General features: G+C 72.3%; 36 protein-coding genes and 1 tRNA gene. 18 read left to right on the top strand and 19 right to left on the bottom strand.

The window, feature by feature from the left end; genetic code table 11:
• Positions 1–1,080, top strand: a 1,080-nt coding sequence (locus PV410_RS41915) for an ATP-dependent helicase C-terminal domain-containing protein (RefSeq protein ID WP_500331955.1), incomplete at its 5' end; no start/stop codon positions are given.
• Here PV410_RS41915 and PV410_RS41910 read toward each other — a convergent pair.
• Positions 1,049–1,786, bottom strand: coding sequence for a hypothetical protein (locus PV410_RS41910; protein WP_500331954.1), 738 nt, complete (start codon positions 1,784–1,786; stop codon positions 1,049–1,051). The two genes, PV410_RS41915 and PV410_RS41910, sit on opposite strands and share 32 nt — an antisense overlap.
• A 111-nt stretch (positions 1,787–1,897) precedes the next feature.
• Positions 1,898–1,970 (bottom strand) — tRNA-Leu (locus PV410_RS41905).
• Positions 1,971–2,069: 99 nt separating this feature from the next.
• Here PV410_RS41905 and PV410_RS41900 point away from each other — a divergent pair.
• The gene (locus PV410_RS41900) at positions 2,070–2,696 is read left to right on the top strand and encodes an ANTAR domain-containing response regulator (RefSeq protein ID WP_499511266.1); all 627 of its coding nucleotides are present in this window, start codon (positions 2,070–2,072) and stop codon (positions 2,694–2,696) included.
• Positions 2,697–2,714: 18 nt separating this feature from the next.
• Here PV410_RS41900 and PV410_RS41895 read toward each other — a convergent pair whose 3' ends face one another.
• Positions 2,715–3,272: a hypothetical protein gene (locus PV410_RS41895; RefSeq protein ID WP_500331953.1), complete on the bottom strand. Its 558-nt coding sequence runs from the start codon at positions 3,270–3,272 to the stop codon at positions 2,715–2,717.
• 247 nt (positions 3,273–3,519) lie between these two features.
• On the opposite strand from PV410_RS41895, the gene PV410_RS41890 reads away from it, so the two are divergent.
• The 5 genes from PV410_RS41890 (at position 3,520) to PV410_RS41870 (ending at position 8,812) form a co-directional block, all read left to right on the top strand.
• A complete protein-coding gene (locus tag PV410_RS41890; RefSeq protein WP_500331952.1) occupies positions 3,520–4,692 on the top strand; it encodes a branched-chain amino acid ABC transporter substrate-binding protein in 1,173 nt (390 codons plus the stop codon).
• Between the two features lie 133 nt (positions 4,693–4,825).
• On the top strand, positions 4,826–5,755 hold the full coding sequence (locus PV410_RS41885; RefSeq protein WP_499511269.1) for a branched-chain amino acid ABC transporter permease: 930 nt from the start codon (positions 4,826–4,828) through the stop codon (positions 5,753–5,755).
• The gene (locus PV410_RS41880; protein ID WP_500331951.1) at positions 5,752–7,119 is read left to right on the top strand and encodes a branched-chain amino acid ABC transporter permease; all 1,368 of its coding nucleotides are present in this window, start codon (positions 5,752–5,754) and stop codon (positions 7,117–7,119) included. Before PV410_RS41885 ends, PV410_RS41880 begins: the two co-directional genes overlap by 4 nt.
• Complete coding sequence (locus PV410_RS41875) at positions 7,116–8,048, top strand: ABC transporter ATP-binding protein (protein ID WP_500331950.1); 933 nt, start codon at positions 7,116–7,118, stop codon at positions 8,046–8,048. Before PV410_RS41880 ends, PV410_RS41875 begins: the two co-directional genes overlap by 4 nt.
• Positions 8,045–8,812, top strand: a complete 768-nt coding sequence (locus tag PV410_RS41870) for an ABC transporter ATP-binding protein (protein ID WP_499511272.1) — start codon at positions 8,045–8,047, stop codon at positions 8,810–8,812. The genes PV410_RS41875 and PV410_RS41870 overlap by 4 nt, the downstream gene beginning before the upstream one ends.
• A 94-nt stretch (positions 8,813–8,906) precedes the next feature.
• Here PV410_RS41870 and PV410_RS41865 read toward each other — a convergent pair whose 3' ends face one another.
• Both PV410_RS41865 and PV410_RS41860 read right to left on the bottom strand, forming a co-directional pair.
• Positions 8,907–9,392: a PaaI family thioesterase gene (locus PV410_RS41865; RefSeq protein ID WP_499511273.1), complete on the bottom strand. Its 486-nt coding sequence runs from the start codon at positions 9,390–9,392 to the stop codon at positions 8,907–8,909.
• Between the two features lie 56 nt (positions 9,393–9,448).
• Positions 9,449–11,758, bottom strand: a complete 2,310-nt coding sequence (locus PV410_RS41860) for an FdhF/YdeP family oxidoreductase (RefSeq protein WP_500331949.1) — start codon at positions 11,756–11,758, stop codon at positions 9,449–9,451.
• Positions 11,759–11,824: 66 nt separating this feature from the next.
• Here PV410_RS41860 and polA point away from each other — a divergent pair, with 66 nt between their 5' ends.
• Entirely contained in the window at positions 11,825–14,560 is a 2,736-nt protein-coding gene (polA, locus tag PV410_RS41855) for a DNA polymerase I (protein ID WP_500331948.1), read from the top strand.
• On the opposite strand, the gene PV410_RS41850 is transcribed toward polA, so the two are convergent.
• Positions 14,491–15,351, bottom strand: a complete 861-nt coding sequence (locus PV410_RS41850; protein ID WP_500331957.1) for a DUF4184 family protein — start codon at positions 15,349–15,351, stop codon at positions 14,491–14,493. The two genes, polA and PV410_RS41850, sit on opposite strands and share 70 nt — an antisense overlap.
• A gap of 170 nt (positions 15,352–15,521) precedes the next feature.
• Between PV410_RS41850 and PV410_RS41845 the strand changes: the two genes are divergently transcribed.
• The 3 genes from PV410_RS41845 (at position 15,522) to pgfA (ending at position 18,015) form a co-directional block, all read left to right on the top strand.
• Entirely contained in the window at positions 15,522–16,730 is a 1,209-nt protein-coding gene (locus tag PV410_RS41845) for a lytic transglycosylase domain-containing protein (RefSeq protein ID WP_500331947.1), read from the top strand.
• A gap of 79 nt (positions 16,731–16,809) precedes the next feature.
• The gene (locus PV410_RS41840) at positions 16,810–16,944 is read left to right on the top strand and encodes an SPW_0924 family protein (protein WP_500331946.1); all 135 of its coding nucleotides are present in this window, start codon (positions 16,810–16,812) and stop codon (positions 16,942–16,944) included.
• Positions 16,945–16,956: 12 nt separating this feature from the next.
• Positions 16,957–18,015, top strand: a complete 1,059-nt coding sequence (gene pgfA / locus PV410_RS41835; protein ID WP_500331945.1) for a cell envelope lipid trafficking protein PgfA — start codon at positions 16,957–16,959, stop codon at positions 18,013–18,015.
• On the opposite strand, the gene pyk is transcribed toward pgfA, so the two are convergent.
• Entirely contained in the window at positions 17,924–19,363 is a 1,440-nt protein-coding gene (pyk, locus tag PV410_RS41830) for a pyruvate kinase (RefSeq protein ID WP_500331944.1), read from the bottom strand. The genes pgfA and pyk overlap by 92 nt on opposite strands.
• Before the next feature lie 139 nt (positions 19,364–19,502).
• On the bottom strand, positions 19,503–20,207 hold the full coding sequence (locus tag PV410_RS41825) for an SIMPL domain-containing protein (protein WP_500331943.1): 705 nt from the start codon (positions 20,205–20,207) through the stop codon (positions 19,503–19,505).
• A 173-nt stretch (positions 20,208–20,380) separates the two neighbouring features.
• On the opposite strand from PV410_RS41825, the gene PV410_RS41820 reads away from it, so the two are divergent.
• Complete coding sequence (locus PV410_RS41820; RefSeq protein ID WP_500331942.1) at positions 20,381–22,204, top strand: bifunctional metallophosphatase/5'-nucleotidase; 1,824 nt, start codon at positions 20,381–20,383, stop codon at positions 22,202–22,204.
• 105 nt (positions 22,205–22,309) lie between these two features.
• On the opposite strand, the gene PV410_RS41815 is transcribed toward PV410_RS41820, so the two are convergent.
• Positions 22,310–23,197 carry a LysR family transcriptional regulator gene (locus PV410_RS41815; protein WP_499511283.1) on the bottom strand — a complete coding sequence of 296 codons (888 nt, stop codon included), beginning with the start codon at positions 23,195–23,197 and terminating at the stop codon, positions 22,310–22,312.
• 91 nt (positions 23,198–23,288) lie between these two features.
• On the opposite strand from PV410_RS41815, the gene PV410_RS41810 reads away from it, so the two are divergent.
• From PV410_RS41810 to PV410_RS41800, 3 genes are read left to right on the top strand one after another with little or no spacing between them, the layout of a single operon-like run.
• Positions 23,289–24,011, top strand: a complete 723-nt coding sequence (locus PV410_RS41810; RefSeq protein ID WP_499511284.1) for a succinate dehydrogenase cytochrome b subunit — start codon at positions 23,289–23,291, stop codon at positions 24,009–24,011.
• Positions 24,012–24,013: 2 nt separating this feature from the next.
• A complete protein-coding gene (locus PV410_RS41805) occupies positions 24,014–25,948 on the top strand; it encodes a fumarate reductase/succinate dehydrogenase flavoprotein subunit (RefSeq protein ID WP_499511285.1) in 1,935 nt (644 codons plus the stop codon).
• Positions 25,945–26,703, top strand: coding sequence for a succinate dehydrogenase/fumarate reductase iron-sulfur subunit (locus PV410_RS41800; protein WP_500331941.1), 759 nt, complete (start codon positions 25,945–25,947; stop codon positions 26,701–26,703). The genes PV410_RS41805 and PV410_RS41800 overlap by 4 nt, the downstream gene beginning before the upstream one ends.
• Here the strand turns inward: PV410_RS41800 and PV410_RS41795 are convergent.
• From PV410_RS41795 to PV410_RS41770, 6 genes are all read right to left on the bottom strand, one after another.
• A complete protein-coding gene (locus PV410_RS41795; RefSeq protein ID WP_500331940.1) occupies positions 26,645–28,078 on the bottom strand; it encodes a lysine N(6)-hydroxylase/L-ornithine N(5)-oxygenase family protein in 1,434 nt (477 codons plus the stop codon). The genes PV410_RS41800 and PV410_RS41795 overlap by 59 nt on opposite strands.
• Positions 28,075–29,478: a pyridoxal phosphate-dependent decarboxylase family protein gene (locus PV410_RS41790; RefSeq protein WP_500331939.1), complete on the bottom strand. Its 1,404-nt coding sequence runs from the start codon at positions 29,476–29,478 to the stop codon at positions 28,075–28,077. Before PV410_RS41790 ends, PV410_RS41795 begins: the two co-directional genes overlap by 4 nt.
• A gap of 798 nt (positions 29,479–30,276) precedes the next feature.
• Positions 30,277–32,778 carry an aminopeptidase N gene (gene pepN, locus PV410_RS41785; RefSeq protein ID WP_500331938.1) on the bottom strand — a complete coding sequence of 834 codons (2,502 nt, stop codon included), beginning with the start codon at positions 32,776–32,778 and terminating at the stop codon, positions 30,277–30,279.
• A gap of 99 nt (positions 32,779–32,877) precedes the next feature.
• Positions 32,878–34,278, bottom strand: a complete 1,401-nt coding sequence (locus tag PV410_RS41780) for an acetamidase/formamidase family protein (RefSeq protein ID WP_500331937.1) — start codon at positions 34,276–34,278, stop codon at positions 32,878–32,880.
• A 94-nt stretch (positions 34,279–34,372) separates the two neighbouring features.
• A complete protein-coding gene (locus tag PV410_RS41775) occupies positions 34,373–34,975 on the bottom strand; it encodes a sortase domain-containing protein (protein WP_500331936.1) in 603 nt (200 codons plus the stop codon).
• A gap of 7 nt (positions 34,976–34,982) precedes the next feature.
• On the bottom strand, positions 34,983–35,240 hold the full coding sequence (locus PV410_RS41770) for a hypothetical protein (protein WP_500331935.1): 258 nt from the start codon (positions 35,238–35,240) through the stop codon (positions 34,983–34,985).
• A gap of 200 nt (positions 35,241–35,440) precedes the next feature.
• On the opposite strand from PV410_RS41770, the gene PV410_RS41765 reads away from it, so the two are divergent.
• The 3 genes from PV410_RS41765 (at position 35,441) to PV410_RS41755 (ending at position 37,916) form a co-directional block, all read left to right on the top strand.
• Positions 35,441–35,839, top strand: a complete 399-nt coding sequence (locus PV410_RS41765; protein ID WP_500331934.1) for a VOC family protein — start codon at positions 35,441–35,443, stop codon at positions 35,837–35,839.
• A 118-nt stretch (positions 35,840–35,957) separates the two neighbouring features.
• The gene (locus tag PV410_RS41760; protein ID WP_500331933.1) at positions 35,958–36,980 is read left to right on the top strand and encodes a class I SAM-dependent methyltransferase; all 1,023 of its coding nucleotides are present in this window, start codon (positions 35,958–35,960) and stop codon (positions 36,978–36,980) included.
• A 33-nt stretch (positions 36,981–37,013) separates the two neighbouring features.
• Entirely contained in the window at positions 37,014–37,916 is a 903-nt protein-coding gene (locus PV410_RS41755; RefSeq protein ID WP_500331932.1) for a hypothetical protein, read from the top strand.
• Here the strand turns inward: PV410_RS41755 and PV410_RS41750 are convergent, their stop codons facing one another.
• From PV410_RS41750 to PV410_RS41735, 4 genes are all read right to left on the bottom strand, one after another.
• Positions 37,917–38,897, bottom strand: coding sequence for an alpha/beta fold hydrolase (locus PV410_RS41750; protein ID WP_500331956.1), 981 nt, complete (start codon positions 38,895–38,897; stop codon positions 37,917–37,919).
• A gap of 26 nt (positions 38,898–38,923) precedes the next feature.
• On the bottom strand, positions 38,924–40,753 hold the full coding sequence (locus tag PV410_RS41745; RefSeq protein WP_500331931.1) for an alkyl/aryl-sulfatase: 1,830 nt from the start codon (positions 40,751–40,753) through the stop codon (positions 38,924–38,926).
• A gap of 38 nt (positions 40,754–40,791) precedes the next feature.
• A complete protein-coding gene (locus PV410_RS41740; RefSeq protein ID WP_500331930.1) occupies positions 40,792–41,856 on the bottom strand; it encodes a glycoside hydrolase family 113 in 1,065 nt (354 codons plus the stop codon).
• The coding region (locus tag PV410_RS41735) for a DUF2334 domain-containing protein (protein WP_500331929.1) at positions 41,853–43,452 on the bottom strand (1,600 nt) is incomplete at its 5' end. The genes PV410_RS41735 and PV410_RS41740, both read right to left, overlap by 4 nt.

The raw sequence follows: 43,452 nt of genomic DNA, 5'->3' as shown, positions 1-43,452 counted from the left end.
CACGCCGACCGCTGGCGCCGCGAGGCCCGCCGCCTCGCCGCCGCGGCCCCCGACCACCCCGCCACCGCGCTCACCGACGACACCGCCGCCGGCCTCCTCACCGCACTCGCCTTCCCCGAGCGCGTCGCCCGCCGCCGCGAGGGCAACGGTTCCGGCTACCTCATGGCCTCCGGCACCGCCGCCGGCCTCGCCGACGGCACCCGCCTCGGCACCCCCCGGTGGCTCGCCGTCGCCGTCGCCGACCGCCCCGCCGGCTCCCCCGCCGCCCGCGTACGCCTCGCCGCCGTCATCGACGAGGACACCGCCCGCACCGCCGCCGCGCCCCTGCTCACCGAGACCGACGAGGTCACCTGGGCCGACGGCGACGTCACCGCCCACCACGCCGCCCGCCTCGGCGCGATCACCCTCACCACCCGGCCCCTGACCGACCCCGACCCCGCACAGCTGCACACCGCGCTCCTCGACGGCCTCCGCCGCGAAGGACCCCGCCTGCTGAGGTGGACCCGCGACGCCGACACCCTGCGCCGGCGCCTCGCCTTCCTCCACCGCGAGATCGGCGCCCCCTGGCCCGACGTCTCCGACGAGGCCCTGCTCTCCCGCGCGGACGACTGGCTCGCCGCCGAACTCGCCACCGCCCGCCGCCGCGCCGACCTCGCCCGCATCGACGCCGCCACCGCCCTGGGCCGCCTCCTGCCCTGGGCCACCGGCGACGCCGCCCGCCTCGACGAACTCGCCCCGGAACGCCTGGAGATCCCCTCCGGCTCCAAGGTCCGCGTCTCCTACGACGACGACCGCCCCGTCCTCGCCGCCAAGCTCCAGGAGCTCTTCGGCTGGACCGACACCCCCCGCATCGCCGGCGGCCGCGTCCCCCTCCTGGTCCACCTGCTCTCCCCCGCGGGACGCCCCGCCGCCGTCACCGGCGACCTGGCCTCCTTCTGGCGCGACGGCTACCGCGCGGTGCGCGCGGAACTCCGCGGCCGCTACCCCAAGCACCCCTGGCCCGAGGACCCCACCACGGCGGTCGCCACCCGGCACACCAACGCCCGCCTCAATGCTTCGGGCCGACGAACCGGTCCATGAGCGCGACGGCCTCCCGGCGGGCGACGGAGATGTTGCAGGCGTTGGCCTGCCTCCAGGCGACGCCGAGGGCGTCGAGCGTGTCGGTGCACAGGCGCCGGATGTCGTCGGACCTCTTGGTGAAGAAGTAGCGCGGGTACTCGTAGCTCCTAGTCCCGCCGGCCACGGTCCGTGTGGTCCGGTTGACGACCCGGCTCCCGTCGGAATGGATGAGCCCACGCAGGAAGTCACAGGGCCGTTCGTCGACGACGGCCTGTTGCCAGGGCTCCAGCGCGATGCGGCGCTCGTGCTTCCTGCCGGGTCCGTGCTGGGGGAAGAGGCAGGGCCAGTGATCGCTGTAGGACGTGACCATGGTGCAGCCCTGGGTGTGGACGCGGCACACGGAGTTCCCGGGCCGGACGGCCCTCATGGCCTGCTCGCACGCGTCGATCAGTCCGGGCCAGGCGTCGCCGCAGGCGATGCGCAGGGCGTGGCCGCCGCGCGGCTGGGCGCTGATGCAGCCCTCGCCGAGGTAGAGGCCGAGCAGGTAGGCGTAGGCGGGGCCGGATGCGCGGCCGGTGCAGTCGGTGCCGTTTCGCCTGGGTTCGATGCGGGTGCGCCAGTCACGGATGGCGGAACGGGACACACCGGTCATCCGGCTCACGGAGTTCAGGCTCCGGCCTTCGACGAGGAGCGCGAGGGCCCGGCGGCGGGTTTCCAGGTCGTACATGTGAACGACTTTGGCGTGATTCCCGCCACGCGTGACCGGAAATCCAGTGCCGCTCACTCGACTCAGTGAAGATCACCCTGAGTGATAAACGCCTTGAATTTGAAGGTGGAGTACCCCGGGTGGGATTCGAACCCACGCTATATGGTGTTTGAGACCATTGCCTCTACCGCTGGGCTACCGGGGCTTCCTTTGAAGCGAAGGCTAGCGTATACCCTCCGTGTCCTAAACATACCGGAGATAGGTAGGCTCTTGGGGCAGCACCTGCCCTGGAACGAGGAGTCCCGTGAGCGCCGCCGAGCCCGTTGACGAGCAGTCGCACGTACCGCCGCTGACCACCCGTGTGGTGATCGCCGAGGACGAGGCTCTTATCAGGCTCGACCTGAAAGAGATGCTCGAGGAGGAGGGCTACTCCGTCGTCGGTGAGGCGGGTGACGGCGAGACGGCCGTGAAGCTCGCCGAGGAGCTGCGGCCGGACCTGGTGATCCTGGACGTGAAGATGCCCGTGCTGGACGGGATCTCGGCCGCGGAGCGGATCGCCAAGGAGAAGATCGCGCCGGTGCTGATGCTGACCGCGTTCTCGCAGCGCGAGCTGGTGGAGCGGGCCCGGGACGCCGGCGCCATGGCGTACCTGGTCAAGCCGTTCAGCAAGAGCGACGTCGTCCCGGCGATCGAGATGGCCGTGTCGCGGTTCACGGAGCTGCGGGCGCTGGAGGCGGAGGTCGCGGACCTGAGCCTGCGGCTGGAGACACGGAAGCTGGTGGACCGGGCGAAGAGCGTCCTGCAGACGAAGTACGGGCTGACGGAGCCGGCCGCGTTCCGGTGGATCCAGAAGACGTCGATGGACCGTCGCATGACGATGCAGGCGGTGGCGCAGGCCGTGCTGGACGAGGTGGACGGCGCCGCCAAGTAGCGTCGGCCGCGGACCGGGTCAGGCCGCGTGGTCGGGCCAGTCGCGCTGTGGCAGGGGGATGTCCGCCGTGGGCATCCCTTTGTCGTTGGTGACGGCGAGGTGGTCGACGGCGGCGTCGCGGGGGATGTCGAACCACAGGTCGTAGGTGGCGCTGTCGTGGGCGCCGATGTCGATCGTGAGGGGCTGGCGCTTGATCTGCATGGCCTCCCAGTCCATGGTGCGCCGGCTGCCGTCGGTGAGGACGAGCCGGTGGAGGTCGTTGTCGAGGCGCGCGCTGACGGCGTCGTCGACCGTGACGGTGACGCGGATGCGGCAGAGGCGGCCTTCGGCGGAGTGTTCGGCGTGGGTGCCGACGATGACGGCGATGCCGCACCGCAGGGCGAGGGCGCGGAATTCGAGGTTCCCCGCGTGGACGGCCGGTGCGTCGAGGGGGATTTCGAGCTGACGGAGGGGTTGGCCGGTCCGGGGTGGGGAAGGGGTGGGCCATGTCGCGGCGGCGGCGAGGGCCGCTACCGTGGCTCCGGCGAGCGCTCCGGCCAGGGCCGTCAGGGCGGGCCGGCGGGCCAACCGCCGCACAAGGCCACCAAATCGGACCTTTGACTCCATCTCTCCCCCAGGGGTCGTCCGGTTACCGGTAAGGACCGTTCTGTTTCCGGCACATGACCGAGGTCACCGTCCGATCACATATCTTCCGACGGCCTATCTGAGTGCCTGATCAGCGGATTACATTCCCGCCAACCCGCGTGGAGTTCACGCGGTCGCAATCCGGAGGGCCTACGGCCCGCCGACTCGTAATCTCATTGAGCGGCTCCAGGGGGTCGTAGTGCTCAACAAGAAGCTCGTCAAGCTTGCCATCCCGGTGGCAGTTGGCGCTCTCGCGCTCACCGCGTGCGGTGGCGACAAGGACGACAGCAGCAGTGGCGGCGGCAAGCCGACGTTCTCCATCGGCTTCCAGGGTCCGCTGTCGGGTGACAACAGCGCGCTGGGCATCAACGAGGACAACGGTCTGAAGCTGGCCGTGGAAGAGGCCAACAAGAAGGGCGACCTGCCCTTCACGCTGAAGGTCGTGGACGGCGACGACCAGGGCCTGCCGGACCAGTCGCCCGCTGCGGCCCAGAAGCTGATCGGTGACACCAGCGTCGTCGCCGTGGTCGGCCCCGCGTTCTCCGGCCCGACGAAGGCCGCGGGCGGTCTGTACGCCCAGGCGCAGCTCGCCGCGGTGACGCCGTCGGCGACCAACCCGGACCTGACGAACCAGGGCTTCACCTCGTTCCTGCGCGGTGCGCCGAACGACAACGAGCAGGGTGCCGGCATGGCCGAGTACCTCTCGAAGCACGAGAAGGCCAAGAAGGTCTTCGTCATCGACGACAAGAGCGAGTACGGCGTCGGTCTGGCGAAGGTCGCGATCGACAGCCTGAAGGCCGCGGGCGTCACGGTGGAGACGGACTCCGTCCCGGCGAAGACCCCGGACTACACCGCTGCCGCGACGAAGGTCGTCAACTCCAAGGCCGACGCGCTCATCTACGCGGGTTACTACGCGGACCTGGCTCCGTTCGCCAAGAAGCTGGCCGACGGCGGCTTCAAGGGCATCGGCGTCTCGGGTGACGGCTCCAACGACGCGAAGTTCGTCGAGCTGGCCGGCGCCGCGTCCGAGAAGTGGTTCCTGACCTGCCCGTGCACGGACGCCACGAAGAACGAGAGCACCAAGGCGTTCACCGAGGCGTACACCGCGAAGTTCAACACGCCTCCGGGCACCTACTCGGCCGAGTCGTACGACATCGCGAACCTGATCATCTCCGAGATGAAGAAGCTCGGTAAGGACGTCACGCGCGACAAGCTGCTGGCGGCCCTCAAGGGTGTCAACTACAAGGGCCTGACCAAGGAGTTCGCCTTCGACGACAAGGGTGAGCTGAAGACCAAGAACGTGTACCTGTACCAGGTCGCCGACGGCAAGATCGGCTACCTGGGTGACGTGGCCACCCTCAGCGCCAGCTGACCCGGCAACTGACACCTGAGGTGGGGGGCGTGGGGCGCGGCACGGATTCCGGCCGCCGCCCCGCGCTCCCCATCGCTGTGTCGGACGCGTTTTCGCCGCCCTTCACCGGCTTCAGCAAGGATTCCCACGCACGATGAATCTCTTCCACAACTTCTGGGACTACTTCATCCCAGGCTTGACGACGGGTTCCATGTACGCCGTCATAGCGATCGGGTACACCCTGGTCTACGGCGTGCTCCAGCTCATCAACTTCGCGCACAGCGAGGTCTTCATGATGGGCGGCTTCGGTTCGCTCGTCGTGCTCTCCGAGCTCGCCCCGCAGTCCCCGCACGGATTCAACTCCGTCGTGTGGGTGATCGTCGGCATGATCGCCGGCGCCCTGGTCGGAGCGCTGACCGCGTTCGGGCTGGAGAAGGCGGCGTACAAGCCGCTGCGCAAGCGCAACGCCCCCAAGCTGGTCTTCCTGATCAGCGCCATCGGTGCGTCGTTCTTCCTGTACAACCTGGCGGGCAAGCTGTGGGGCCGCAACCCCGTGCCCATGCCGGAGCTGTACACCAACGGTGAGGTCTTCAGCGTCTTCGGCACCCCGGTGAAGATCACGCAGCTGATCATCATCGGTTCCGCGGTCGCGATGATGATCGGTCTGGACCTGGTGGTCAACCGCACGAAGATGGGTGCGGGCATCCGGGCCGTGGCGCAGGACGCCGAGACGGCGGGTCTGATGGGTGTCGACATCGACAAGATCATCTCCCGTACGTTCATCATCGGCGGTCTGCTGGGTGGCGCCGCCGGCTTCCTGTACGGCTTCGGCATCTCCGGCCAGGTCTGGTTCACGGTGGGCTTCCTGCCGGGCATCAAGGCCTTCGCGGCGGCGGTGCTGGGCGGTATCGGCAACATCCGTGGTGCGATGCTGGGCGGTCTGCTGCTGGGCATCGTCGAGAACCTGAGCTCCCCGCTCTTCGGCACCCAGTGGATCGACGTGACCGCGTTCGTGATCCTGATCCTGGTGCTGATGTTCCGTCCGACGGGCATCATGGGCGAGCGTCTGGGGAGGTCGGCATGAGCAACGCGACCGCTGCCAAGTCCTTCTCGGTGGACGTGGCGAAACTGCGCCGCAAGGCCTGGTACCAGCAGCCCCGCTGGACACGGCTGCTCGGCATGCTGGTGCTGGGCTTCATCCTGGCGCTGATGACGGGCGAGGACGGCAACCCGGCGGAGAGGCTGTCGGCGTTCACCGGCGCCTTCCAGTCGGTGCGGCTGTGGATCTGCCTGGCCATCATGGTGGGCGTGTGGGCGCTGGTGGAGTTCGGCGCCCCGGTGCGCGACGCGGCCCGGCAGGGTGCGCAGGGTGTCGGCAAGTCGCTGGAGCCGACGCGGGCGATGTTCCGGTCCAACGGCTGGCTGCGGCTGGGCGGACTGGTGGTCGTCCTGGTGCTGGCGATCGTCATCCCGGCCAACACCAGCCTGTTCTGGCAGGAGGTCCTCGTCACGCAGATGGGGATCTTCATGATCATCGCGGTCGGTCTGAACGTGGTGGTCGGCTGGGCCGGTCTGCTGGACCTGGGCTTCATCGCCTTCTACGCGATCGGCGCGTACTCCTGCGCCTTCTGGACCGGCCACATGCCGGTGAAGCCGCCGTTCACGGTGGGCGCGCTGGAGTCGATCCCGTTCGCCATCGTCACCTGCCTGATCGCCGGTGTGCTGCTGGGCGCCCCGACGCTGCGGCTGCGCGGTGACTACCTCGCGATCGTGACGCTGGGCTTCCACGAGATCGTGTACCTGGTCGCGAAGAACTCGGACGGCTTCACGAACGGTTCGCGCGGTGTCATCGGCATCCCGCACCCCTCGATCCACATCGGTCCGATCAACTACGACTGGACGCTGGACCCGCTGCCGTACTGGTACCTCCTGCTGTTCTTCCTGGTGGTGCTGATCTTCCTGTACAACCGCCTGGAGCACTCGCGGATCGGCCGGACCTGGACGGCGATCCGGGAGGACGAGGTGGCCGCCTCCGCGACGGGCATCAACACCGTCCGCTACAAGCTGCTGGCCTTCGCGATCGGCGCGTCGACCTCGGGTCTGGCGGGCGTCGTCTACTCCAGCAAGGTCGGCTTCATCAACCCGGAGAACTTCACCATCGTGCTGTCGGTGCTCGCGCTGGCGTACGTGGTGTTCGGCGGCATGGGGTCCATCGCGGGCGTGCTGTTCGGTGCCGCGCTGCTGGTGTGGCTGCCGAACGCGCTGCGTGACCTGGTGCCGGAGCAGGACCGCTTCATCTACCTGGGTGCGCTGCTCGTCATCATGATGATCTTCCGTCCGCAGGGTGTGATCCCCTCCCGCCGCAGGCAGCGTGAGTTGCACATGGCGGAGGCGGGCATCGGCGACGCCGATGCGATGACCGAGCCGACGGGAGGCGTGAAGTCGTGAACGCGGTGGAGGAAGCGGGCGTGCAGCCCGCGCAGACCGGCGGTGCGGTGCTGCAGGCCCGTGGCGTGACGCTGCGGTTCGGCGGTCTCACCAGCCTGTCGGACGTCAACCTGACGATGCGGCGGGGCGAGATCCTCGCGGTGATCGGTCCGAACGGCGCGGGCAAGACCTCGCTGTTCAACTCCCTGACGGGCGTGTACGTCCCGCAGGAGGGCACGATCACCTTCCACGCGGAGGGCGGTTCCGAGCACAAGCTGCTCGGCGCCAAGCCGTACCTGGTGAACCGTTACGGTGTCGCCCGGACCTACCAGAACATCCGGCTCTTCAGTGCCCTGACGGCGCTGGAGAACGTCAAGATCGCGGCGGAGTCGCGGCAGAAGTCGGGAGCGATCTCGATCATGCTGGGCCTGCCGTGGGCGCGCCGGGACGAGAAGGCCAGCGACGAGCGGGCGCAGGAGCTGCTGTCGTACGTGGGCCTGTCGGGCAAGCACAACGAGCTGGCCGCCAGCCTCTCCTACGGTGACCAGCGGCGTCTGGAGATCGCGCGGGCGCTGGCGACCGACCCGAAGGTGCTGCTGCTGGACGAGCCGGCGGCCGGTACGAACCCGACGGAGAAGCTGGAGCTGGAGCAGCTGATCCGCCGGATCAACCAGGACCTGGGCGTCAGCGTGCTGCTGATCGAGCACGACATGAAGCTCGTGATGTCGGTCGCGGACCGCGTCATGGTGCTGAACTTCGGCAAGGTGATCGCCGAGGGTCTGCCCGAGGAGGTGCAGCGCGATCCCGCGGTGATCGAGGCGTACCTGGGTTCTGCCGACGAGGAGGCCGTGGAGGCCGTCGCGGAGATGGTGGAGATCGTCGAGTCGCACCACACGGCCGACGCTCCGGAAGTCCCCGCACCGCGTGAGTCCGAGGAGGAGGGCCGATGACCGAGGCCGCCAACTTCGAGAAGGCGACGGACGGTTCCGTCGCCCAGGCCCCGGCGATGCTGGAGCTGGTCGACCTGCAGGTGTTCTACGGCGCGATCCAGGCGCTCAAGGGCATCAACGTGACGGTCCGGCAGGGTGAGGTCGTGGCGCTGCTCGGCGCGAACGGCGCCGGCAAGACCACCACCCTGCGCACGATCTCCGGTCTGCTGCAGCCCCGCCACGGCGAGGTGCGGCTGGGCGGTGAGCGGATCGACGGCGTTCCCGCGCACAAGGTCGTGGAGCTCGGCATCGGCCAGTCGCCGGAGGGCCGCCGCGTCTTCCCGGTGATGACGGTGCTGGAGAACCTGGAGATGGGCGCCTACCGGTTCAAGGGCGTCTCCAAGGACGACCTGGACCGTGTGCTGACGCTCTTCCCGCGCCTGGCGGAGCGGCGTACGCAGCTGGCGGGCACCCTGTCCGGCGGTGAGCAGCAGATGCTGGCCATCGGCCGGGCCCTGATGGGCCGCCCGAACCTGCTGCTGCTCGACGAGCCGTCGATGGGGCTGGCGCCGCTGATCGTCCAGCAGATCTTCGAGATCATCAAGGAGATCAACGACCAGGGCACCACGGTGCTGCTGGTGGAGCAGAACGCCTCGCAGGCGCTGCAGCTGGCCGACCGCGGCTACGTGCTGGAGACGGGCGCGATCGTCATGGAGGACGACGCCTCGGCCCTGCTGTCCGACCCGCGCGTGCGTGCCGCGTACCTCGGTGAGGGCGCGGCGTAGCGTCCGGCGTCGCACGGCGTGCCATACGGCGAGGAGGGCGGCCCCCGGAGGATTCCGGGGGCCGCCCTCCTCGTGCGTCCCGTGCGGGCGGGCGTCAGGCGGTGACGGTGCCCGGGGTGGCCGGGGTGGCCGGGCGCAGCGCGCAGGTCAGGCGGGCGGAGCAGACCCGGCGGTCCTGCTCGTCGCTGATGACGACCTCGTAGGTCGCGGAGGAGCGGCCGCGGTGGACGGGCGTGGCGACCCCGGTCACCCGGCCGGAGCGCAGGCCGCGGTGGTGGGTGCAGTTGAGGTCGACGCCGACGGCCAGCTTGCCGGGGCCGCCGTGCAGCATGGCGCCGATGGAGCCGATGGTCTCCGCCAGGACCGCGGAGGCGCCGCCGTGGAGGAGCCCGTAGGGCTGGGTGTTCCCCTCGACGGGCATGGTGCCCACGACGCGCTCCGCGGAGGCCTCGACGATCTCGATGCCCATGCGGGAGCCGAGGTCGCCGGCGGAGAACAGCGCCACCAGGTCGACGCCGAGTCCGGCGTACTGCTCGATGACCTCCGGGGAGAAAAGGCTGGTCGTGGTCTGCTCGCCCATGGACGGTGGCTCCGATCGTCGTCGTTCGGTGTACTGGCCCGTTTTCTACCGGACGGTCAGTGGGGACCGCCGGGCGGGGTGGTCTGTTCCAGCCGGACGACGACGGACTTGGACGCCGGGGTGTTGCTGGTGTCGGCGGTGTGGTCGAGCGGGACCAGCACGTTGGTCTCCGGGTAGTAGGCGGCGGCGCAGCCGCGGGCCGTCGGGTAGTGGACCACCCGGAAGCCCTCGGCGCGGCGTTCCGTGCCGTCCGTCCACTCGCTGACGAGGTCGGTGTAGGCGCCGTCGGCGAAGCCGAGGGCGGCGGCGTCGTCGGGGTGGACCAGGACGACGCGGCGGCCGCCCTTGATGCCGCGGTAGCGGTCGTCGAGGCCGTAGATGGTGGTGTTGTACTGGTCGTGCGAGCGCAGCGTCTGCAGCAGCAGCCGGCCCTCGGGGACCCGGGGGTACTCCAGAGGGACGGCGGTGAAGTTGGCCAGCCCGGTGGCGGTGGGGAAGCTGCGGGAGTCGCGCGGGGCGTGCGGGAGGGTGAAGCCGCCGGGGCGGCGCACCTTGACGTTGAAGTCGTCGAAGCCGGGGATCACGCGGGATATCCGGTCGCGGATCCGGTCGTAGTCGCCCTCGAGCTCCTGCCAGGGCACGCGGCTGTCCGGGCCGAGGACGGCGGCGGCGAGGCGGCAGACGATGGCCGGCTCGGACAGCAGCAGGGGGCTCGCGGGTTCCAGGCCGCCGCGGGAGGCGTGCACCATGCCCATGGAGTCCTCGACGGTGACGAACTGCTCGCCGGCGGCCTGGACGTCGCGCTCGGTGCGGCCCAGGGTGGGCAGGATCAGGGCGCGGGCGCCGGTGACCACGTGGGAGCGGTTGAGCTTGGTGGACACGTGCACGGTGAGGCGGGCGCGGCGCACGGCGGCCTCGGTGACGTCCGTGTCGGGTGAGGCGGCGACGAAGTTGCCGCCCATGGCGAAGAAGACCTTGGCGTCGCCGTCGCGCAGGGCGCGGATGGCGGCGACGGTGTCCAGGCCGTGCTCGCGGGGCGGGGCGAAGCCGAACTCCTTCTCCAGAGCGTCGAGGAAGGCGGGGGCGGGCTTCTCGTAGATGCCCATGGTGCGGTCGCCCTGGACGTTGCTGTGGCCGCGGACGGGGCACACGCCGGCGCCGGGGCGGCCGATGTTGCCGCGCAGGAGGAGGAAGTTGACGACCTCCTTGATGGTGGGCACGGAGTGCTTGTGCTGGGTGAGGCCCATGGCCCAGCAGACGATGACGCTCTTGGCGCCGAGCACCATGGCGAGGAGTTCGTCGATCTCGGACTGGGGCAGGCCGGTGGCGCGCAGCACCTCGTCGGGGTCGGTGGCGCGGGCGGCGGCCGCGCACTCCTCGAAGCCGTGGGTGTGCCCGTCGATGAAGGCCTGGTCGAGGACGGTGCCGGGCGCCTGGTCCTCGGCCTCCAGGAGCGCCTTGTTGAGGGCGCGGAAGAGGGCCTGGTCGCCGCCGAGCCGGATCTGCAGGAAGAGGTCGGCGAGCGCGGTGCCACCGCCGGCCAGGCCCTTGGGGGTCTGCGGGTTCTTGAAGCGCTGCAGGCCGGCCTCGGGCAGCGGGTTGACCGTGACGATCCTCGCGCCGCTCGCCTTCGCCTTCTCCAGGGCGGAGAGCATGCGGGGGTGGTTGGTGCCGGGGTTCTGCCCGGCGACGATGATCAGGTCGGCGCGGTGGAGGTCCTCGAGCAGGACGCTGCCCTTGCCGATGCCTATGGTCTGCGCGAGCGCGGAGCCCGACGACTCGTGGCACATGTTGGAGCAGTCGGGCAGGTTGTTGGTGCCGAACTCGCGGGCGAAGAGCTGGTAGAGGAAGGCGGCCTCGTTGCTGGTGCGGCCCGAGGTGTAGAACACGGCCTCGTCGGGGCCCGTCAGGCCGTTCAGCTCGTCGGCGACGATCTCGAAGGCGCGTTCCCAGGGGACGGGCTCGTAGTGGTCGGCGCCGTCCGGCAGGTACATGGGCTGGGTGAGGCGGCCCTGCTGGCCAAGCCAGTAGCCGCTGCGCCGGGCGAGGTCGGCGACGGGGTGCGCGGCGAAGAAGTCCGGTGTGACCCGGCGCAGGGTGGCCTCCTCGGCGACGGCCTTGGCGCCGTTCTCGCAGAACTCGGCGGTGTGCCGGTGCTCGGGCTCGGGCCAGGCGCAGCCGGGGCAGTCGAAGCCGTCCTTCTGGTTGACCTTGAGGAGGGTGAGCGCGGTGCGTCGCACCCCCATCTGCTGCTGCGCGATGCGCAGGGTGTGCCCGATGGCCGTGAGCCCGGCAGCGGCGTGCTGCGGGGCGCTGACCTCGGGTGCGTCCTGGACGGGGTCGCCTGCGGGTGCTTTGCCTGCCATGGCTTCGATCCTGCCACGACCAGGCGGCGGACCGGCAGTGTCAGTCGGGCGTGGGAGGATCGGGACGTGGCAGTCAAGGCAGAGAAGACGAACGCAGCGACCGGCACCGCACCCCAGGGGGGTGAGCGGCCCCGGTTGCTCCTGCTGGACGGGCATTCGCTGGCGTACCGGGCCTTCTACGCGCTGCCGGTGGAGAACTTCAACACCACCACCGGGCAGCCGACGAACGCGGTGTACGGCTTCGCGTCGATGCTGGCGAACACGCTGCGTGATGAGCGGCCGACGCATCTGGCGGTGGCGTTCGACGTCTCGCGGCGCACGTGGCGTCTGGAGGAGTTCCCGGAGTACAAGGCGACCCGGTCCGCGACGCCGGACGAGTTCCGCAGCCAGGTGACGCTGATCGGCGAGCTGCTGGACACGATGAAGGTGCAGCGATTCGCCACGGAGGGTTACGAGGCGGACGACGTGATCGCCACGCTGGCCACGCAGGCGGAGGCGCTGGGGTACGAGGTGCTGATCGTCACCGGCGACCGCGACTCCTTCCAGCTCGTCTCGGACCACGTCACGGTGCTGTACCCGACGAAGGGCGTCTCCGAGCTGACCCGGTTCACCCCGGCGAAGGTCGAGGAGAAGTACGGGCTGACCCCCGCGCAGTACCCGGACTTCGCGGCGTTGCGCGGCGACCCGTCGGACAACCTGCCCGGCATCCCGGGCGTCGGGGAGAAGACCGCCGCCAAGTGGATCACCCAGTTCGGCTCGTTCGCGGAGCTCGCGGACCGCGCGGAGGAGGTGAAGGGCAAGGCGGGCGAGAACCTGCGCGCCCACCTGGAGTCGGTGAAGCTCAACCGCCGGCTGACGGAGCTGGTGCGGGACGTGGAGCTGCCCTGCGGGCCGGAGCAGCTGGCACGGCAGGCGTACGACCGGGACGCGCTCGACGTGGTGCTGGACACCCTGGAGTTCCGCCACCCCAACTTCCGGGAGCGGCTGTACGCGGCCGACCCGGGTGCCGCGGAGCAGGGCACTCCGGAGGTCGCCGGCGGTGTGGCCGTCGAGGGCCGCGTGCTGGCCGCGGGCGAGCTGGCGGACTGGCTGGCGGAGCACGCCGGCGGGCCGCTGGGCGTGGCGACGGTCGACGCGTGGGCGCTGGGCGCGGGCAGCGTGTCCGAGGTGGCGCTGGCGACGGCGGAGGGCCCGGCGGCGTGGTTCGACCCGGCGGCGCTGGACGAGAAGGACGAGCAGGCCTTCGCGGCGTGGCTGGCGGACGCCGCCCGGCCGAAGGTGCTGCACAACGCCAAGAACGTGATGCGGGTCTTCGCCGAGCACGGCTGGAGCGTGGACGGGGTCACGATGTGCACGGCGCTGGCCGCGTACCTGGTCAAGCCCGGCCGCCGCTCGTTCGCCCTGGACGACCTGTCGGTGGAGTACCTGGGGCGGGAGCTGGCCCCGGCGGGCGGCGAGGACGGCCAGTTGGCCTTCGGCGCCGACGAAGAGGCCGAGGCGGACGCCCTGATGGTGCAGGCGCGCGCCGTGCTGGACCTGGGCGACGCGTTCGCCGCGCGGCTGGAGCAGGACGGCGCGCTGCGGCTGCTGCGCGAGGTGGAGCTGCCGACCTCGACGCTGCTGGCGCGAATGGAGCGGGCGGGCATCGCGGCGGACCGCGAGCATCTGGAGCGCCTGGAGCAGCGGTTCGCGGGCGAGGTGCAGCTCGCCGTGAAGGAGGCGCACGCCGCGGTCGGGCACGAGTTCAACCTGGGCTCCCCCAAGCAGCTGCAGGAGGTGCTCTTCGGCGAGCTGGGGCTGCCCAAGACGAAGAAGACCAAGACGGGTTACACCACCGACGCGGACGCGCTGGCGTGGCTGGCGGCGCAGACCGAGCACGAGCTGCCGGTGATCATGCTGCGTCACCGGGAGCAGGCGAAGCTGCGGGTGACGGTCGAGGGGCTGGTCAAGACGATCGCTCCCGACGGGCGGATCCACACCACGTTCAGCCAGATCGTGGCGGCCACGGGCCGGCTGTCCTCGACCGACCCCAACCTGCAGAACGTGCCGGTGCGCACCGACGAGGGCCGGGCGATCCGCCGCGGCTTCGTGGTCGGCGAGGGCTACGAGTCGCTGCTGACCGCCGACTACAGCCAGATCGAACTGCGGGTGATGGCCCACCTGTCGGAGGACGAGGGGCTGATCGCGGCCTTCGACTCCGGCGAGGACCTGCACACCACGGTCGGCAGCTACGTCTTCTCGGTGCCGCCGGAGCAGGTGGACGCCGAGATGCGCCGCAAGATCAAGGCGATGTCCTACGGGCTGGCGTACGGGCTGTCGGCCTTCGGCCTGTCGCAGCAGCTGGGCATCGAGGCGGCCGAGGCGCGCGGCCTGATGGAGACGTACTTCGAGCGGTTCGGCGGCGTGCGGGACTATCTGCAGCGCGTGGTGGAGGAGGCCCGGGTCACGGGTTACACCGAGACCTTGATGGGCCGCCGCCGTTACCTTCCCGACCTCACCAGCGACAACCGCCAGCGCCGCGAGATGGCCGAGCGGATGGCGCTCAACGCGCCGATCCAGGGCTCGGCCGCCGACATCGTCAAGATCGCGATGCTGAAGGTGGACGCGGCGCTGGCGCGGGAGGGGCTGCGCTCCCGGATGCTGCTGCAGGTGCACGACGAAATCGTGGTCGAGGTCGCCCCCGGCGAGCGGGCCGCAGTGGAGGAGCTGGTCCGTCGCGAGATGGCGGCCGCCTACCCGTTGCGGGCGCCGCTGGACGTCTCCGTGGGCGTCGGTCCGGACTGGGAGTCGGCGGCCCACTGACCGCCGGTCCCCCGGCCGTCGCGGTGCGTGAGGTGCACCGCGCCGGCGCAGGTCGCGGCGGCCAGGGCGAGTCCCGCCCCGGCGCCGAAGAGGCCGGCCGGGATCATCCCGGCGGCGTCGCCGGTCGCCCCGTACCACTGCTCCGCGCGTACGGCCGCTCCGGCGGCCGTGGTGACGCCGAGGGCGGTCAGGGCGAGCCGCCGGGCCCGGCGCGAGAGCCGGGGCACAGAGGAGGGGCGCTTTTCGGCCGTACCGGGCACGGCCCTCAGGGCGCGCAGCCCGTACCAGCCCAGCAGGGCCAGCGCCACGGCCGAGCTTCCGTACTGGACGTACTTGTGCAGGGCCGTGCCGTGCACCTCGTGGTCGAGCACGGGGAGCAGGCGCACGCCCCACCGCCCGGGGTGGGTGAAGGCGTCCCAGACCACGTGGGTGGTCGCCCCGGCCACGGCCGACGCCCAGAAGGCCGCGACCGATCGCGGCGAGGGCCGCATGCGGTCGCCGACGCCCGCCAGGGCGGCGATCCCGGCCTGCCGGTGCTCGGGCAGCAGGGCCACGAGGGGCCCGCGCAGCGCCGCCCAGCCGCCCACCAGCCCGGCGGCGATGACCGGGTCCACGAGGGCGACGCCCAGCGGGGCGTGGGTGACCTGCCCGAAGCCGAAGAGGCCCCGCACCAGCGAATCGGCGAAGAAGGGCACGTCGGGGGCGAAGGAGCCGGCGACGAGGGCGGCCGCGACGAGCGGGCCGCGTCCCCGTACGGTGCCGGCGCGGTCCTGCCGCAGACCCGGCAGCACTGCCAACGCATGACTCATCGTGAACGGCATGCAACCTCTTCCGGAACACATCTGTCTGATCAGTATGCGACGTCCGGGACGGTGGCTCCGTTCGGGAAGTTGCCGTAGGGTCACCAGGGTTGCCACGCAGGGAGACGGGCGACACACGGCTTTCGGGAGGGGCAGCGGGTATGCGAGCGCGGTACGGACGGCGGATCCGCAGGGGAGTCGCGGGCACCGCGGTGGCCGCCGCGGCCATGGCGGCGCTGACGGGTTCCCAGGCCCCCGGACTGCTGCCGGGCATCCTCAACACCAGCGCAGGCGCCCCGATCGTACCCCCGCCCGGCGACCCCATCGACGGCAACTCGTCGGAGTACTTCACCGGTCTCCCGCCGCTCAACACACCCGCTCCCGGCACCTCCGCCACCCCGGGCACCGGTCCGGGGACCGGCGCGACCGACGGCACCGGCCTGCCGGTGTCCGTGCTGGAGGCCTACCGCAGGGCCGAGACGGCGCTCGCCGCCAGCGACCCCGGGTGCAACCTGCGCTGGGAGCTGCTGGCCGCGATCGGCCAGGTCGAGTCCAACCAGGCGCGCAGCGGCAACGTCGACTCCGCGGGCACCACGCTCTCCCCCATCCTGGGCCCGGTCCTCAACGGCAACGGCTTCGCGAACATCACCGACACCGACGACGGCGTCTGGGACGGGGACAAGGTCCACGACCGCGCGGTCGGCCCGATGCAGTTCATCCCGTCGACCTGGCAGACCTGGGGCGCGGACGGTAACGACGACGGCGTCACCAACCCGAACAACATATTCGACGCGGCGCTCGCCGCCGGCCGCTACCTGTGCGCGGGCAACCGCGACCTGTCCGTCGAACACGACCTCCACCGCGCGATCCTGGGTTACAACAACTCGACCGCGTACCTGAACACGGTCCTGTCCTGGTACGACCACTTCCGCAAGGGCGACGTCGTCTCCCTCCCCGACGTGGGCGGCGCGGGCAGCGACACCCCCGACGACCCGCCGTCCTCCACGGCGCCGTCCAGCTCGCCCTCGCCGACGTGGTCCCCGAGCATGAGCGCCTCGCCCCGGCCGACGAAGTCGCCCACGCCGACCGCGACCGCCAGCGGCACGATCGGCCCCCCGTCGGGCAGCCCCTCGCCGACGACCTCGCCCACCGACTCCCCGACGACGGGCCCCACCACCGGCCCGACGGACCCGCCGACCTGCCCGACGGACTCCGCGTCGCCCACGGCGACCCCCACCGACACGGCCTCCCCGTCGCCGTCCGGTACGCCCGACCCCTGTGCGACGGCCCCCCCCCGGCGACAGCCCGTCGCCGACCGCGACGGAGACCGAGGGCGCCACCGCCTCCGGCCCGACCAACTGACGCCGTAGAACCTGTTCTCATTTCAACTCCCGGTTGCTACGGTTCACCGGCCCAGCCGACGTAGCCGTACGACCGGGAGGTACGGCCATGCGCGCAGTCATCGCGGCGGCCATCGGACTCGTCGCCGCGCTCGGGATCGTCCTCCTCGTGACCGCGGTCGGTCCGCCGGACGGCAGCACGTCCCCTGAGCCGCTGCTCACCACCGTCCCCGCGCACCCGTAGGAGGGCGGTCCCATGCGCCGCAGGTCAAGCCTGGTCCTCCTCTCCCTCGCGGTGTTCTTCGCCGCACTGTCACCGCTGGTGCGCTGGTACGCCTTCCCCCGTCTGGCGAAGATCCCGGCAGGCCAGTACCAGGCGGTCGTCCTGGAGGCGCGGGACGCCACGCTGCTCGACTACGGGACGATGCGGCCAAAGAAGGTCGCGAAGGTCAGCATCGTGCAGACCCTGAAGGGCAACGTGGAGGAGGCGCATCGGATCGACCGGCGCACCGGCCGGGACGTGGTCGTGTGGGACGGGCTGGCCTACGTGGTGGGCCCGGACGGCGCGATGGTCTCCCAGGTCCCCGAGCGGTACGTCTTCGACGCGCACACGCAGGAACCCGTCCACGCGGGGGGCGAGAGCGTCGACGGCGATGCCGTCGAACGCCGGGGCGTCGAGTTCAAGTTCCCCTTCCTCACCGAGAAGCGGGACTACTACTACTTCGACGCGCAGGCGCGGAGTTCGGCGCCCATCCACTACCGCGGCACGCGGCAGTTCCGCGGCCTGGAGGTCTACTACTTCGAGCAGACCGTGCCCTGGACCGAGGTCCCGCTGCCCAAGAAGATGCCGGTCGAGGGCGTCACCCCGCAGACCGTCGCGGCGATGGGCATGGAGCGCTGGTACACCACGAAGCGCATGTTCTGGGTGGACCCCGTCACCGGGGCCCCGGTCAACGGGGAGGAGGTCCACCGGGAGGAGATGCGCTTCACCGACGGGAAGCAGCAGCCGGTCACCGCGTTCGCCGGGCACGTGAAGATGCGCGAGGACTACGTGCGGCACACCGTCGCCCTGGTGAAGTCCCAGCGGCAGGTGGTGCTGGTGATGACCTCCTACCTGCCGTGGGGCTCGCTCCTGCTGGGCGCCACGCTGCTGTCGCTCGCGCTCGTCCTGGAGGCGCGCGGCCGCCGCCCGGCAGCGGGCGGCGTCGGCGCCGTCGGCGGCCTCAGCGGGGCGAAGGGGAGTCGTCCTCGCCGATGTGGTGCACGCGCACGAGGTTGGTGGTCCCCGAAACACCAGGCGGCGAGCCCGCCGTGATGACGACGACGTCGCCCTCCTGGCAGCGGCCGATGCGCAGCAGCTGCTCGTCGACCTGGTCGACCATCTCGTCGGTCGTCTGCACCATCGGCCCGAGGAAGGTCTCCACGCCCCAGGTGAGGCTGAGCTGCGAGCGGGTGGCCGGCTCGGGGCTGAAGGCGAGCACGGGGATGGGCGAGCGGTAGCGGGAGAGCCGCCTTGCGGTGTCGCCGGACTGGGTGAAGGCCACCAGGTACTTGGCGTCGAGGAAGTCGCCCATCTCCGCGGCCGCGCGTGCGACGGCGCCGCCCTGGGTGCGGGGCTTGTTCTGCTCGGTCAGCGGCGGCAGGCCGGCCGCGAGCATGTCCTCCTCGGCGGCGGCGACGATCCGGCCCATGGTCCTGACCGTCTCGACGGGGTGCTTGCCGACGCTGGTCTCGCCGGAGAGCATGACCGCGTCGGCGCCGTCCATGACGGCGTTGGCCACGTCCGAGGCCTCGGCGCGGGTGGGACGCGAGGAGGCGATCATCGACTCCAGCATCTGCGTCGCGACGATCACCGGCTTGGCGTTGCGCCGGGCGAGGGCGACCGCGCGCTTCTGCACCATGGGCACGGCCTCCAGCGGCATCTCCACGCCGAGGTCGCCGCGGGCCACCATGATCCCGTCGAAGGCGGCGACGATCTCCTCGAGGTTGTCGACCGCCTGCGGCTTCTCGATCTTGGCGATGACGGGGACCCGGCGGTCCTCCTCGCGCATGATGCGCAGCACGTCCTCGGCGTCCCGGCCGCTGCGGACGAAGGACAGCGCGATGATGTCGGCACCGGTGCGCAGCGCCCAGCGCAGGTCCTCGACGTCCTTCTCGGACAGGGCGGGCACGGAGACGGCGACACCGGGGAGGTTGAGCCCCTTGTTGTCGGAGATCAGACCGCCCTCGATGCACAGGGTGCGGACCCGGGTGCCCTCGACGCCGGTGACCTCCAGGGTGACGCGGCCGTCATCGACGAGGATCCGCTCACCACGCGTGACGTCGGCGGCCAGGCCCTTGTACGTGGTACCGCAGATCAGCCGGTCGCCCTCGATCTCCTCGGTGGTGATCGTGAACTCGTCACCGCGTTCAAGCAGTACGGGGCCCTCCGCGAAGCGTCCCAGCCGGATCTTCGGGCCTTGAAGGTCCGCGAGGATCCCGACGCTGCGGCCGCTCTCGTCGGCGGCCTTGCGCACGCGCCGGTAACGCTCCTCGTGATCGGCGTGGCAACCATGGCTCATGTTCAGGCGGGCGACGTCCATACCGGCTTCGACCAGGGCCTTGATCTGGTCGTAGGCGTCGGTGGCGGGCCCGAGGGTGCAGACGATTTTTGCTCGGCGCATGGACCGAGCCTATGACCTACTTCACAGTAGGTACCTCGTGGAAGGCGACTGTCCAACGTCAGCCTGATTAACGGTTGTTGACAAGTGGTGAAGTGAGCTGGGGCCCGCTCCGATGAGCACACCGCCGGTGGGGCGGGGCTCAGGCCGACAGGTCGGGCGCCGTCATGGTGAAGTGTGCGGTGACCTGCGCGTACACGTTCTGTCGCTCCGGCTCCATGTCAAGGGCCTGGGCCGTGTCCTCGGCGCCGCCGGGTGCCGCGAAGGCGGCGGTCCGCATCGCCGGACGGGCACGGAAGGGCGCCGACTGCTGCACTCCCTCGTCGGCCAGCTCGACCAGGGCCACCAGCCGGGCGCCGAGCGCCTGCGCGTACTCGCGGGCACGCTGCACCGCGTCGCGCACGGCCTGCCGGCGGGCCTCGCTGTAGGCCGCGGAGTCGGGCCGCAGCGACCACCAGGGGCCGTCGACACGGGTGAGCTCCAGATCGGCCAGCCGGGTGGTGAGCTCGCCCAGAGCGGTGAAGTCGGTGAGGGTGGCCCCCACGCGCACGCTGCCGTGGTACGCCCGTACGCGCTCGCCGCGGCCCCGCTCCCGCAGCTCGGGGGTGATCACGAAGGCCCCGGTCTCCAGCTTCTCGACGGCGTCGGTGTAGCCCTTGACGAGGTCGAGCACTTGCGCGTTGCGCCGGCTGAGGTCGTCCAGCGTGGCGCGGCGGTCGGTGCCGCGGGCGCTGACGGTGACGGCGATCCGGGCGAGCTCGGGCTCGACCTCGAGGGTCGCCTCGCCCCGCACCCCCACGTGCGGGGTCTCGGGGGTCGGGTACGTCCTGGCCGGTTCTGTGCTCATGCGTCCCACCTTGCCAGGCCGGTACCGCCGTGACGAGTCATCTGTTCGCAACCTGGCGGGGGTGTTGCCCGGGGCACCCGTGCGCCAGAATCTACGCGCGTTAACACCACCAGCAGACCATCATCCCGCCCCCGGCGACCGCCGGAGGCGCCCCGGACACCAGGAGCCGACGTATGCCGCTGAACCGCAGGGACTTCCTCAACCGGTCCGCCGTCACCGGCGCGGGCCTCGCGCTGGCCGGCACGGCGGGCGCCCTGGCCGGCGCGGCTCCGGCCCAGGCCACGGGCCGCCACGGGCACGGGCACGGTCACGGACCGAAGAAGTACTCCTTCAGCGTCCTCGGCACCACCGACCTGCACGGCAACGTCTTCAACTGGGACTACTTCACGGACGCGGAGTACGACGACAAGGCGCACAACGACGTCGGCCTCGCCAAGATCTCCACCCTGGTCACGCAGCAGCGCGCGGCGAAGGGCCGCCGCAACACCCTGCTGATCGACGCGGGCGACACCATCCAGGGCACCCAGCTGTCGTACTACTACGCCAAGATCGACCCGATCACCGCCAAGCACGGTCCGGTGCACCCGATGGCGCAGGCCATGAACGCCATCGGCTACGACGCCGCGGCGCTGGGGAACCACGAGTTCAACTACGGCATCCCGGTGCTGCGCAAGTTCGAGGAGCAGTGCGACTTCCCGCTGCTCGGCGCCAACGCGCTCGACGCGCGCACGGGCCGGCCGGCCTTCCCGCCGTACTCCTTCCACCGGCTGCGCGTCGACGGCGCCCCCGACGTGAAGGTGGCGGTCCTGGGACTGACCAACCCCGGCATCGCGATCTGGGACAAGGCCAACGTGCAGGGCAAGATGACCTTCCCGGGCCTGGAGGAGCAGGCCGCGAAGTACGTGCCCCGGCTGCGTGCGATGGGCGCCGACGTGGTCGTCGTCTCGGCCCACAGCGGCTCCTCCGGCACCTCCTCCTACGGTGACCAGCTGCCGTACGTCGAGAACGCGGCGGCGCTGGTCGCCGAGCAGGTGCCGGGGATCGACGCGATCCTGGTCGGCCACGCCCACTCCGAGATCCCGGAGTACGTGGTGGCCAACAAGCAGACCGGCCAGGGCGTGGTGCTCTCCGAGCCGCTGAAGTGGGGCCAGCGCCTGACGGTCTTCGACTTCGACCTGGAGCTGGTCCGGGGCAAGTGGGAGGTCGTCACCGTCGGCGCGTCCGTCCTCAACTCCAACACGGTCGAGGAGGACCCGCGGATCGTCCGGCTGCTCTCGGACGAGCACAAGGAGGTCGTGGGTTACGTCAACCAGGTGATCGGCACGTCGGCCGCGGCGATGTCGGCGGAGGAGTCCCCCTACAAGGACACGCCGATCATCGACTTCATCAACTTCGTCCAGGCCGAGACGGTCAAGGCGGCGCTCGCCGGGACCGAGCACGCCTCCCTGCCGGTGCTGTCGCAGGCCGCGTGCTTCTCGCGCACGGCCGCCATCCCGGCGGGCCAGGTCACCATCCGCGACGTCGCCGGGCTGTACGTCTTCGAGAACACCCTGGAGGCCCGGATCCTGACCGGTGCCCAGGTCAAGGCGTACATCGAGTTCTCGGCGAACTACTTCGTACAGACGGCGCCCGACGCGCCCGTCGACGTCGCGAAGCTGACGAACGCGAACGGCACGCCCGACTACAACTACGACGTGGTCAGCGGCGTCACCTACGACATCGACATCTCCCGCCCCGCCGGTTCGCGGGTGTCGAACGTGCTCTTCCAGGGTGCGCCGATCGACGAGTCGGCCCGCTTCGTCCTGGCCGTCAACAACTACCGGGCCAACGGCGGCGGCAACTTCCCCGCGGTCGCCACGGCGCAGCAGGTGTGGGCGAACTCCGAGGAGATCCGGAACACCATCATCGCCTGGGTGCAGGCGAACGGATCCATCGACCCGGCGCGGTTCGGCTCGCAGGACTGGAAGCTGACCCGCGGCGGCGTGCCGGTCTTCTAGCCCTTCCGAGCGTTCCCGGTACACCGGAGGGCATGTGCGGGCTGTGCACATGCCCTCCGGGCGTTCCGCAGTGGCCGGGCACGGAGGACGCCGGCACCGCCGGCCTCAGGCCGGCACGTGTTCCAGGAGCACGCGGCGCAGTTCCCGGGCGGCGCGCGGGGGCTCGGCGTCCTTGCGGTGCGCCAGGGCGACCGTGCGCTGCAGCCCGGGGGCCTCGAAGGGCGTCGTGCGCAGCCTGGGCCGGCGTCCGGCGACCATGCTGGGCACGACCGCGGGGCCGAGTCCCGCCTCCACGAAGCCCAGCACGGCGTCCATCTCGCCGCCCTCGATCGCGAAGCGCGGTTCGAAACCCGCCGCCCGGCACGCCGCGACGGTGAGGTCCCGCAGGTCGTAGCCGCTGCGGAACATGACCAGCGGCCGGTCCCTGAGGTCGGCGACCCGCAGGGTGGGCCCGGCGGAGGGCGGCGGTGCGTCGGTGGCGGTCACCACCACCAGGTCCTCGTGGAGCAGCGGCGTGGCGTCCAGGGCGGGGTCGTGGCTCTGCAGCGGCAGCACGATCAGGGCGAGGTCGAGGCTGCCGGAGGCGAGCTCGCGCACCAGGTCGCGTGAGCCGCCCTCCTCGACGACCAGCCGGATGCCGGGGTAGCGGTCGTGGAAGTCGCGCAGCACGTCCGGCAGCAGGCCGGTGGCGAGGCTGGGGGTCGCGCCGAGGCGCACCCGGCCGCGGCGCAGGTGCACCAGCTCCTGGACCTCCTGGGTGGCGGTCTCGGTGTCGGCGATGATGCGCCGCGCCAGCGGCAGCAGGGCCTGCCCGGCGTCGGTCAGCGCGATGTTGCCGCGGGCGCGGCTGAACAGGTCCGCGCCCAGCTCCCGCTCCAGGGCCTTGATCTGCTGCGACAGCGAGGGCTGCGCGACGTGGACGCGTTCGGCGGCGCGGGTGAAGTGCAGGGTGTCGGCGACCGCCAGGAAGTACACGAGCTGCTGCAGCTGCATATCGGCACGATAACGCGATAGGTGCCGCCTATCGAAACGAGCCGGAACATGTCTTGGACCTTTCGTGGCAGGCAGACCTAGCGTCGAGCGCATGGCTTTGGCGACGACGAGGACGAGGGCGACGGGTACGGGCCGCCGCCCGTCGCTCCTACGGGCACTGTGGGGCTCGACCGTGGGCAAGAAGGCGGTCATGGCCGGGACCGGCGTGATCATGCTGCTCTTCCTGGTCGCGCACATGCTGGGCAACCTGAAGATCTTCTTCGGCCCCGAGGAGTTCAACGGGTACGCGGCGTGGCTGCGCACCATCGGTGAGCCCGCCCTGCACAACAGCTGGTACCTGTACATCCAGCGCACCGGCCTGGTGGTCGCGGTGGTGCTGCACGGCGTCGCCGCCTACCAGCTCAGCAAGCGCGACATCAAGGCACGCCCGGCGAAGTACGAGCACAAGCGGCAGCGCACGAGCTACGCGACCCGGACGATGCGCTGGGGCGGGGTGATCCTGGGCCTCTACATCGTCTGGCACATCCTGGACCTGACCACGCTCACCGTGAACCCGCTGGGCAAGGAGCACCACCCCTACGAGAACATCGTGGCCGATTTCCGGATCTGGTGGGTGGACGTCGTCTACATCGTCGCGATGCTCGCCCTCGGCCTGCACATCAGGCATGGCTTCTGGAGCGCCGCGCAGACCCTGGGGGCGGTGAACAAGCGCCGCGACCGCGCGCTGAAGATCACGGCGAACGTGCTGGCGGCGGCGCTGACCGCCGGCTTCCTCGTCGTACCCGTCTCCGTGATGACCGGATTGGTGGACTGACCGTGGAGTACCGACTGGGCGAGCCGATCGCCGACACCAAGGCGCCGGACGTGCCGATCGCGGAGCGCTGGGACCGCCGCAGGTTCGAGGCGAAGCTGGTCAACCCCGCCAACCGCCGCAAGCACACCGTGATCGTGGTCGGCACGGGTCTGGCGGGCGGCTCCGCGGGGGCGACGCTGGCCGAACAGGGCTACCACGTCGTGCAGTTCTGCTACCAGGACTCACCGCGCCGGGCGCACTCGATCGCCGCGCAGGGCGGCATCAACGCGGCGAAGAACTACCGCAACGACGGTGACAGCGTGCACCGCCTGTTCTACGACACCGTGAAGGGCGGCGACTTCCGCGCCCGCGAGTCCAATGTGCACCGCCTCGCCGAGGTGTCGGTGCAGATCATCGACCAGTGCGTGGCCCAGGGCGTGCCCTTCGCCCGCGAGTACGGCGGCCTGCTGGACACCCGCTCCTTCGGCGGCGTCCAGGTCTCCCGCACCTTCTACGCCCGCGGCCAGACCGGCCAGCAACTGCTCCTCGGCGCCTACCAGGCGCTGTCCCGCCAGATCGACGCGGGCAACGTGGAACTGCACCCGCGCACCGAGATGCTCGACCTGATCGTGGTGGACGGCAAGGCCCGCGGCATCGTCGCCCGCGACCTGGTGACGGGCGAGGTCTCGACGCACATGGGCGACGCCGTGGTGCTGGCGACCGGCGGCTACGGCAACGTCTTCTACCTGTCGACCAACGCCAAGGGCTCCAACGCCACCGCCATCTGGCGGGCGCACCGGCGCGGCGCGTACTTCGCCAACCCCTGCTTCACGCAGATCCACCCCACCTGCATCCCGCGCTCCGGCGACCACCAGTCCAAGCTCACCCTGATGAGCGAGTCACTGCGCAACGACGGCCGCATCTGGGTGCCGAAGGCCAAGGGCGACGACCGTCCGCCGCACGAGATCCCCGAGGACGAGCGCGACTACTACCTGGAGCGGATCTACCCCGCCTTCGGCAACCTGGTGCCCCGCGACATCGCCTCCCGCGCCGCCAAGAACGTCTGCGACGAGGGCCGCGGCGTCGGCCCCGGCGGTCAGGGCGTCTACCTGGACTTCGCCGACGCGATCGCCCGCATGGGCCGCGCCAAGGTGGAGGAGAAGTACGGCAACCTCTTCGAGATGTACGAGCGGATCACCGCGGAGGACCCGTACACCCGGCCCATGCGGATCTACCCCGCCGTGCACTACACGATGGGCGGCCTGTGGGTCGACTACGACCTGCAGACCACGGTCCCGGGCCTGTTCGCCATCGGCGAGGCCAACTTCTCCGACCACGGCGCCAACCGGCTCGGCGCCAGCGCCCTGATGCAGGGCCTGGCCGACGGCTACTTCGTGCTCCCGGCCACGATCAACGACTACCTGGCGCGCGGCCCGCACGAGACCGTCACGCCGGACCACCCGGCGGTCGCCGAGGCCGTCGCCGACGTCGAGGACCGGCTGAACCTGCTGCTGTCCGTGGACGGCGACCGCACCCCGGACTCCTTCCACCGCGAGCTCGGCGAGCTGCTGTGGGACGAGTGCGGCATGGCGCGCAACGAGTCGGGGCTGCGCAAGGCGCTGGAGCGGATCCCGGCGCTGCGCGAGGAGTTCTGGCGCCGGGTGAAGGTGCCCGGCAGCGGCGACGACCTCAACCAGTCGCTGGAGAAGGCCAACCGGGTCGCGGACTTCCTGGAGCTGGCCGAGCTGATGTGCCTGGACGCCCTGCACCGCACCGAGTCCTGCGGCGGCCACTTCCGCGAGGAGAGCCAGACCCCGGACGGCGAGGCCCTGCGCGACGACGAGGACTTCTCGTACGCCGCGGCCTGGGAGTTCACCGGCGCCGGCGAGGACCCGGTGCTCCACAAGGAGGCCCTCGACTTCGAGTACGTACACCCCACCCAGCGGAGCTACGCGTGAACCTCACCCTGCGCATCTGGCGCCAGCCGTCCTCCGAGGACGAGGGCGCCATGGTCACCTACCGTGTCGAGGACATCAGTCCCGACATGTCGTTCCTGGAGATGCTCGACGTCCTCAACGAGGAGCTGATCCTCGCGGGCGACGAGCCCGTCGCCTTCGACCACGACTGCCGGGAGGGCATCTGCGGCGCCTGCGGCATGGTGATCAACGGGCAGGCGCACGGCCCGGAACGGACCACCACCTGCCAGCTGCACATGCGGCACTTCAAGGACGGCGACACCGTCGACGTCGAGCCGTGGCGGGCCGCCGCCTTCCCGGTGGTCAAGGACCTGGTCGTCGACCGCTCGGCCTTCGACCGGGTGATCCAGGCCGGCGGCTACATCTCCGTGCCGACCGGCAGCGCCCCCGAGGCGCACGCCACGCCCGTCCCGAAGGAGGCCGCCGACTTCGCCTTCGAGCACGCGGAGTGCATCGGCTGCGGCGCGTGCGTGGCGGCCTGCCCCAACGGCTCGGCGATGCTGTTCACCTCGGCCAAGGTCAACCACCTCAACGTGCTGCCCCAGGGGCAGCCCGAGCGCGAGACCCGGGTGCTGGACATGGTCGCCGCCATGGACGACCAGGGCTTCGGCGGCTGCACCAACACCGGGGAGTGCGCGACGGCCTGCCCCAAGGGCATCCCGCTGCCGTCGATCGCCGCTATGAACCGCGAGTACCTGCGGGCCTTGCGCAAGGAGAAGTCGCGGTCCAAGGGCTGACCGGGTTGGTGGCCGCGCCGAGCCCGAAGGTCGTGAAGGCCGTGCGGGAGGGCAGCGGGTAGGGCTCCTTGCCGGTCACCGCGTTGAGGACGACCGCCGAGCGCCACGCGGCCAGCCCCAGGTCGGGGGCGCCGACGCCGTGGGTGTGGCGCTCGGCGTTCTGCACGTGGACGGCCGCGCCGGTGCTCGCGACCACCGGGTCGAGCTCCAGCCGGTGGCTCCCGTCGATCCGGGGCCGGCCGGCCGCGTCACGGCGGATGTAGGGGTGGATCGGGGCGAGCAGCGCGTCCAGGGAGCGCTCCCGGTAGCCGGTGGCGAGGACGACCGCGTTGGTGATCAGCCGGCTGCGGGTGCCCTGCTGCTCGTGCTCCAGGTGGAGTTCCACGGCTCCCATGCCCATCCGGCCGGCGGTGCGGACCGTCACGCCGGGGGTGAGGACGGCGTCCGGCCAGCCGCCGCCCAGGGTGCGGCGGTACAGCTCGTCGTGGACGGCGCCGATCGTGCCGTGGTCGATGGCCCGGTGCAGTTGCCACTGCCGGGGCAGGAGCTCGTCGCGGACCGGCTCGGACAGCCCGTGGAAGAACCGCGTGTAGTCGGGGGTGAACTGCTCCAGGCCGAGCTTGCTGTACTCCATCGGGGCGAACGAGGGGCTCCGGGCGATCCACGTCAGCCGTTCGCGCCCGGCGGGCCGGGCGCGCAGCAGGTCCAGGAAGACTTCGGCACCCGACTGCCCGGAGCCGACGACGGTGACGTGCTCGGCGGCCAGCAACCGGTCCCGGTGCTCCAGGTAGTGCGCGGAGTGCACGACGGGCACGGCGGGCGACTCGGCGAGCGGCCGCAGCGGCTCGGGCACGTACGGCGCGCTGCCGACGCCGAGCACCAGGTTGCGGGCGTACGTGCGGCCGAGGGCCTCGGCCTGGCCGTCGGCGTCGAGCTGGGTGTGGTCCACCTCGAAGACGGCGCGCCCGGGGTTCCAGCGGACGGTGTCGACCTGGTGCCCGAAGCGGGTGCTGGGCAGCGACTCGGCGACCCAGCGGCAGTATGCGTCGTACTCGGTGCGGTGCGCGTGGAAGCGCTCGGCGAAGTAGAAGGGGTAGAGCCGCTCGCGGGTCCTGAGGTAGTTCAGGAAGCTCCACCGGCTCGTGGGGTCGACCAGGCTCACCAGGTCGGCGAGGAAGGGCACCTGGAGGGTGGCGTCGTCGAGCAGCAGCCCGGGGTGCCAGCGGAAGGAGCGCTCCTGCTCGTAGAAGGCCGCGCTGAGGTACGGGACGCCGTCGGCGAGGGCGGCCAGGGACAGGTTGCACGGGCCGATCCCGATGCCGAGCAGGTCGTAGGGCTGGTCCCGGTGGGGGTCGTGGTCGTCGGTGGCGGTCATCGGGGGGTGCTGCCTTCCTGGTGGGTCGCGCATACGAGCGTGAGCAGAGCCTCGAGGTCGGTGGGCGTGGTGGTCGGGTTGAGCAGGGTGGCCTTGAGCCACAGCCGTCCGTCGGCGCGGGCCCTGCCGAGGACGGCGCGGCCGTCGACCATGAGCCGGCGGCGGACCGCGGCGACCTCCTCGTCGACGGCGCCGGTGGGGCGGAACAGCACGGTGCTGACGGCCGGGCGGGCGCGCAGGGTCAGTGCGGGATGCCGCTCCACCAGGTCCGCCAGGTACCGGGCGTGGTCGCAGACCGCCTCGACGAGCCCGCCCAGCCCGCGGCGGCCGAGGGCGCGCAACGTGACGGCGATCTTCAGCACGTCGGGGCGGCGGGAAGTGCGCAGCGAGCGGCCGAGCAGGTCGGGGAAGCCGGCCTCGGTGTCGTCGGCGGCGTTCAGGTAGTCGGCGCGGTGGTCCAGCGGGCGCAGCAGCGCGGCCTCGCGCACCGCGAGCACCCCGGCCGCCACGGGCTGCCAGCCCAGCTTGTGCAGGTCCAGGGTGACGGTGTCGGCCTCCCGCAGCCCGGCGAGCCTCACCGCCTCCCGGTCGCTGAACAGCAGCGACCCGCCGTAGGCAGCGTCCACGTGCAGACGCGCGCCGTACTGCCTTGCGACGCGGGCGAGTTCGGGGAGCGGGTCGATGTCACCCGAGTCCGTGGTGCCCGCGGTGGCGACCAGCAGGGCCGGCCCCCCGCCCGCGGCGAGCACGGCCCGCACCCGCTCCGGGTCCAGCACCCCGCCGGGGGTGTCCACGACGACGGGAGCGGGCATCCCGAGCAGCCACGCGGCCCGCGGGACGCTGTGGTGACCGTTGGCCCCGGCGACGACCCGCACGCCCGGAACACCCGGAACGCCCCGCGCGCTCTCCCGGGCCAGCAGCAGCGCGAGCTGGTTGGACTCCGTGCCGCCGGTCGTGACCAGCGCGTCCGGCGCGGCCGCGTCCGGGTGGACCAGACGGGCCAGCGCGTGGGTGACCTCCGCCTCCAGGGCGGTCGCGGCCGGGGCCTGGTCCCAGGAGTCCATCGACGGGTTGAGCGCGCTCGCGGCCAGGTCGGCCGCCACGGCGGCCCCCAGCGGCGGGCAGTGCAGATGGGCGGCGCACAACGGGTCCGCCGGGTCGGCCGCCCCCTCGGCGACGACCCCGACCAGCGCGCGCAGCGCCTCCGCCGCCCCGGTGCCGTCCTCCGGCAGGGCCTCCCCCAGCACCTCCCGTACCCGCCGCGTGACCGCCCCGGGACCACCCGCGGGAAGCGGCCCCTTGCGGGCGGCCGCGCCCGCCGCGAGCGCGCCGAGCACGGCCTCGACCAACGGGCGCAGCCGGTCCGGCCCTTCACTGCCTCCGGCGAGATGGGGTGGCATGGTGTCGGCGCCCCTCCGTTGTCGCGGATCACCGGCGCGTGCGCGCTGGGCGACCTGCGTAACGACGCTCCCCCGCCCTGGGTGTTGCCCCCACGCCCCGAACGGTCGCCGCCCCGGCGCACCCACGGGGGCGTTCGCCCAGCTGTCGTGTGCGGCGCCGTCGTGGTTGCGGTTGAGGTTTCTCCCCCGCCCGCCCGCCCCCAGCCTTCGGCCGGGGGGGACCCCATCCGGCGCGGTTGGTGCGGGCCTCGCGCGGTTCGTGGTGGGCCGGGGTCGGGGCCTCCGGGCTGGGCATTCTGGACCGCATATTTATGTGCATGACGGGCGGCACTTGTTGTGCCGTCCATGCCGCACAACAAATACACGTCAGCGTCCAGAACGCCCACCCTCCGACCCCGTCCCCTCCGCCGGTTCCGCGACCAACGGCCGGTGGGGGGTCAGAAGGCGGACCGGGGCTGCCCCAAGTGCCTTACTGAACCCCCACCGGCCGTCATGCGCCCACACGACCGGAGGGGGTGTGGCGGGGTGCCCCATGGGGGTCCCCCCGGCCGAAGGCTGGGGGAGACGAGCGGTACGCGCGGCGCCGAATGACGTGGGGCAGCGCCGCGAGCGCCGAGGTGGGGGTCCCCCGGCCGAAGGCTGGGGGCGTGCGCCGGCGCGGCACCGACCCCAAACCAACGGAGCGCAGGCGCGCACTGACCGCGCCGGGCAATCGGGCGGGTGGTGGGAAAAACCCCAACCGCAACCACAACGCACCGCACACGACAACCGGCCCGCGCAGACGCACCCCCGCACCCGCTACGCGGAACCCGTGCGGACGCGGAGGGCGCGGCGCAGGTCGTCGAGCTGGTCGGCGAGGCGGCGGCGCAGGGCGGGGATCGGGGCGGGGTCGCCCGAGCGGAGGCACTGCTCGCCGAGGTCGAGCACGGCGGGCTCGACGACGGGGACGGGGAAGGCCCAGCGGCCCGCGGCCTCGGCGAGTGCGGGTCCCCGGCGGGCGGCGACCGCGACGGCGGCGGGGAAGAAGCGGGGCACGTACTCCCGGACGAGGTCGAGCTGTTCGGGCTGCCAGAAGCCCTGGGCGGTGGCCGTGAAGAGGTAGTTGGACAGGGTGTCGCCGTCGAACATCCGCGCCCAGGCGTCGCGCTTCGCCTCGGGGTCGGGCAGCGCGGCCCGGCAGCGGGCGGCGCCCTCCTGGCCGGTGGCGCTGGGGTCGGAGTCCAGCTCGGCCGCGATGTCCTCGGCCGACGCCGCGCCCAGGACGGTGAGCCGGGTGAGGATCTGCCAGCGCAGTTCGGGGTCGAGCGCGGGCCCGCCGGGCAGGGTGCCCTCGGTGAGCCAGCCGCGCAGGGCGCCGGGGTCGGCGGTGGCGGCGATGAGCTCGCGGGCCGCGGCGAGCCGCAGTCCTGGGTCCTGACGGGTGAGCAGGTCGCGGGCGAGCGCCTCCAGGGTGGCGAGCGCGCCGGGGCGTTCGGCCGCGGGGAGGTAGCGGTCGGCGATCTGCCCGCGGGCGAAGCCGAGCACGCCTTGCACGACGGCGATGTCGGTCTCGTACGGCAAGTGGGCGCGGGCGACGTCGAGGTAGGCGGCGGGCGGGAGTTCGCCGTCCCGGACGAGGTCGCGGGCGGCGTTCCAGACCAGGGCGCGGCTGAGCGGGTCCGGCAGGCCGCGCAGCGCGGCGACGAGGGTGTCCCAGGACTGCGTGTCGAAGCGGATCTTGGCGTACGTCAGGTCCTGGTCGTTGAGGAGCACCAGGTCGGGGCGGGGGCCGGGGCGGCCGCCGGGCGCCTCGCCGTTCGCGGGCACGTCGGTCTCGAAGCGCTCGCGCAGCACCAGCTGCGCCGGGTCGGCGTCGGCGCGGTCGTACGCGGCGACGGCGATGCGGTGCGGGCGGCTGCCCTGGTGCGTCACGTCGAGCCGCCAGCCGCCGTCGGCGCCCACGGGGGCGGGGGTGAGCGTGTCGACGCCGGTGGTGCGCAGCCAGCGGTCGGCCCAGGCGTGGACGTCGCGGTCGGTGGCGCGGGCGAGGGAGTCGATGAAGTCGGCGAGGGCCGCGTTGCCGAAGCGGTGCCGGGCGAAGTGGTCGTTGATGCCGGCGAGGAAGTCCTTGCGGCCGAGCCACGTGACGAGCTGGCGCAGCGCGGAGGCGCCCTTGGCGTAGGAGATCCCGTCGAAGTTGAGCAGCGCCGAGGCGGTGTCGGGGACGGCCTCCGGGGCCGGGGCGACGGGGTGGGTGGAGGGGCGCTGGTCGGCGTCGTACCCCCAGCCCTTGCGCGCGACGGCGAAGTCGGTCCACGTGCCGGTGAACCGGGTGGCCTCGGAGAGCACCTGGTAGCCCATGTACTCGGCGAAGGACTCGTTGAGCCAGATGTCGTCCCACCAGCGCAGGGTGACGAGGTCGCCGAACCACATGTGGGCCATCTCGTGGGCGACGACCATGCCGCGGGTCTGCCGTTCGGTGTCGGTGACGGCGGAACGGAAGACCATCTCGTCGCGGAAGGTGACCAGGCCCGGGTTCTCCATCGCGCCCGCGTTGAACTCGGGGACGAAGGCCTGGTCGTAGGAGTCGAAGGGGTACGGCTCCTCGAACAGCTCGTGGTAGCGGTCGAAGCAGCGCCGGGTGATGTCGAAGAGCTCCTCGACGTCGGCGTCCAGGTACGGGGCGAGGGAGCGGCGGCAGTGCAGCCCGAAGGGCAGGCCCGCGTGCTCGGTGCGCACCGAGTGCCAGGGTCCGGCGGCGACCGCGAGCAGGTAGGTGCTGATCGGCGGGGTCGCCGCGACGCGCCAGCGGCCCTCGGCCTCCCCGGTGCGCTCGGCGACGCCGTTGCCGAGGACCGTCCACGCGGGGGGCGCGGTCACGGCGACCTCGAAGACGGCCTTGAGGTCGGGCTGGTCGAAGGCGGCGATGACGCGCTGCACGTCGTCCAGGAAGAGCTGGGTGTACAGGTACGTCTCGCCGTCGGCCGGGTCCGTGAAGCGGTGCATGCCCTCACCGGTGCGGGAGTAGCGCATGTCCGCCTCGACCCGCAGTTCGTGCGGGCCGGCCGCGAGCCCGGTGAGCGGCAGCCGGTTGTCGTCCAGGGACGCGGGGTCCAGCGGCCGCCCGTCCAGGACGGCGCCGTGCAGCGCGGCGGGCTTCAGCTCGACGAAGGTGTCGCCGTCGGCGAGCGCGGTGAAGCGGATGACGGTGGTCGATCCGAACACCTCGTCGCCACGGGTGAGGTCCAGGTCGACGGAGTAGTGCTGGACGGCGATCCGCCGGGCGCGGGTCTCGGCCTCGGCACGTGTGAGAACAGGCATGCGGTCATGCTGCCCCATGCCCGGTCCGCGGCGCACGGCCGTTCGCCACGGGCCGCGGTCGCGCGGGCCGGTCGACCGGGCGTCCGGGACGGCGCGCCGTCAGGTGAAGATGCCGCGCGGAAGGGTCATCGACACGAGCCAGGACGGCAGGTCCACCGTCTCGTTGATCTTCAGGTCGCCCGCCACGCTGCAGAGCGTGTAGGCCTCGTGCAGGCTCAGCCCCTGGTCGCCGGCGAGCCAGTCGGCCATGTCCCGGACCGCGTTCTTCGCGTTCTCCATCAGGTCCGGTCCGGTGCCGGTCGTCTGGTAGTAACCCTGGGCGAGCATCTCCTCGGGCATGGCCAGCTGGGTCGGGTCCGCGGCGGGCACGACGGCCCGGGGACCGGCGATCACCGTGTCCGGGATGACGCCGAACCGCAGGGTGACGGCCATGAGCGTCTCGATGGCCGTCCCGGTCACCTCTCCGTCGCCTTGCGCCATGTGCCCGTCCCCGGCGGAGAACAGCGCGCCCTCGGCGTAGACCGGGATCTGTATCCGCGCTCCCTTGACCAGCTGCCGGATGTCGGTGTTGCCGCCCATTCCGCCGCTGACGTCGGGCGGGAAAGTGCGGTACATGCCCTTGCGCAGGGGCGCGACGCCCATGATCCCCATGAAGGGTGCGATGGGGATGCGCGCCTGCCGGCCGGTGTCGGCGCCGGTGAACGTGGCGAACCCGGTGTTCTGGCCGCGCTCGAAGCCGAACAACTGGAGGAACGGGGCGCCGCTGTTGTGGGGCTGGTCCGCCGGCAGGGCACCGGCGGCCGGTCCGGGGGTGGGGTCGCTGAACTGGGAGGCCTCGCTCCAGGGGGCGAGCGGGGCGAGCAGTTCGGGGCGCAGGGATCCGAACAGGCCCAGGGCGGGGCTGACGACGACGTAGCCGAAGTCCACGAGCGGGGCGACGTCCAGGACCTCGACCTCGAGGATGTCGCCCGGCTTCGCGCCCTCCACCTCGATGGCGCCGGTGAGCGGATGGACCTTCCCCAGGTCGATGGTCAGGGTCGCCTCGGGGGTCATCGTCCGGGCCGCGGCCCCGATGTCCAGGGCGTCCCGGCACAGCAGTTGGACGACCTCGCCCGGCCGCACCGTGGTCACCGGGGGCAGGTCCCGGTTCCACCGGTTGTGCAGTACGCGGCCGAACCCGTCCACGACCTTGTCCCCGTCCGGTCCCGTCGTCACGTCCGGGCTGCCGGAGCCTGCGACGTCCATGCCGCCGACTGTCCCGCCCCCGGCGGCCAGTGCCGACAGCGCGGCCGCGGCCGGTCCTGCGGAGGCCCGCTGCACCAGGCTGCCGGCGCCTGCGGTTCCAGAATGCACGAAGCACATCACGGCCTCCCGTGACCCTGCGTCCCAGGTGCCCGAGGCGACCTGGCTGACGGGGGATGACCCGGGGTCCGCCGGGCGGCGCCCGAGGCGGCGGGTCACCGGGTGGCCCGCGGCGGCGAGGGCGCTCGGCTCCGGCATCCGATGCGAGGGCAGCCCCGCTCTTCACGATCCTCCGCCGGAAATGCGGCGGCAACCGGGGCGGTGGAGAGGGGATGCCGGCCCGCAGCGCCGCTCAGGAGGAGCGGACGGCGCTCGCGTGCACGACCAGTGCCCCGGTGGGACGGTGGCCGTCGTGCCGGTCGCCCGCGCAGGTGACGAGCCGCAGCGTCGGCACGCCGCCGTCCGAGCGCAGGTCCTGGGCGGGGAAGGAGTGCCGGGGGACGTGCTCGATCCGTGTGACGGTGAAGCGGGCGCGGCTGCCGTCACGGCGGGTGACGACGACGGTGTCGGCGCGGCGCACGGCGTGCAGGTCGTGGAAGACCGCGCGGCCGCGTCCGCCGTCGTCGTGGCCGACGATCACGGAGGTGCCGGTGTCGCCGGGGGCGGCGCTGCGGTCGTACCAGCCGGCGTAGCGGCCCTGCTCGGTCGCGGGGGTCTGCAGGGTGCCGTCGTCGGTGATCCCGAGGTCGACGACGCGGGCGTGCACGTCGGCGCTGGGGATGTCGATGCGCACCGGGGTGTGCCCGGCCGGGTCGGAGGCGCGGGCGGGCGTGCTGCCGTGGACCACGGCGGCGGCGCCCTGCCCCGCGCGGGTGACCGCCCAGGTGGTCGCGGCGGCGGCGAGGCCGAGGAGGACGAGGGCGAGGACGTTGATGCGACGGTGCGTCATCCTCATCGCCCCCTCACCTCGGGCGGACGGCGTAGCGGACGCCGCAGACGCCCGCTCCCAGCAGGAACGCACCGGTCAGCGCCGGTCCGGGGCTGCCGAGGATGCCGGGGACCCCGGCCGCCCTGGCCACGCACACCGCGAGGACCGCGCACACCGCGAGCACCGGCGCGAGCACCGCGCGGCAGGCGACGGCGGCGGCGATCCGGGCCGAGGCGCTCCGGACGGTCACGGCGGGGGCGGTCACGGCGGAGGCGGCACAGGCGGCGGACATCGGTGGTGGGGTCCTTCGGGTGACGGCGGGTACGGATGCCGTGACCGGCCGCCGGGCGACGGACGGCCGGCCACGGGTCCCACCGTACGGAGCCCGGGGGTGCCGGGGCCTCCCCCGGCCGACCTGTTCCGTATCAGCCGAAAGTATGGTCCCGGGGGCGGGCCTTGCGTCCCGAGGAGGAGGCCGGGCAGGCTCGTCGGATGATCGCCACCTTGCAGTGCACCGTGATCGACTGCCCGGACCCGGCCGCGCTGGGCGCCTTCTACCAGGGGATCCTCGGCTGGGCCCTGGACACCGCGGACCCCTCGTGGGTGACCCTGACGGCCCCGGACGGCACCCGGATCGCCTTCCAGGAGGTGCCCTTCCACCGGCCGCCACGCTGGCCCGACCCGGAGCACCCCCAGCAGTTCCACCTGGACTTCGACGTCCCCACCCGCGCCGACGTGGAGCGCGCCCACCAGGAGGTCGTCGCGCTGGGCGCCGCCTTCCTGCACGACAGCGGCGGCGAGCGCAGCGGCTTCCGGGTCTTCGCCGACCCGGCCGGGCACCCGTTCTGCCTCTGCTACGGGCAGGCGCCGGGGCCGGCCGTCACGGGATGAGCGGCGGCCCGGTGCCGGCGGCCGCTTGTACGGTGTTCCCGTGCCGCCGACGGGTGCGGCGGCGGCACGTCCCGCCCGGCCGGGCCGGGGCGAAGGCACTCGGCCGAGGGGGAACGGCATGGACGCACGGTGGACGGCGTACGCACTGGCCGAGGAGGACCCGGACCCCGCGTCGGTGCGGCGGGTCACCTTCGTGCCGTTCCTGCCGGGCGGCCTGGCGGGCGCGGTGCGCGGCGCGGACGGGGTGGTGCGCCTGCCGTCCGGCGAGGTGCTGCCCGGCGAGGACTGGATGCTCGACACCGCCGCCCGGGTGCCGCTGGAGAGCGCCGGCTACTACCGGCAGCGGGTGCACCCCTTCGCCTGGGACGCGGGGCAACAGCGGCTCTACGCCTGGCTGGACGGCGACCGGTACCGGGGCCGGCGGCCGCACGCCGCCGAGGCGGACCTGGTCGTTGCCGACGCCGGCACGATCGCGGGCCTGCTCCCCCACGGCCCCGAGCGGCGTGCCGTGCTGGACGCGGAGCGCTCCTTCCGGGAGCAGGACGAGGCCTCGTACTTCGCCGACAACCTGCGCCTGCTGGAGCCCGCCTACCTGCGGGCGACCACGCCCGAGGGCGGTTCGGGCTTCGGCCGGGAGCCGGAGCAGTGGCGGGCGCGGCGCTCGATGGTGGTCGAGGCGCTCCACAAGGACGGCACCTTCCTGGACGTCGGCTGCGCCAACGGGCTGCTGATGGAGTCGGTGCGGCGGTGGGCGGCCGAGCGGGGCCGGGTGGTCGAGCCCCACGGTGTGGACTTCGCCCCGCGCCTGGTGGCGCTGGCCCGGCGCCGGCTGCCGCAGTGGGCCGGGCGGATCGAGGTGGGCAACGCGCTGGACTGGCGGCCCGCCGACGGCGGCCGGTTCACCTTCGTGCACACCCTCGTCGACTGCGTGCCCGAGCGCCGGCTGGGCGACCTGGTCCGCAGGCTGCTGGCGGAACTCGTGGAGCCCGGCGGGCGGCTGCTGGTCAGCGTGTACCAGGCGGAGGGCGGCACCGCGCCGACCGCCGCCGAGCGGCTGGCCGCGCTGGGCGTGCCGGTGCGGGGTTCGGCGAGCGGCACGGGACCGGAACGCACGGCGACAACGGCCTGGGTCGACGCGTAGGCTCGAAGCGTCGTACCCGCCCGGGGAGGCGCCGTGACCGAGCCGTCGTCCAGCCCGATCGAACACGGCTTCCCGCACCTGGAGAAGGTCCGGGCCGCCCTCACCGCGCTGTACCGGCGGCTGTCGTACGACACGGTGAGCCGCTTCCCCGCGAGCGTGCGCCCGGAAGCCGTGGCGTTCCCCGCGGAGGAGGACCTCCATCTGGGCGCCCAGCGGGTGGCCCGGGCCATCGTGCAGCACTTCCGGCTGCCGGAGGCCCGCATGGTGGTCAGCTTCCGGGACATGGTGCACGCGGGCAACGTGGAACTGGCCGCCGGGCCCGAGTACTTCGTGGAGCTGCACGCGCGCTTCCGGGACGACCGGCGCGACGTGGGGGCGGTGCTGGCGCACGAGGTCATGCACGTCTACCTGCACCGGCTCGGCCTGGAGTACCCCGGGGTGCGGGACAACGAGATCCTCACCGACACCGCCACGACCTACCTGGGCGCGGGCTGGCTGCTGCTGGACTCCTACCGGGAGGAGCCGGCGCTGCTCGGGGAGCGGCTGACCACGGCCGCGTCCAAGCTGGGCTACCTCACCCCGGAGGAGTTCGGCTACGTCCTGGCCAAGCGGGCGCAGGCCTTCGGCGACGACATCGAGCCGTGGCTCACCAGTCCGAGGGCCCAGGAGGCCTACCGGACCGGTCTGCGGCTCGCCGAGTCCGATCTGCGCCATCCGCCGATGGTCGGCTGCGGCTGGGCGGGCCGCCGCCGGTACGCCCACGACCGGCGCCGCGGCGGGGCGTACCCGGCGGCCGGCTACGCCTTCGAGGGCGCCGGCCCCCAGCGGGTCTCCTTCTCCTGCCCCACGTGCCACCAGCGGATCCGGGTGCCCGTGCGCGGCCGGGTGAAGGCACGGTGCGGGCTGTGCCGCACCGTGCTGGAGTGCGACACGTGATCAGCCGGTGGGCGGCGCGACCTCCCGCAGGAAGTCCAGCAGCACGGCGTTGACCTGCGCCGGGCGCTCCTGCTGGGTCCAGTGGCCGCAGCCGGGCAGCACCACCGGTTCGCGCAGCGTGGGGTGGAGCTCCCGCAGCACCGGGAGCAGCTCGGACATCCCCGGGAAACCGTGGACGAGGTCGCGGTCGCCGGTGACGTAGAGGGCGGGGACCTGGAGGGCGGCACCGGCCCAGGGCGCGGTCAGCCGCCAGTTGCGGTCGAGGTTGCGGTACCAGTTGAGCCCGCCGGTGAAGCCGGCCTCGGCGTACTCGGCGGCGAAGGCGTCGAGGTCCTCTTCGGTGAGCCAGTCCGGGAGTTCCTCGGGCTCCTCGACGAGGTCGAGGAAGCCGCCGCCGGGCGGGACCAGGGGCTGGGCCGGGACCGGGTCGTTGGCGGGGTTGTCGCCGGACGCGCCGTACAGGAAACGACGGAAGGTCCTCCGCGGGTCGGCGGCGAACTCGGCGTCGGCGACACCGGGCCGCTCGAAGTAGTTCCAGTAGAACCGCCCGTCGTACAGCTCGCGCATGGACCGCAGCGGCGGCGTGTCGCCGCTGCGCAAGGCCGGCGGGACGCTGAGGCCCGCCACGGCGCGGACGAGGTCGGGCCGCAGCAGCGCGGTGTGCCAGGCGACGGGGGCGCCCCAGTCGTGGCCGACGACGACGGCCCGGCTCTCGCCGAGGGCGTGCACGAGCCCGACGACGTCGCCGACGAGGTCGAGGACGGTGTACGCGTCGACGGCGCCGGGCCGCTCGCTGCGGCCGTAGCCGCGCTGGTCGGGGGCGACCACCCGGTAGCCGGCGGCGGCGAGCGGCGCGAACTGGTGGCGCCAGGAGTACCAGCACTCGGGGAAGCCGTGCAGCAGCAGCACGAGCGGGCCCTCGCCCTGCTCCGCGATGTGCAGCCGGATCCCGTTCGCCTCGACGGTGCGGTGGTGGACCACGGTGCCGGGCGCGCGCGGGGGGATCCTCACGGGGTGACGATCGGGAAGTCCTGGTCGGCGGCGTCCAGCAGCCCGACCAGGGTCGCGACCACCTTCAGGTCCCCCTCGTGGTCGACGCCCTCGAAGCGGCCGCCCGCGAGGAGCCGGTGCAGCTCGGGCCGGCTGAGGGTGAGCGTCAGGTCGGCGTGCCGGACGGCGGGGCGCCCGTCCTGGGTGGAGAAGTAGGTGAGGGCGCCGTTGGAGAGGGTCAGGTGCCAGGTGCGGTGCTCGTCGGTGAGGCGCCAGTCGATGGTCAGGTGGACGTCCCAGGCCTTGGGGCCGTTGACGCGGATGGCGAGGGAGTCGATGAGCTGGTCGACGGTCAGGGCGGCCATCAGCTCCGGGTTCGCGATCACGACGGGGGTCCGGGTCACCCCCTGCCGCAGTTCCTGGGCGCCCATCAGGTAGAAGTTGCGCCAGGGACCGTTCTCGCAGCCGTGCCCCAGCCGCTCGTAGAGCAGGGCCAGTTCCTCCGCCGCGGCGGCGTGCCCGGGGTCGGCGAAGACGGCGTGGCCCAGCAGGGTGACGGCGAAGCGCAGGTCGCCGGCCTCGGCGTACTCCCTGGCCTTGGCGACGGTGGCGTCGGTGCCGCCGAGGCAGTCCACGTAGCGGCGTGCCTCCTCCGCCGGAGGGTGCTGCCACAGGTGGGCCGGGTTGCCGTCGAACCAGCCCATGTAGCGCTGGTAGACGGCCTTCACGTTGTGGCTGAGGGAGCCGTAGTAGCCGCGGTTGGAGTTGATCCGTTCCAGGGCCGGGGGCAGGGTCAGCTCCTCGGCGATCTCGCTGCCGGTGAGGCCCCGGTTGATCAGCCGCAGGGTCTGGTCGTGGAGGTAGGCGTAGAGGTCGCGCTGGTGCGACAGCAGCCGGTGGATGCCCTCGCGGCTCCAGGTCGGCCAGTGGTGGGAGGCGATGACGACGTCGGAGGCGTTGCCGAACAGGACGAGGGCCTCGTTGAGGTAGTGCGCCCACAGCCGGGCGTCGCGGACCTGCGCACCGCGCAGGGTAAGGACGTTGTGCATGGTGTGGGTGGCGTTCTCCGCCATGCACAGCACCCGCTTGGCGGGGAAGTGGAAGTTCATCTCGGCGGGCGCCTCGGCCCCCGGGGTGAGCTGGAAGATGATCCGGACCCCGTCGATCGTCTCGTCCTGGCCGGTGCGGGTGACCAGGACGGTGGGCGGGATCAGGGTGACGGTTCCGGTGGAGGCGGTCTGGCCGAGGCCGCAGCCGATCTGCCCGGCCGGGCCCTTGGGCAGTTCGGAGCCGTACATGTAGACGGCACGGCGGGTCATCGCGACCCCGGCGTCGACGCTCTCGCCCGCCGCGTGCTCCAGGAAGCCGGCCGGGGCCAGGACGGGCACCGGGTCGTGACCGTGCGGCAGGACACCGCGGGCGCCGCCGAAGTGGTCGACGTGCGAGTGGCTGTAGATGAGGGCGGTGACGGGCCGTTCCCCGCGGTGTTCGCGGTAGAGGGCGAGGGCGGCGGCGGCGCACTCGGCGGAGCGGAGGGGGTCGATGACGACGACCCCGCGGTCCCCCTCGACGAGGGTCATGTTCGACAGGTCCAGGCCGCGTACCTGGTAGATCCCCTCGACGACCTCGAACAGCCCCTGCCGGGAGGCGAGCCGGCTCTGCCGCCACAGGCCGGGGTGCGCCGTGTCGGGGCACGGGCCCTGCAGGAAGGAGTACGCGTCGCCGTCCCAGACCACCCGGCCGTCGCCGTCGGTGACGCGGCCGGGGGTCAGGGCACCGAGGAATCCCCGGTCGGCGTCGGCGAAGTCCGTCGTGTCCTCGGTTGCGCCGGGTGCGAGAGCCGTCATGACGACACAATGTCAGCGTTTCGCCTGAATTGTCACGCTCATGTGCGCCACCAGCGGCGCAGCACCTCCTCCGCGGGTTTGCCGCGCGGGCTGTACGCGAGCCGGGCCGGGGTCTCCCCGCTGTCCGGCCAGTCGTCCCACATCCACCAGCACACCCCGGCCCACCAGCGCTCCCCGTCCAGGGCGGCGAGCAACGCCTGGTACGCGGCCGCCTGCTCGGCCTCCGCCGGTTGCCGGCTGACGGTCCAGGAGTACGGGGCCGTGGTCGTCCCGCGCTGGCTGACGTAGCCGGCCTCGGTGAACAGCACGCGGCGGTGGTGCCGGGCGGAGTAGCCGGCCAGCTCCCGGATCACGGGCCGCCAGGCGGCGCGCAGCCGGCCGACGTCGGCAGTGGGACGCTCGGCCAGCGGCCAGTAGGCGTCGACCCCGATCAGGTCGAGGGCGTCCCAGAAGCGGACGTGCTCGTACTCGTCGTAGTTGGCGGCGTAGACCAGCGGACCGTCGTAGGCGTCCCGGACGGCGCGGATCACCGCCCGCCAGCGCCCGCCGTCCCGCGAGGTGCCGGCCAGTTCGGTGCCCACGGAGAACTGCTCGACGCCGAGCCCGCCCGCCAGCTCCGCGTAGTGGGTGATGAAGCGCGTGTAGGCGGTGAACCAGGCATCGGGGTCGGTGGGCGTGATGCCGGCCCGGTCGCCGCCGCCGGTCAGGTCGACGTGCGGCTTGAGCAGCACCTTCAGGCCGGCGGCATGGGCCTCGCGGACGATCCGCCGCAGGCTCGCGTCGCTCGCGGTCTCCTCGGTGGTGCGCATCGAGGTCCCGTGGACGCTGGACTGGTACCAGGTGGGGGTGAAGGACACCCAGCGCGCGCCGGTGGCGGCGATGCCGCGCAGGTAGCGCCCGGCGGCGGGGCTGTCGTAGTCGTCCGCGGCCCAGGAGGGCAGCGCGATGCCGCGGACACGGTCGCCCGCACCGGCCCCGGGGCGCTCGTGCGGCCGGCCGTCGGGGCGGTCCGCGGGCCGGGCGCCGACGGTGGTGCAGCCGGCGGTGAGGGCGAGGACCGCCGCCGCGACGGTCGCGGCGGCGGTCCTCCGGAGCAGGGTCACGCGGCGGTCGCGGGGCTGACGAAGGTGTAGCCGAGGGCGCGGATGCCCTCGACCGTCTCCTTGAGCGGCTGGACCGGGTAGTAGGGGTGGTAGAAGAAGCTGGCGAAGCCGTCGCGGACGGCGAGGTTCGCCTTGGCCGAGGCGATCAGTTCGGCCGGCAGGCGCGCCGGGTGGTTGTTGTAGGCCTCGGGCTCGTAGTTGCCGATGTTCTCGGGGAGCACGGTGGTGCCGTACACGTCCTTCACGACGTACGGGAAGAACTGCCCGATGAAGCGGTTGGGGTCGGCCGTGCTGCCGCCGAGGGTGCCCGAGAAGTACAGCGACCGCTCCAGGCGCGCGGTGTAGTTCTGGGCGAAGACCTTGTAGTCGGTGGCGGAGGCCGCGTAGTGCGGGGTGGTCCACAGCTTGGGCACCGGCAGTCCCGCGAGGGCGAACTGGGCCAGACCCAGGGTGACCCGGGTCTGCGCCCACAGGGCGGAGTCCCCGGCGACCGGGCCCTCGTAGACCACGTTGTCGGAGGCGTCGACGTGGGCCCGGTAGAACTCGAAGTCGTCGCCGGTGACGCCGTTGTAGGGGTTGGCGGTGTTCCCGTGCTGGTGGGTGTAGCCGTGGTTCATCAGCACGGCACCATGCTGGAGCATGTACTTCAGGGTGGTGACCAGTTCGGGACGCTGCGCCAGGGTGACGGTCTGCGGCCGGCCGTTGTTGTAGGTGCCGCTCGGATCCGTGTAGACGGGGATGACGTTGATGCCGTACGGGATCTGCTCCGCGGCGAGGTAGTCGGCGATGGCCCGCAGCTGCGCGGGGTCGGAGTTGGGGCTGATGTCCTCCAGCCGCATCATGGCCCGGTGCCGCTCGGCGGTGGCGGGGGCGAGGGAGTCGAAGAGCAGGTCCTCGAAGGCGATGATCCGGTCGCTCTCGGAGACGTAGGCGAAGGGGATCTCACCGACGTACGTGAGGTTGCCCGATCGCACGGCCCACGGGAAGTCGGTGCCGGTGCCGGTGTCGCGCGCGGTGGCCAGCTGCGTCACCGCCGGGTAGCCGGGCCCCGACGAGATGGCGGGGCGCAGCACGCCGCCGTCCTGGCCGGCCGGGATCTTCCGGGTGAGGTTCTGGTTCCTGTACGTCACCTGCGTGACGGTGCCGACGCTGCCGTTCGCCTCGAAGTACGACGCGGTGGGGTCCCAGCCGTACTTGGTCTGGAACTGCGCGACCCCGGTCGCGTTCGCCAGCGACCAGATGTTGTCCGCGAGCCAGGTCACCGGACGCGTGGTGGTGACCACGTCCTGGTAGAAGGCGGCGGGGACGGCGTCGGGGATGCTCCCGCCGTAGTAGGTGGAGCCGATGTAGAAGGTGGCCGTGTACTGGTTGACCATGCCCGCGGTGTACTGCGAGACGGGCTTGGCGGTCACGGTCCCGAAGTGGCCGGCGAGGTTGGCGGTGGCCATGGCGTAGAGCTCGCCGAGGTGCCCATAGGGGCCGGCGGTGTCGTACAGCACGAGCGCGGTGGTGCCGGCGGCGGCCGCAGCCGCCCTCGCGGGTGCGGCCGCCAGCGGGGCGCGTGCGCCGGTCAGGTCGCGGCCGGCCCGTGGCGGC

Source organism: Streptomyces sp. PA03-5A (genome assembly GCF_033792725.1).
In the GTDB taxonomy this organism is placed as follows: Bacteria; Actinomycetota; Actinomycetes; order Streptomycetales; family Streptomycetaceae; genus Actinacidiphila.
This window is presented reverse-complemented; position numbering and strand designations above follow the sequence as displayed.

What these genes read in the sequence shown, in the direction of transcription:
- PV410_RS41845 (WP_500331947.1), top strand. Translation starts at nt 15,522, where the DNA reads ATGCGAGCGCGGTACGGACGGCGGATCCGCAGGGGAGTCGCGGGCACC.
- PV410_RS41825 (WP_500331943.1), bottom strand. Translation starts at nt 20,207, where the DNA reads ATGAGCACAGAACCGGCCAGGACGTACCCGACCCCCGAGACCCCGCAC.
- PV410_RS41815 (WP_499511283.1), bottom strand. Translation starts at nt 23,197, where the DNA reads ATGCAGCTGCAGCAGCTCGTGTACTTCCTGGCGGTCGCCGACACCCTG.
- PV410_RS41870 (WP_499511272.1), top strand. Translation starts at nt 8,045, where the DNA reads ATGACCGAGGCCGCCAACTTCGAGAAGGCGACGGACGGTTCCGTCGCC.
- PV410_RS41770 (WP_500331935.1), bottom strand. Translation starts at nt 35,240, where the DNA reads ATGTCCGCCGCCTGTGCCGCCTCCGCCGTGACCGCCCCCGCCGTGACC.
- PV410_RS41780 (WP_500331937.1), bottom strand. Translation starts at nt 34,278, where the DNA reads ATGCCGGAGCCGAGCGCCCTCGCCGCCGCGGGCCACCCGGTGACCCGC.
- PV410_RS41765 (WP_500331934.1), top strand. Translation starts at nt 35,441, where the DNA reads ATGATCGCCACCTTGCAGTGCACCGTGATCGACTGCCCGGACCCGGCC.
- PV410_RS41810 (WP_499511284.1), top strand. Translation starts at nt 23,289, where the DNA reads ATGGCTTTGGCGACGACGAGGACGAGGGCGACGGGTACGGGCCGCCGC.
- pepN (WP_500331938.1), bottom strand. Translation starts at nt 32,778, where the DNA reads ATGCCTGTTCTCACACGTGCCGAGGCCGAGACCCGCGCCCGGCGGATC.
- PV410_RS41860 (WP_500331949.1), bottom strand. Translation starts at nt 11,758, where the DNA reads ATGGCAGGCAAAGCACCCGCAGGCGACCCCGTCCAGGACGCACCCGAG.
- PV410_RS41790 (WP_500331939.1), bottom strand. Translation starts at nt 29,478, where the DNA reads ATGCCACCCCATCTCGCCGGAGGCAGTGAAGGGCCGGACCGGCTGCGC.
- PV410_RS41745 (WP_500331931.1), bottom strand. Translation starts at nt 40,753, where the DNA reads ATGACGGCTCTCGCACCCGGCGCAACCGAGGACACGACGGACTTCGCC.
- PV410_RS41880 (WP_500331951.1), top strand. Translation starts at nt 5,752, where the DNA reads ATGAGCAACGCGACCGCTGCCAAGTCCTTCTCGGTGGACGTGGCGAAA.
- PV410_RS41795 (WP_500331940.1), bottom strand. Translation starts at nt 28,078, where the DNA reads ATGACCGCCACCGACGACCACGACCCCCACCGGGACCAGCCCTACGAC.
- PV410_RS41840 (WP_500331946.1), top strand. Translation starts at nt 16,810, where the DNA reads ATGCGCGCAGTCATCGCGGCGGCCATCGGACTCGTCGCCGCGCTCGGG.
- PV410_RS41760 (WP_500331933.1), top strand. Translation starts at nt 35,958, where the DNA reads ATGGACGCACGGTGGACGGCGTACGCACTGGCCGAGGAGGACCCGGAC.
- PV410_RS41885 (WP_499511269.1), top strand. Translation starts at nt 4,826, where the DNA reads ATGAATCTCTTCCACAACTTCTGGGACTACTTCATCCCAGGCTTGACG.
- PV410_RS41820 (WP_500331942.1), top strand. Translation starts at nt 20,381, where the DNA reads ATGCCGCTGAACCGCAGGGACTTCCTCAACCGGTCCGCCGTCACCGGC.
- pgfA (WP_500331945.1), top strand. Translation starts at nt 16,957, where the DNA reads ATGCGCCGCAGGTCAAGCCTGGTCCTCCTCTCCCTCGCGGTGTTCTTC.
- PV410_RS41910 (WP_500331954.1), bottom strand. Translation starts at nt 1,786, where the DNA reads ATGTACGACCTGGAAACCCGCCGCCGGGCCCTCGCGCTCCTCGTCGAA.
- PV410_RS41865 (WP_499511273.1), bottom strand. Translation starts at nt 9,392, where the DNA reads ATGGGCGAGCAGACCACGACCAGCCTTTTCTCCCCGGAGGTCATCGAG.
- pyk (WP_500331944.1), bottom strand. Translation starts at nt 19,363, where the DNA reads ATGCGCCGAGCAAAAATCGTCTGCACCCTCGGGCCCGCCACCGACGCC.
- PV410_RS41775 (WP_500331936.1), bottom strand. Translation starts at nt 34,975, where the DNA reads ATGAGGATGACGCACCGTCGCATCAACGTCCTCGCCCTCGTCCTCCTC.